Origin of the sequence: Achromobacter sp. D10 (assembly GCF_035282245.1) — a bacterium.
Taxonomy (GTDB): Bacteria; Pseudomonadota; Gammaproteobacteria; order Burkholderiales; family Burkholderiaceae_B; genus Achromobacter; species Achromobacter insolitus.
Genome location: NZ_JAYJLE010000002.1, coordinates 679,864 through 736,665, shown reverse-complemented (window position 1 = coordinate 736,665; position 56,802 = coordinate 679,864). Strand labels below are relative to the sequence as shown.

Below are 56,802 nucleotides of genomic sequence, written 5' to 3'. Positions count from 1 at the left end.
CCCGCCATCACCCACCTGCTGGGCGAACTGGTAGCGGCGTCCACGCTGTTGGCCGCCAACATCAAGTTCGAGGGCTCGTTGGTACTGCAGATCCAGGGCGACGGCCCGATTGCCCTGTTGGTAGTGGAGTGCCGCAGCGACCTGAGCCTGCGCGCGACCGTGAAGATGCGCGAAGGCCATGAAGTGCCTAGCAGCGGCGACATGCAAAGCCTGCTGAATCCGGGCGGCAACGGCCGCTTCATCGTGGTGCTGGATCCGCAGCGCAAGTTGCCGGGGCAACAGGCCTACCAGGGCGTCGTGCCGCTGGAAGGCGACACCGTGGCCGAGGCGCTGCAACATTACATGAAGGCCTCTGAACAACTGGACACCCGCCTGTGGCTGGCGGCCGATGCCGAACATGCCGCAGGCATGCTGATCCAGCGCCTGCCGCACCATGGCGGTTCGGACACGCCGGAACTCTCCGAGCAGAACGCCGCCGAAACCTGGGACCGCGCCTGCGCGCTAGCCGGCACCATCAAGCAGGACGAGCTGCTGGCCACCGACATCGACACGCTCATACACCGCCTGTTCTGGGAAGAAACCCTGGTGGCGTTCGATCCCCAGTCCGTGCGCTGGCACTGCCCCTGCACCCGGGAACGCGTGGCCAGCATGCTACGCACCCTGGGCCAGGAAGAGGTCAACAGCATTCTGGCCGAACGCGGCCAGGTCGATGTCGCCTGTGATTTCTGCGGCAAGCCCTACAAGTTTGATTCCGTCGACTGCGCCACCTTGTTCTCGTCCGGCGCGGCGCCCGCTTCGGACGCTCCTCCCACGGTCCACTGACCGGTCCTGGCGGCCCAGCCGCCAGGACCTTTCCGTCACGCCGGATTATCCTCATCGACAGGCGGCCATGCCTGCGCCAGACTGCGCAGCCATGACCGCCTTTTTTCACGCCTCCTCCGGCCGCCAAGCCGGCGCGGCCGCCCTCGAATTCGCCGTGGCGGCCACGCTGGTGCTGCTGCTGGGCCTGCTCTCGATCGAGGCGGCCCACTGGCAAGGCGTGCGTCAGATGGCTTATCTGGCGCTGATGGAAGCCGGGCGCGCCGGCGCCACCTCGCACGGCAACCCCGCGCGCATGCGGGCCGCCTTTTTGCAGGCCCTGCTGCCACGCTACGTCGGGGCGCACGGCCTGGCTGGCGCTCGGCGCCGGCTAGAAGCCCAGCTAGCGGGACTCAGCGCCATTTCGGGCACGCATCCCTGGCGCATCGAGGTCCTGCTGCCCGACGAGCAGTCGTTCCGGGAGCATGCCCGCCCAGGACTCCAGTTACCCGCGGCGGCGGGCATGCGCGCCATCGACAACAACTATCAAGACTTGCAGCATGCGCGCCGGCCGCCGGGGCCAGCCGGCCAGACCATCTTCCAGGCCAACACGTTGAAACTGCGCCTGACCTATCTGCACAAACCGCTGCTGCCACCCTTGCGCGGGCTGCTTGCCGCGTTAAGCCACGACGGCAACAGCTATGCGGGCAACGCGCAGGCAAAAGGCCTGCTGCCCATGCGCATGGAACTGGAAACGGAGATGCACTCGCACCCCGTGGATTGGGCGCGCAGGACTCCACAGCCCGACGGCATCGTATACGGCGGGTGCCGCAGCTTGCGCTGCGGCTGAACAAAATGGGGAATGAACAGTAACGGCGGCCGGCGTTCAGTGCCGGGCGTTAGTCTGATTGGCCGGTCTGGGCGAGGCCGCAGCCGGGCGGGCGGCCGGCGCGCTGGCGCGCGCGGGCGTGGCGGGCTTGGCCGCGGCGTCCGCTGCCAGGGACGCGCCCCCAGCCGGGGCCGGGGTGTTCTGCGGCAAAATGTGCACAAACACCTCGCCCTCGCGCATCATGCCCAGCTCGCCGCGGGCACGCTCTTCAATGGCGCCGGAGCCACCCTCGAGGTCGCGCACCTCCGCTTCAAGCGCGGCGTTGCGCGCGCGCAGGCCTTCATTGGTCTCGCGTTGCTCCGCCACCTGGCGTTGCAGATCCCAGACCTTGAACCACCCGCCCTTACCCAGCCACAGCGGGTATTGGATCAGGCCTAGCAGCACGAACAGCACCAGGAACAACAGGCGCATACGCGGGAACCCTCAGCAGTCGTGGCGTGGATGCGGCCCCGGGATTACTCCTGGAGCCGCGCTTCTCATCAACGCAGGTTGTAGAAAGCTTCCAAGCCAGGGTACGACGCGACTTCGGCCAGCTCTTCCTCGATACGCAGGAGCTGGTTGTACTTGGCCATGCGGTCCGAACGGGACAACGAACCCGTCTTGATCTGCATGGCGTTGGTGGCCACGGCGATGTCGGCGATGGTGGAGTCCTCGGTTTCGCCCGAACGGTGCGACACGACAGCGGTATAGCCGGCGCGCTTGGCCATTTCGATGGCGGCGAAAGTCTCGGTCAGGGTGCCGATCTGGTTGATCTTGATGAGGATCGAGTTGGCGACGCCCTTCTGGATGCCTTCGCGAAGGATCTTGGTGTTGGTGACGAACAGGTCGTCGCCCACCAACTGCACCTTCTTGCCCAACTGGTCGGTCAGCAGCTTCCAGCCTTCCCAATCGTTTTCGGCCATGCCGTCTTCGATGGAGATGATCGGGTACTTGTCGCACCAGGTGGCCAGCAGATTGGTGAATTCCTGCGAGGACAGCGAGATGCCGCCTTCGCCGGCCAGCGTGTACTTGCCGTCACGGTAGAACTCGGAGCTGGCGCAATCCAGGCCCAAGGCGATCTGTGAGCCCGGCTCGTAGCCGGCTTCGGTGATGGCCTTCAGGATCAGCTGGATGGCGGCTTCGTGGCTGGCCACGTTGGGCGCGAAACCGCCCTCGTCGCCCACTGCCGTGGACATGCCCTGGCCGTGGATCAGCTTCTTGAGCATGTGGAAGACTTCGGCGCCCCAGCGCAGGGCTTCGCGGAAGCTGCCCGCGCCCACCGGCAGAATCATCAGTTCCTGCAGGTCCAGCGTGTTGTTGGCGTGCGCGCCGCCGTTGATGACGTTCATCATCGGCACGGGCATGCTCATGGGGCCGCTGCCGCCGAAATAGCGGTACAGAGAGAGCCCGGACTCATCGGCGGCGGCGCGGGCCACGGCCATGGAAGCGGCCAGGATGGCGTTGGCGCCCAGGCGCTCCTTGGATTCGGTGCCGTCCAGTTCGATCAAGGTGCGATCGACGAAGGTCTGTTCCTGGGCGTCCAGGCCCATCAAGGCTTCCGAGATTTCCGTATTCAGGTTCTCGACGGCGCGCAGCACGCCCTTGCCCAGATAACGGCTCTTGTCGCCGTCGCGCAGTTCGATGGCTTCGCGGGCGCCAGTGGATGCGCCCGACGGCACGGCCGCGCGGCCCATGGCGCCGGACTCCAGCAGCACATCGCATTCCACGGTGGGGTTGCCGCGCGAATCCAGAATCTCGCGGCCGATGATATCGACGATTGCACTCATGACTTTACATTCCCTGAACGATAAACATATTCATGACGGCCGCGCCTTCGCGGGCATTGCGGGCGCGGCGGTACTGCCAGGAGTCGTAGAAAGCCTGGGCCGCGGTCATGGAGGGGAACTCCATGACGACGGTACGGCCAGGCTCACGGCCCTCGAGGTGCCTGGATTCGCCGCCACGCACCAGGATCTTCGCATCGTACGCGCGCATGGCGAGCGTGGACAGACGCTTGTAATCCTCGTATTGCGCGGGCTTGGTCACTGAGACGTCGGCGATGAGGTAGGCACTCATGGGGTTCCTTCAGAGCAGTTGCGTTGGTTTCGGTCTGGCACCGGATAGGGCGAAGCCGCCAGTGTCGCGCAAGGCGGCCTGGCGACGCATATCTGATGCTAATCGGTTGTATCCGAAAGAAGCGCCGCCGTACAGGGTGGCGCTGAGGCAGCGGCCCGCGGTCCAGAAGATCCGCTTACGGAACTCCAGACCGCAGGCGTGCATTACGCCTCCTGGCCGCGGCGAGCCTTCTGCTCGATGGCGGCGCGGATATAGCTCGTGAACAACGGGTGGCCGTCACGCGGGGTGGAAGTGAACTCGGGGTGGAACTGCACGCCCACGAACCACGGGTGATCCGGCAATTCCATCATTTCCGGCAGGTTTTCGCTCGGCGTACGGGCGCTGATCACCATGCCGGCCTCTTCCAGGCGCGGCACATAGACGTTATTGACCTCGTAGCGATGGCGGTGACGTTCGTTCACTTCGTCGCCGTAGATGGCCTGAGCGCGCGTGCCGGACTTGATAGGCACGCGTTGCGCGCCCTTGCGCATCGTGCCGCCCAGGTCGGACGACGAGTTGCGCTTTTCGACCTTGCCCTCGCGGTCCATCCATTCGGTGATCAGGGCGACCACGGGGTGCGGCGCCGAGGGATCGAATTCCGTGCTGTTGGCGCCGCCCAGGCCGGCGACGTGGCGCGCGAACTCGATGACCGCCAGCTGCATGCCCAGGCAGATGCCCAGGTAAGGCACACCGTTTTCACGGGCGTAGCGGATGGCCGCGATCTTGCCTTCGGTGCCGCGCTTGCCGAAGCCGCCCGGAACCAGGATGGCGTCCAGGTGCTTGAGCTGGTCGGTGCCGCGGGTTTCGATGTCTTCGGAGTCGATGTACTCGATGTTGATCTTCGAGCGCGTGTGGATGCCGGCGTGGACCAGGGCTTCCGTCAGCGACTTGTACGATTCAGTCAGGTCGACGTACTTGCCGACCATGCCGATGGTGAGCTGGTGTTCCGGATGTTCCAGCGCCTCGACCAGGTTGTCCCACATGGACAGGTCGGCGGGCGGCGGGGTGAGGCCCAGGGCTTCGCAGACGATGTTGTCCACGCCCTGCTTGTGCAGCATGGCCGGGATCTTGTAGATCGAATCGGCGTCCCAGACGGAAATGACCGCGTCCAGGGGCACGTTGGAGAACATGGAGATCTTGGCGCGCTCGTCGTCCGGGATGCGGCGGTCGGCGCGGCACAGGAGCACGTTCGGGTAGATACCGATTTCGCGCAGCTTCTGCACCGAGTGCTGGGTCGGCTTGGTCTTGAGTTCGCCGGCCGAAGCGATGAAGGGCACCAGGGTCAGGTGCACGAAGGCGGCGTTGTTGCGCCCCATACGCAGGCTCATCTGGCGGGCGGCCTCCAGGAACGGCAGGGACTCGATGTCGCCGACCGTGCCGCCGATCTCAACGATGGCGACGTCGGTGTTGCCGTTCCAGGCGGCTTCGGCGCCGCGGGCGATGAAGTCCTGGATTTCGTTGGTGATGTGCGGAATGACCTGGACGGTCTTGCCCAGGTAGTCGCCGCGGCGCTCCTTGCGGAGCACGGATTCGTAGATCTGGCCGGTGGTGAAGTTGTTCACCTTGTGCATGCGAGCCGAAATGAAGCGCTCGTAGTGGCCAAGGTCCAGGTCGGTTTCGGCGCCGTCTTCCGTGACGAACACCTCGCCATGCTGGAACGGGCTCATCGTGCCCGGATCGACGTTGATATACGGGTCGAGCTTCAGCATGGTGACTTGCAGGCCACGCGACTCGAGGATGGCGGCGAGCGACGCAGCGGCGATGCCTTTGCCCAGGGAAGACACCACACCGCCGGTGACAAATACGTATTTGGTCATCGTAATGAGCACCCGGGACGAGCGGGCGCGTGCGGGAAATTTGGATTATAGCCGGGCGGCGGAGGTTATTTGGGTTTTCCCCTAGCTCCGGGGCGTAACATTTGGCAGCACTCCAAATGCCGCGGAGCCCATCCCCTTGCGCGGCGGGGCCGAGCCGCGTGCTATGGTCGATCCCTAATTTTTTCAGCACTGTTGTTTCGCAACACCACGACCTCCCAGGGACTCGCCCCTTCCTACATCGATGATGACCGCTGCTCCATCTTCCGCTCTGCCCGCCCGACGCCTGGCGCTCATAGCCGTCCTGATTCAGCTGACGTACACGCTGCTGGCCCATGGCTATGCCTGGTTCGGCCTGCCCCAAAGCGCCGCCATGCGGGAAGCATTGAGCACCCCGCAGTTCCTGGCGCAGTTCGCGGCCACCACCGTCGCCACGCTCGCGGTCGTCGGGCTCGTCGTCTGGAGCACCATGCACCGCTGGCTCGCGCGCCACGCGACCCAGGCCGTGGACGAACCGCGCAAGCTGTACGGCACCTTCATTTCGCTGCTGCTGCTCTTCACGCTGACCTCGTCGGCGGGCATCGCTATCCTCCAATCCCGATTGATGGAATGGCTGCTGGCCAATCGCGATGTGCTGGATGGCTGGTTCGGCCAGAGTTTCATCGGCAAGATGATCGCGCTGAATGTACTGATCAAGCTGCTGACCATCCTCACGGACATCATCGGCGCGTGGGCAGTCGTGCGTATCGCCGCCTGGACGGTGCGGCCAGCCGGCCCCGCCGGCGGGCCGGAATATGGCAGGTCGCATGCAGCCTGGATCGCCGGCCTGGTCGTGCTGATCTGGCAGTTGAACGCCTCGACCATCGTGGGCGGCTACCTGCACGCGCAATCGCCCGAGGCGGGTGGACTGGCCTACGCGCTGGGCTATCTGGTGATGCCGGCGGCCGTGCTGGCGCTTTGCGCGCGGGCCTGCCTGAAAATCCTGCCGCCTGACACGGGCCGCGCCGGCCCTGGCCGGGCGGCGATCCACGGCACCCTGGCGTTCTGGATCGCCCAGGGGCTGGGGATCGGCCTGGGCTACCTGAGCATCAAAGCCATGACCTGGAGCCAGCTGGTCCGCGTCGCGCAATCGCAAATGACAGTAGCCGTCCTGCTGCTGGCGTACGGCGCGCTGCTGGTCGTGGGTTGCCGGGCAGGCAAGCTTGCCTTGTACCGCGGCGCCAACGCCCCATCGCGCCAGGCCTGAACTGGCGGGCCAGAAGAAAAGGCCGCGGGCATCACGCCCGCGGCCTTTTTCATGCGCCGTGCGCCACCGTTCAGATCGCTGCCGTACGGCGTTCCAGCCAAGCCAGCGCCTCGCCCTCGACCAGCGGCGACAGGCGTTCGAACACCGTCTTGTGATAGTCGTTAAGCCACGCGGTCTCGTCCGCGCGCATCAGCGAAGGCTCGATGCAGCGCGTGTCGATCGGGCACAGCGTCAGCGTTTCAAAGCACAGGAATTCGCCCAGTTCCGAGGTCAGCCAGGCACGGTTGGCGACCAGGTTTTCGATGCGCACGCCCCAGCGGCCCGGACGGTAGATGCCCGGTTCGTTGGAGGTGATCATGCCCGGTTCCATGGCCGTGTGCGGGCCGGGCGCGGCGCGATAGGAAATGACCTGCGGACCTTCGTGGACGTTCAGGAAGTAACCCACGCCGTGGCCGGTGCCATGGCCGTATTCCGCGCCGCCCTCCCAGATGGGCGCGCGCGCAATGGCATCCAGCATGGGCGAAGGCGTGCCGCGCGGGAACGAAGCGCGCGACAACGCGATCATGCCCTTGAGCACCAGCGTGAAGTCGACCTTCTGATCGGCGTTGGGCGTGCCCACCGCGACCACGCGGGTGATGTCGGTCGTGCCGCCCAGGTACTGGCCGCCCGAGTCGATCAACAGCAGGCCGTCGCCTTCAATGGTGGCATGCGACTCGGGGGTGGCGCGGTAGTGCGGCATCGCGCCATTGGCGTTGAACCCCGCGATGGTGGCAAAGCTGGGGCAGACGTAGGCCGGCCGGCGTGCGCGGGCGGCGGTGATCTGCTCGTCGATGGTCAGTTCTGTGATGGTTTCCTTGCCCAGCGCGCCTTCGAACCATGCGAAGAATTCACAGAGAGCGGCGCCGTCCTGCGCCATGGCCTGGCGCACGTTGGCCAATTCGGCGTCGGTCTTGCGGGACTTCAGCAGTGTGGACGGATTGATGGCCTCGACGCGCGGCACCGCCGGATCCATGGCATGGAATACGCCGCAGGTCACACGGGCCGGATCGATCAGCAGCTTCTGGTCCAGTTCCAGCGAAGCCAGGGCATCGGCCGCCTGGACGTAATCGGCCACTTCGACGCCATCGGCCGCCAGTACGGCGCGCAGGCCGGCGTCGATCTTGCCATTGGCCACGAACAGCGTGGCGTGGTCCAGGCCGACCAGCGCGTGGCCGACGAACACCGGGTTGTAATCCACGTCCGCGCCGCGCAGGTTGAAGAGCCAGGCGATGTCGTCCAACGTGCTGATGAAATGCACGTCGGCGCCATGCGCCCGCATGGCCTCGCGCACCTGCGCGAGCTTGTCGGCGCGGGTCACGCAGGCCTGCGGCGCGACGTGTTCATAGATGGCGGCATCGGGCAGACCGGCACGGTCCGTCCAGATGTCTTCCAGCAAGTCCTCGCGGATCTCCAGGATGGCGCCGGCGGAAGCCGCCGCCGCCGACAGCGCGCGGAAAGCGCCCAGGCCCAGCACCTGCCCGTCCACTCCGATGATCTGGCCCGCCCCGGTATTGGCGGCCAGCCAATCCACGTGACCGGGCGTCGTGGCCAGCGCGATCTTCATCAACTGCACGCAAGTGCCGGCCAATTGCGCCTCGGCCTGTACCCAGTAGCGGCTGTCCACCCACAGGCCGGCAAAATCCGCCGTGACCACCAGCGTGCCGACCGAGCCCGTGAAGCCGGTCAGCCAGCGCCGTCCTTGCCAGCGCGCTGGCAGGTACTCCGACAGATGCGGGTCCGAGGAAGGAACGACATAGGCGGACAGGCCGCGGCGGCTCATGGCCTGCCGCAATTGGGCGATACGGGCGTCGGTGCTAGACATGGGGGATGGGATCCTTAGCGCAACATGAAAGACATGGCGGCCAGGCTGTTCAGCGTGCGGACGGCCGACTGCATGCTATCCGTGGTGAATCGCAGGGTCACGCCGTCCACGCGTTCCAGCGTGGGCCACATGCAGAACAGGTCGGCCAGAGCCGAGCTTTGCGTCTGCAACCGGCATTCTATAGGGGCGGGAATACGGAAAGGAACCGGTACGCCTTTTCTGCCGCCGGCCTGCCCCAAGGCAGAAACGCCCCCTTTGAGATTTCTCACGGCGGTTTCGGCGGCTGCCGCAATCGCGCGCCGCGAGGCGGCCGGCGACAGAGTCACCCCGCTGCCCTGCCCATGGGCCACTTTGGTCTGTACCCATTCGGCGCCCGGAAACGTGTCGCGCGTTTCCTCGATGAAGGCATCGTCGCCGGTGCCCAGGATGACAGGCACGCCCATCTCGCCCGCCAGCGCGCCGTAGAGCCCGGCCTCGCCCAGTTCCATGCCGTTGATGAATACACGGGCGAACGCGAAGCTGTTGATGGTGTGGGCCAGGATGCCGCGGCCTTGCGAACGCGAGTGGTAGCCGATCATGAAGACGGCGTCGCAGCCCTCTTCCAGGCCGCCCATCATGCCGAGGTAGCGCGGCTTGCCCAGTACCAGGCGGGCGCGCTCGTCCAGGCCGTCCGGCAGCAGGTTGCGAAAGCCGCCGTGCGAATCGTTGACGAGGATTTCTTCGGCGCCGCCGGCGATCGCGCCCTGCACGGCCGCGTTGGCCTCGGCGGTCATCCAGGCGCGGGCGCGCTCATATTCGCCATTGCCGGCGCGGACTTGCTCGGAATGGAAGACGCCGGCGACGCCTTCGATATCGGTGGAAATCAGGATCTTCATGGGGTCAGCCTTCGATGAATTCAGAATGCGGTGTCGGACAGCCACTGGCGCCACTGCGGCGCCGCGTCACGCATTGAAGCGCGGTGGTTGCCGTCGCGCCCCGTCACGCCATCGGCGTGCCACAGCGCGGAAACAATGGCCTGTTCGCAGGCCTCGGCAGCCGCTTCGAACAAGGGATCGATGCGGGCCTCATGCAGCATGGCGATTGCCGGCATGGGCTGCTCGGGCAATTGCGGAACCGTGTAGGCCGTGGAAAACGCCAGCGCGATATCGCCGCTGCCATGGCCGAACACCGAGCCCGTGCGCGCCAGTCCCGCGCCTGCCCGCAGCGACAGGCGGCGCAGCTGGCGCGAGTCCAGGGGCGCGTCGGTAGCCAGCAGCAGGATGATCGAGCCCTTCTCCGGCGCGATGGCGGCGTTCTCGCCTGCCTGCGCCAGGCCGCGATCCAACTGTTCCGCGAGCCGGCGGCCGAAAGGCCGGCCCGCCACCGTCAGGTTCGGCAGACGACCGAAGTTGGACAGCACCAGCGCTCCCACCGTGTACTGCAGTCCCGGCTGGACCGAAGCCAGGCGCGAAGCTGACCCGATGCCGCCTTTGAACGAAAAGCAGGACATTCCGCGTCCGGCGCCCACGGCACCCAGCTCGAACTGCTTGGCGGCCGCTGCCAGCGCATCGGCGTAGTGCGATTCTTCTACCGCCAGCGCCTGGATGTCATTCAGGTAGCCATCGTTGCATTCGAAGACCAGCGGATTGACGGTGGCCATGCCCCGGCCGATGCCTGGGTTGGCCGCGACCGCCGCGCGGATCTGCGCGTTGGCCACGGTGCCCACGCCGAAGGTATTCGTCAGGCCGATGGGCGTTTCCAGCACGCCCAGTTCCTGAACCTGGACCAGACCCGTGCTTTTGCCGAAGCCGTTGAGCACCGTGGCGGCGGCCGGCACCTTGTCCAGATAGGGATCGCCGCCGTGCGGACGCACGACGGTGACGCCTGTCTGCAGCGGGCCATCGGCCAGCGTGCAGTGGCCGACGGTAACCTCGCCCACGTCGCAGATCGAATCCAGCGGCCCCGACGGCATTACGCCGATGCGAGGGATATCCAGCGCTTGTTTGTCCATGTTCGCTACGTGTTGCCACGCTCCAGAATGCAAAACGCCGCCGCCCGGGGTCCGTGTCACGCGCATATGGCGCGCTTGGCGGACGGAGGCGGCGGCGGAAAATCGCCCTCCACGCCGGCCCTCCGAGAAGGGCCGGCGGCAGGATTACTTGCGATCGATCTTGGGATCGAGCGCGTCGCGCAGGCCGTCGCCCAGCAGGTTGAACGCCAGCACCGTCAGGAAGATCGCCAGCGCCGGGAAGATGGCCACGTGCGGAGCGATCACCATGTCGGCGCGCGCTTCGTTCAGCATCGCGCCCCATTCAGGCGTGGGAGGCGACGCGCCCATGCCCAGGAACGACAGGCTGGCCGCGGTGATGATGGAGGTGCCGATACGCATCGTGCCGTACACAACGATGGGCGAGATCGTGCCGGGCAGGATATGGCGCATGATGATGGTCCAATCGGACGCGCCCACGCTCTTGACGGCCTCGACGTAGGTCATCTGCTTGATCGACAGGGTGTTGCCGCGCACCAGGCGGGCAAACGCCGGCACGCTGAACACGGCCACTGCCACGATCACGTTGACCATGCTGGAGCCCAGGATGGCAACCACGCCAATGGCCAGCAGCATGCCGGGGAACGCCAGCAGCACGTCGGAGATACGCATCGTGATGCGTTCCCACCAGCCTTCGTAATAGCCTGCCATCAGGCCCATGAAGGTGCCGACGATGGCGCCCATGGCAACCGACAGGAAACCCGCGGCCAGCGAAATGCGCGCGCCCATGATGATGCGGCTGAAGATGTCGCGGCCCAGCGAGTCCACGCCCAGCCAGTGGGTCGCGGAGGGTCCGGCGTTCAGTGCGTCGTAGTCGAAGAAGTTCTCCGGGTCGAACGGCACGATCCACGGCGCGAAGATCGCGACGACGACCAGCAGCAGGACGAAGATGCCCGCGCCGACGGCGAGCTTCTGCTTCTTGAATTTGCGCCAGAACTCGGTGGCGGGCGTGCGCACGTCGCTCTTGGGAGCGGCGGCGATGGTCGCGGCGGGTGTCGTATTGCTCATGGCCGCCTCACTTGTAACGGATGCTGGGATTGATGACGCCATAGAGCACGTCGACAATCAGGTTGATCAGGATGAATTCCAGCGAGAACAGCAGCACCAGGCCCTGGATCACCGGATAGTCGCGCTGGGTCACGGCGTCCACCAGCAGACGGCCGAGGCCGGGCCAGTTGAAGACCGTTTCGACCACAATGGAGCCGCCCAGCAGGAAGCCGAACTGCAGGCCCATCATGGTGACGACGGGAATCAGCGCGTTGCGCAACGCATGCTTGATGACGACGCGGCGCTCGGACAGCCCCTTGGCGCGGGCGGTGCGCACGAAGTCTTCCTGCACGACCTCCACGAAGGAGGCGCGGGTGAAACGCGCCATCACGGCAGCCACTGCGGCGCCCAGCGTGATGGACGGAAGAATGTAGTGTTGCCAGGTCGAGGCGCCCACGGTAGGCAGCCAGCCCAGGTTCACGGAAAAGATCTGCATCAGCATCATGCCCAGCGCGAACGCGGGGAACGAGATGCCGGACACCGCCAGCGTCATGCCGAGACGGTCGGGCCAGCGATTGCGCCATACCGCCGACACGATGCCGATAACCATGCCGAAGACCACGGACCACACCATGCTGGCTATCGTGAGCCAAAGGGTGGGCATGAAGCGGTCGGCGATTTCGGTCGAGACGGGGCGCTTGGTACGCAGCGAGGTACCCAGGTCGCCTTGCAGCATGTGGCTGAAATAGCGCACGAACTGCTGCGGCAGGGGCAGATCCAGTCCAAGTTCCTTGCGCACGAGCTCGACGGTTTGCTGGTCGGCTTCCTGGCCCGCGGCCAGTCGCGCCGGGTCGCCCGGAAGCATGTGCACAAACAGGAACACGACCACGGCTACCAGCAGCAGCGTGGGGATCATGCCCAGAAGACGTTTGACGATGTAGGTCAGCATTGAAATTCCTGCAACATCGGCGGGGACACCGCGTCCCCGCCGTATGTGGCCTTACAGGGGCGCGCAGGCCCCGAGAGTTACTGCCAGATTTACTGCTTCAGATCGATGTCGCCGAACCAGAACGAGGTATCCGGCTCAACGTACACGCCCGACAGGTTCTTCGACTTCACGTACAGGTTGTTCTGGGTCACCAGGAAGGCCCACGGGGCGTCCTTCCAGATGGTTTCCTGAACGTTCTTGTAGATCTCGGTCTTCTTGGCGCGGTCGGTCGTGGCCAGGGCTTGCTGGATGCCTTCGTCCACCGACTTGTTCGAGTAGTACGACACGTTGTTGAGCACCGGCGGGAATGCAGCGGTGGTCAGCAGCGGACGCAGGCCCCAGTCGGCTTCGCCGGTCGAGGACGACCAGCCGGCGTAGTACATGCGGACCTTGGCGTCCTCAGGCTTCTGCACCTGCTGGACGCGCTGTACGCGCTGACCCGACTCCAGCACTTCGACCGACACCTTGATGCCGACTTGCGCCAGTTGCTGCTGCAGGAATTGGACCACCTTCACCGAGGTGCCATCGTTATAGGCGGACCACAGCTGGCTTTCGAAGCCGTTGGGGTAGCCGGCTTCTGCCAGCAGGGCCTTGGCCTTCTTGATGTCGTACGGCCACGGGCCGGTCTTGTGCGCGTAGTCCACGCCTTGCGGCACGACGCCGTCGACGATGGTGGCATAGCCCGAGAAAGCGACCTTGGCCAGGGCTTCCTTGTTGATGGCGTAGTTGATGGCTTCACGCACCTTGACGTTGTCGAACGGCTTTTGCTGCGTGTTCATCGACAGGTAACGCGCCATGATCGAGTTCTGGTGATCGACCACGTCCAGCTTGTCGTTCTTCTTCAGCACGGCGGCCTGCTCGAACGGCACCGGGAAGGCGAACTGCGCTTCACCCGTCTGCACCACGGCGGCGCGGGTATTGTTGTCCGTCACGGTGCGGAAAGTCAGGGTGTCGACCTTGGGGTAGCCCTTCTTCCAGTAGCCGTCGAACTTCTTGACCTTCAGGTATTCGGCCGGCTTCCATTCGACGAATTCGAAGGGACCGGTACCCACGGGGTGGAAGCCGATTTCCTTGCCGTACTTGGCCAGCGCGGCGGGCGAGATCATCATGGCGGCCGGGTGGGCCAGCGCGTTGATGAAGGCCGAGAACGGCTTCTTCAGCGTGATCTTGACGGTCATCGGGTCAACCACTTCGGTCTTGTCGATGACGCTGAACTGGATGTAGCGCGACAGGCGGTTGTCCGGATTGGCCGGGCGGTCGAAGTTGATCTTGACGGCTTCGGCGTTGAAATCGGTGCCGTCATGGAACTTCACGCCGGGACGCAGCTTGAAGGTGTAGACCAGGCCGTCTTCGCTGACGGTGTAGTCGGTCGCCAGGACCTTCTGGACCTTCAGATCCTTGTCGAACTCGAACAGGCCTTCGTAGTAGGCCTTGCCGGCCGCCTGGTTCAGCGTGCTGTTGGTGTTGTACGGATCGAGCGTTTCCAGCGCGATGGAGACGGCGAACGTCACGTCCTTGGCGGCATGCGCCAGCGGCGACGCGATCACGCCGAAGGCCAGCGCAGCGGCGGCCATCAGTTTGGTGGGGCGCAGAACTTTCATCATTGCAACTCCTGGTTCCAAAGAGGAATTAGGGGGTTTGGTGGAAGAAAAACAAGTACGACGACTGACTCAATACGCTCCGCCGACCGGATGACGGGCGACGAAGTGATCCGTTCCGACCTGCACCAGCGGCTGCACCACCGGCTCGTCGCCGAGCTTGCGGATGGGGCTGGGGATTTCGTCGGACAACAGCGTGCGCTTCATGTGGCGGCGGGCCGGATCGGCGATCGGCACGGCGGACATCAGCTTCTTGGTGTAAGGGTGCTGCGGATTCTCGAAAATGGCGCGGCGTGGGCCGATCTCCACGATCTGGCCCAGGTACATGACGGCGACGCGGTGGCTGACGCGCTCGACCACGGCCATGTCATGCGAAATGAACAGGAAGGAAATGCCCATGTCGCGTTGCAGGTCGATCAGCAGGTTCACGATCTGTGCCTGGATCGACACGTCCAGCGCCGACACGGATTCGTCCGCGATCACGACCTTGGGATTCAGGGCCAGGGCGCGCGCAATGCAGATACGCTGGCGCTGGCCGCCCGAGAACTCGTGCGGATAGCGCTGCGCCATTTCCGCCGGCAGGCCCACGCGCTCCAGCAGTTCGGCCACGCGGCGCTCGGCATCGCGGCCTTTGGCCACCCCGTGGACCAGCAGCGGCTCCATGATGGAAAAGCCGACCGTCACGCGCGGGTCCAGCGAGGCGAACGGGTCCTGGAACACGAACTGGATGTCGCGGCGCAGGGATTGCAGTTCGGTGTTCTTCAGACGCACGATATCGCGGCCACCGAAGCGGATCTCGCCGCCCTGGCTGTCGACCAGGCGCAGCAGCGAACGGCCGGTGGTGGACTTGCCGCAACCGGATTCGCCCACCAGCGACAGCGTTTCACCGGGATACAGGTCGAAGCTGACCTGCTCCACGGCATGCACGCGGCGCTGCACACGGCTCATGATGCCGCCACGCAGATCGAAGCGGGTGACCAGCTTGCGCACGCTCAGGATGGGCTCACGCTTGGCGTCCGGGGCAGCGGGCGCGCTGACGGGAACGGCTGCGGCCTCGGGCTGGGCCTGGCCTTCGGCCTGCAGCAGCGGAAAGCGCGCGGGCAGGTCCGTGCCCTGCATGGCGCCCAGCTTCGGCACGGCCGACAGCAGCGCCTTGGTATAGCGGTGCTGCGGCGCTGCGAACACCTGGTCGGAGGGACCTTCCTCGACCTTATCGCCGCGGTACATGACCAGCACGCGATCGGCCACTTCCGCGACCACGCCCATGTCGTGGGTGATGAACACCACGCCCATGTGCATTTCTTCCTGCAACTGGCGAATCAGCTGCAGGATCTGCGCCTGGATGGTGACGTCCAGCGCGGTGGTGGGCTCGTCGGCGATCAGCAGCGCGGGCTTGCAGGCCAACGCCATGGCGATCATCACGCGCTGGCGCATACCGCCCGACAACTGGTGCGGGTAGCGGTCCAGCACCGACCTGGCTTCCGGAATGCGGACCTGCTCCAGCATGCGCAGCGCCTCGGCGCGCGCAGCGGCGGCGTCCTTGCCCTGGTGCTGGCGGATCGATTCGGCGATCTGGTCGCCGGCGGTGAAGACCGGGTTCAGGGAGGTCATCGGCTCCTGGAAGATCATGGCCATGTCCGCGCCGCGCACATTGCGCATTTCGCGTTGGCTGGATCCCACCAAGTCGATCACGGAGCCGTTGCGCCGCCGCAAGGCCATGCTGCCCTGGGCGATGCGTCCGCCGCCATGCTCCACCAGACGCATGAGCGCCAGGGACGTCACCGATTTGCCCGAACCCGATTCGCCCACGATGGCCAGGGTTTCGCCCCGGTCCACATGGAACGACAGATTGCGCACGGCTTCGACCGTGCGCTCCGATCCCACGAAGCGCACTGTCAGGTCGTCGACCTGGACCACGCGGTTTTCCGGCAGCGCCAGGCTGTTTGCGCGATCAACCATCTCTTTTGATTCCCCAAATACTGAAAAAACGAACCCGCCGCCGCTTATCGGTAGATAGCGGTGACCGGCTTCTCGCCGACGCGGGCGTAACCCCGATACATGCCTTCCGTGTTGAACGGCAAGGCCACATTGCCCTGGGCGTCGACGGCCACCAGGCCGCCCTTGCCGCCAATGGTGGGCAGCTTTTCATGCACGACGCGGTCGGCGGCCGCTTCCAGCGACGCGCCGCAATATTCCATCTGGGCCGCCACGTCATAGGCGGCGACCATGCGGATGAACATTTCGCCGGTGCCGGTCGTGGACACCGCGCAGGTCTTGTTGCTGGCATAGGTGCCGGCGCCGATCAGCGGCGCGTCGCCCACGCGGCCGACCTGCTTGTTGGTGATGCCGCCGGTCGAAGTGGCCGCGGCCAGATTGCCCTGGGCGTCCACCGCAACAGCACCCACCGTGCCGAATTTCTTGTCCGAGTCCAGCGGATCCGCCGGCGCGGGCTGGCCGCGCGCGACCAGGGCCTGGCCGTCGTGGTCCAGGACCGCGGCTTCCGGGGTCTCGCGCTGTACACGCAGCAACTGCTCGCGACGGGCTTCCGTGGAGAAATAGGACGGATCAACCAGCTCCACGCCTTCTTCCTTGGCAAAGGCTTCGGCGCCCTCCCCTACGAAAAACACGTGCTTGCTGTTTTCCATGACCTTGCGCGCGGCGAAAACCGGATTGCGCACGTGGTGCACGCCAGCGATGGCGCCCGAGCGCAGCGTGGCGCCGTCCATGATGGCGGCGTCCAGTTCATGCGTGGCCGCGCTGGTGAAAACGGCGCCATGGCCGGCATTGAACAGCGGACAGTCTTCCAGCAGGCGGACGGCTTCGGTCACGGCGTCCAGGGCGCTGCCGCCCTTGGCCAGCACAGCCTGGCCGGCGCTCAGGATGGACTCCAGCGCGCTCAGGTACTCCTGTTCTTTTTCGGGCGACATGGCCGCGCGGGACATCGCGCCGGCGCCACCGTGAATCGCGATCACGGGTTGAATCATCGTTTACCTACTCCATGGATGAGCCACGGCATGACGGACTGGGTCACCCCAGCGGCGGCCGCGACGGAATTCTTGGCCCGATAGGCCACCGCAGCCGACAGGGCTTCGATCAGCCCCAGGGCGGCGGTTTCGGAATTGGGACTCAACTGGCGCGCGGAGTACGCGTACAACACCACGGAGGCCGTGGGCGCCAACGGAGACGTGGGCTTGTCGGTCAGCACCAGTACGGGCACGCCGGCCTGCTTGGCCGCGCCGGCCAGGGTCACGGTGTCCGCCAGGTACCGGGGAAAGCCGATCGCAATCACCAGGTCCTTGGCCGTCATGCGGGCCATCTGGCGTGCCGCGTGCGACACGCCGCCTGGGCCTGCCAGCGATTCGACGGAATGCAGATGCATGCAAAGGCCACGCTGCAACAGACCCGCGAGAAAGCCACTGGCGCCGAAACCGATAATGAAAACGCGGTCCGCGGACAAGATGGCATCCACCGCCTGCTCGCAGGCCGCCGCGTCCAGCGACTGCAGATTGCGCTGCGCGTTGCGGATATCTTCTTCCAGCGTAGCGGCGAAGATCTGCACGGCGCTGGCGGAGTGCGCCAATTCGGTACGCAGCTTTTCCACGGGCTCGAGCGCCGCCTCGAAGCCGCGCGCCAGCTCGGCGCGGAACTGCGGATAGCCCGGCAGGTCCAGGGCGCGCGCGAAGCGATTGGCGGAGGCCACCGACACCCCGACCGCCGCAGCAAACTCATCGATGGTCATGGTGGCGGCCCGGAATTGGTGCGCCAGCACGTACTCGGCCATCTTGTGCTGAGTGCGGCTCAGCGCGGGCTGGGCCCGGGCGATCCGGTCAGCAATCGTAAGTGCGGCCTTGGTCATCGAGTGGGGAGGTGTAGCGGGAGTTTATGTAAATCTGTTTACAAACAAATTTTAGAGAAGAAAATAGATTTTCATACCAAGGGTATACCCTTGAATAAATGTAACAGTGCATCAAATAAAACGGGGCCGGTTTGCGTTACGCTAAGCCCCGCCCCGAAGGGCCCTCCAGCGGGCTCCCGCCCGGGGCTCTACTCCCGCCACACCGGAAAGACGCCATGCCCGATTGGATCTGCAAGCCGCACCAGGAACTGACCATCAATGAGATCTACGCCATCCTGCGGCTGCGAACGGAAGTCTTTGTGATTGAACAGAATTGCATCTTCCAGGACATGGATGGCAAGGACCTGATCGGCCAGACCGCTCACTTGATGGCTTGGCAGGACGGCAAGCTCGCGGCCTATTGCCGCATCCTCGATCCGTCGCTGAAGGACGGCCAGATCGAGATCGGGCGCGTCATCACCGCGCCCTGGACGCGCGGCCAGGGCCTGGGCCATGCGCTGATCCGCCGCGCGATGCAGGAAGTGCGCCAGCGCTGGCCCGGCCGCGCCATGTACCTGGGCGCGCAGGCCCGCCTGCGCAATTACTACGGCGGACACGGATTCGTGCAGGTCACCGAGGAATACATCGAGGACGGCATCCCGCACATAGGGATGCGGCTTAACGAAAGCGCATGAAAAACGCCCCTGCAAGGGGCGTTTTTGATTGGGGCGGCAGGCGGATTACTGAACCGCCGATACGTCCAGCTTGGCCTGCGTCTTGGACTTGATCTCGTCCACCGTCACGCCAGGCGCCGTTTCCAGCAGCTTGAGGCCGTTTTCGGTGACTTCCATCACGCCCAGGTCGGTGATGATCAGATCGACCACGCCCACGCCCGTCAGCGGCAGGTTGCATTCGGCCAGCAGCTTGATGTCTTCGGTGCCGTCCTTCTTCTTGGCCACGTGTTCCATCAGGACCACGACGCGGCCCACGCCCGCCACCAGGTCCATGGCGCCGCCCATGCCCTTGACCATCTTGCCCGGGATCATCCAGTTGGCCAGATCGCCTTTTTCGGACACCTGCATGGCGCCCAGGATGGCCAGGTTGATCTTGCCGCCGCGGATCATCGCGAACGAATCCGCCGACGAGAAGATCGAGGAGCCAGGCAGCGTCGTGACCGTCTGCTTGCCGGCGTTGATGAGGTCGGCGTCGACTTCATCGTCGGTGGGGAACGGGCCGATGCCCAACAGGCCGTTTTCGGATTGCAGCCACACTTCCATGCCCTTGGGCACGTGGTTGGCCACCAGGGTCGGCAAGCCGATGCCCAGGTTCACATAAAAGCCGTCTTGCAGTTCGCGCGCGGCGCGCGCCGCCATTTCATCGCGGGACCATGCCATGTCTGTTCTCCTTAGGCCGGGCGAGTGGTGCGTTGTTCGATGCGCTTTTCGGGCGTGGCGTTCAGCACGATCCGATGCACATAGATGCCGGGCAGATGGATCTGATCGGGATCCAGGCTGCCGGTATCAACGATTTCCTCGACTTCGACCACCGTGAACTTGCCCGCCATGGCGACGTTCGGATTGAAGTTGCGGGCGGTCTTGCGGAACACCAGATTGCCGCTGCGGTCGGCGATGTGCGCCTTGACCAGCGAAACGTCGGGCACCAGCGAACGCTCCATCACGTACTGCTGGCCGTCGAACTCGCGGATTTCCTTGCCGTCGGCCACGATGGTGCCCACGCCGGTGCGGGTGAAGAAGGCCGGAATACCGGCGCCGCCGGCGCGCAGCTTCTCGGCCAGCGTGCCCTGGGGCGTGAACTCAAGCTCGAGTTCGCCAGACAGGTACTGGCGCTCGAATTCCTTGTTCTCGCCCACATAGGACGCGATCATCTTGCGGACCTGACGCGTGTTGAGCAGCTGGCCGAGGCCGAAGCCGTCGACGCCCGCATTGTTGCTGATGCAAGTGAGGTCCTTGACGCCCGAATCGCGCAATGCGGCGATCAGGGCCTCCGGAATACCGCAAAGGCCGAAACCGCCCACGGCGATCATCTGGCCGTCCTTGACGATGCCTGCCAGCGCCTCCTGGGCGCTTGCAAAAACCTTGTCCATCGCTCCAACTCCTAGTTAAGGTCGAACTGAAGAGGGCGCGGCTGCCGGCGCCGTTCCAGAAGCTCCGTGGGGGGCCCTGTGACGGCTGGCGCCGTGGGTGGCGCGCCCTTATTGCTTTTTTTGATTTTGCGCTAGATTTTACCGGCATGCCCGGCCAAAGCACGCGCTATTTTGGCCGGGCCGTCCATCGCGCCTGTTCAAGCCGCGGGCTTGAACATGGCACCCAGCTTGGACAGCACCTCTTGCGGCCACGGGGCGGACGCATTGGCCACATAGTCCATCCAGACTAGCACGTTGCGCGCACGGGCATAAGGACCGCCCGCATCACCCGTTTTCTCCAGCAGCAACTCGAATTCCGCGCTCGAGCGGCCCAGGCGCGTGAGCTTGTGCGTCACGCGCACCGTGGCGGGATAGGTCAAGGGACGCAGGAAATCGCACGACGCATGCGCCAGGATGAGGCCCTGGTCGGAGGGCAGCGCGAAGCCTGCGCCATAGAGGATCTGTATCCGGGCCTCTTCCATGAGCCGGAAATACATCGCGTTATTCAGATGATTCAGGGCGTCGGAGTCGCCCCACCGCAAAGGCAATTCAACCTGATGGGTATCTCCCACGGCCAGAGTCCGCGCAGACGTTTTGTCCGGGTTCACCAATTACTCCTGATGGCTAAAAGAAATACGAAGGCATACATGACCTCCGCCTGCAATACAATCGCCGATAATACTTCCAGCCAAATATGGAATACATACGGGGAGCTTTGCAAATGTCTGAACGCGAGTCGATGGAATATGACGTGGTCGTGGTTGGCGGTGGACCCGCCGGCCTGTCCACTGCTATCCGTCTTAAGCAGCTGGCCGCTGAAAAGAATCAGGAAATCGGCGTCTGCGTACTTGAGAAAGGCGCGGAACTGGGTGCGCACATCCTGTCCGGCGCTGTCATGGACCCGCTGGCGCTGACCGAGCTCATCCCCGACTGGAAAGAAAAAGGCGCCCCGCTGAACGTGCCGGTCACGCATGACAAGTTCATGTTCCTGTCCGAGACCGGCGCGCGCACCACGCCCAACTGGCTGCTTCCTCCCTGTTTCCACAACGAAGGCAACTACATCGTCCGCCTGGGCGACGTGGTGAAGTGGATGGGCGAACAGGCCGAGGCGCTGGGCGTGGACATTTTCCCCGGCTTTGCGGCCGTGGAGCTGCTGTACGACGAAAATGGCGCCGTCCGCGGCGTGGCCACGGGCGACATGGGCGTGGCCCGCGACGGCTCGCATACCGACCACTATCAGCCCGGCATGGAACTGCATGCCCGCTACACCGTGTTCGCCGAAGGCGCGCGCGGCCAGCTGGGCCGCCAACTGATCGAACGCTACAAGCTGGACGATGGCCGCAATCCGCAGTCCTACGGCATCGGCATCAAGGAAATGTGGGAAGTCGATCCGGCCCAGTCCAAGCCGGGCCTGGTCATCCATACCGCCGGCTGGCCGCTGGATGCCGACACCTACGGCGGCTCGTTCCTCTACCACCTGGACAACAATCTGGTGGCTGTGGGCATGATCGTGGGCCTGGATTACGCCAATCCCTGGCTGTCGCCCTTCGACGAGTTCCAGCGCTACAAGACGCACCCCGCCATCCGCGGCACCTTCGAAGGCGGCAAGCGCATCGCCTACGGCGCGCGCGCCATTACGGCGGGCGGGCTGCTGGCCCTGCCCAAGCTGACCTTCCCGGGCGGCGTGCTGGTTGGCTGCGAGGCCGGCTTCCTCAACGCCTCCCGCATCAAGGGCAGCCACGCCGCCATCAAGTCCGGCAAGCTGGCCGCCGAAGCAGCCTTCGATGCCCTGCTCGCGGATCGCCGCCAGGACGAGTTGGCCGCCTACCCCGCTGCATTCGAGGCATCCTGGCTTCATGCCGAACTGAACAAGGCGCGCAACTTCAAGCAGTGGTTCAAGAAGGGCCGCACCATCGCCACCGTGATGACCGGCGTCGAACAGTTGCTGCTCAAGGGCAAGATGCCCTGGACCCTGCGCCACAACAAGCCCGACCATGCCTGTCTGCAACCGGCATCGCAGTGCGCGCGCATCGACTACCCCAAGCCCGACGGCAAGCTCACCTTCGACAAGCTCAGCTCGGTGTTCATCTCGAACACCAACCATGAAGAAAACGAGCCCATCCACCTGACACTGAAGGATCCGTCCATCCCCGTGCAGGTCAACCTGGCGAAGTACGGCGGTCCGGAATCGCGCTACTGCCCGGCGGGCGTGTACGAATTCGTCAAGGACGACCACGGCGAGGACCGCCTGCAGATCAACGCGCAGAACTGCGTGCACTGCAAGACCTGCGACATCAAGGACCCGACCCAGAACATCGTCTGGGTGGCCCCGCAAGGCGGCGAAGGCCCCGTCTACAGCGGCATGTAATTCGACCGGACGCCAGCGCCCGGCCATCAAAGGCGCCCCGCGGGGCGCTTTTTTTTCGACAGGCAGGACCATTCCATGACCGAACGCGTACTTCTCATCGGCTGCGGCGACCTGGGTCAGCGGGTAGCCCGGCGCTTCCTGGCACGTGGCGACGAAGTCATTGCGCTACGGCGCAATCCCCCGGCAGGCGGCGCGGACGGCATTCTCTGGCTGCAAGGCGATATCTCCCGCAGCGACACCCTGCCCACCCTGCCCCAGGGCGTCACCCGCCTGATCCATCTGCCCGCGCCCGGCGCGCGCGAGGCCGGCGCCTACCGCGCGGTGTTCGTCGACGGCATGAAGCATGTACTGGACGCGCTGGATCTCTCGCACCTCAAACGCGTCGTGTTCGTCTCCTCCAGTGCGGTCTACGGAGAACACGAAGGCGGCTGGGTCGACGAGGACACGCCGCCCGCGCCGCTGGGCGTCAATGGCCGGCTGCTGCTCGAGGCGGAAACTGCGCTGGCCGCGCGCGGCCTGCCGTCCACCGCCTTGCGGTTGGCGGGCCTGTATGGCCCCGGACGCCTGCAATTGATCGACCGCCTGCGTCGTGGCGCGGCCGGCGCGCCGGCCTCCCCCGCGCACTGGGCCAACCGCATTCACATCGACGACGCCGCCGCGGCCGTCGTCCACCTCGCGCTACTCGAGGACGTAGCGCCGGTTTACATTGGGTGCGACGACACGCCTCTGCCCCTGCATGAGCTATACGCCGAACTGGCCGGCCTCATCGGCGCGCCCGCGCCTCCCGAAGCCCCGGCGCCTGCGAATGTCGGCAGCAAGAAGCTCAGCAACGCCCGACTGCGCGCCACCGGGTTCGCCCTGCAATGGCCGGACTCGCGGCGGGGTTATGCCGCGCTGATCGCGGCATCCGGCAGCGCGGACGTGCCGCAGGCATAGTTCGACGCGCATCGAATCATGGCAGGCACGACTGGCCGATACTGGCGGCCAGATCCACCACCCGCCATCGCCATGTATCCCGTCCACCCCCTGCAGGCGGTCACTCACTCTGACCCCTACCCCTACTACGCCGCGCTGGCGCGGGAGCAACCGCTATACCGCGAGGCAGCGCTGGACCTCTGGGTCGCCAGCCACCCGGACACGATAGCCGCCGTCATGCAGCACCCCGCCGCGCGCGTGCGCCCGGTCACGGAACCCGTGCCCAAGGCACTGTGCGGCGGCCCTGCGGGCGAATTGTTCGGCCGCTTCGTGCGCATGAACGACAGCCCGGCGCACTCGCAAGTGAAATCCCTGCTGGTCAGCTATATCCGCGAGCAAGGCGCGCAGGCCTGTCCGCCCGTCTGGCCAGAACCCGGAGCTTTGGATGCCGCCGCGGTCGACCACTACCTGAGCGCCGCGCCAGTGCATGCGCAAGCCGCCTTTCTGGGTTTGCCTAGGCAGCTGTATGCCGATTGCGCAACGGACATTGCGGGCTTTCTGTCCGCGCTGGCCACAAGTGATCGCATCGAGGCGGGTCATGCGGCCGCGCTGCGCCTCCATGCCCGCATGGAGGCGCACCTGCACGCGCCAGATGCTGCGCCGGCCTTGCGCAAGCTGCGCGAAGACGGCGCGCGCCAGGGCGTAGCCCCCGAGCTGCTGGCCGCCAATCTGGCCGGCCTGCTGTTCCAGTCCTGCGAGGCGGGCGCGGGGCTGCTGGGCAATGCAATCGTCCTGGCCGGGCGGCGCGGCCTGCCGGCGGACGTCACGGACGATGACGCGCTGGCGCTGATGGATGAGGTCGAACGCAAGGACCCGCCGCTACACAATACGCGCCGATTTCTCGCCGCCGATATCGACATCGGCGGCCAGCGCATCCAGGCCGGCCAGACCGTGCTGCTGGTGCTGGCCGCGGCAGCCACGGTGCAGCCTGAAGCGCACTGGACGTTCGGCGCGTTCGGCCATGCCTGCCCCGGCCGGCCTACCGCTCGCACTCACGCCGCGAGCGCCTTCACCCACCTGCTGCGCGCGGGCCTGGATACCCGCGTGCTGGCGTCTCGATTCCGCTATCGGCCGCTGCCGAACGCGCGCGTGCCGCAATTTGATTTTCCCGAGGAACAGACACCATGATCGCAGTGATATTCGAAGTCGAGCCCGCCCATGGGGACCCCAACCCTTATCTGCACATTGCCGCAGGCCTGATCGACGAGTTGAAAGCCATTGACGGCTTCATCTCGGTCGAACGCTTCCAGAGCCTGAGCACACCGGGCAAGCTGCTTTCGCTGTCGTTCTGGCGGGACGAGGAGGCGGTCAAGCGTTGGCGAACGCTGGAGTCGCACCGCCGAGCCCAGGAAGCCGGGCGCGGCGGCGTCTTCGCCAACTACCGCCTGCGCGTGGCGCAGGTGCTGCGCGACTACGGCATGAACGAGCGCGACGCAGCCCCCGCCGACAGCCGCGACCGGCACGGCTAGGGCCGCGTCTCAAGCCCCGGCCGCCGCGGCCGCCAATGCCACCCTATGGGTGGCGCCGGACGCCAGGACCGCGGTCATCGCGGGCGAGCCCTGCGCGGTCGATGGGTCGAAGTAATCGGCCTCGTCGCGCTCGGAACCCGCCGGCAGATCGCGCACTTCCACGCGAAAGCCCTCGGCCCGGTTGCCGCGCAATTCCGGCACTGCCTGCAGCAGGCGGCGCGTATAGGGATGCGTGGGCCGGTCGAACACTTCGTCGCGCGTGCCCTCTTCGACGATATGGCCGCGCAACATAACCACCACGCGGTCCGCGATCTGTTCGACAACGCCCAGGTCATGCGAAATCAGCAAGCACGCGAAACCATACGAGCGTTGCAGCGCCATCAAGGTCTCCAGCACCTGCTTCTGCACCGTAACGTCCAGCGCGGACACAGGCTCATCGGCGATGATGACCTCGGGCCGCAGCACCAGCGCCCGCGCGATGGCGACACGCTGACGCTGCCCGCCCGACAATTCGTGGACATAACGCTCTGCGTAGTCCTCGCCCAGGCCCACGTCGCGCAACGCCTCCGCCACGCGCTTGCGCCGGGCGTCGGCCGTCATGCCGGCTTCCAGCCTCAGGCCCTCGCCCACCAGGTCGCCGATGGTCATGCGAGGGTCCAGCGACGAATATGGATCCTGGAACACCATTTGCACGCGCCGGCGCGCCGCTTGCCAAGCCTGTCCCGTGCCACCCGCGGACAAGGCCCGGCCATCCAGCTCGATGCGTCCCTGCGCCTGCGGGACAAGGCCAAGAATGGACATCATGACCGTGGTCTTGCCGCTGCCGGATTCACCCACGATGGCCAGCGTTTCCCCGGGCGCCACGGCGAACGTCGCGCGATGCACCGCGCGCACGGCGCGTTTGCGGAACCAGCCCTCACGCACGGAGTAGTCGATCGCCAGTCCGTCGACCTGCAGGATGGGCGGACCTTGCACGGCGGCCCGGGCCGGGCCACGCTTGGGCAGCGCATCCAGCAGGCTGAGCGTGTAAGGGTCCGCGGGGCGTGACAGCACCCGGGCCACCGGGCCGGTCTCGACCGCCCGTCCGCGGCACATGACCAGCACGCGCTGCGTGTAAGCGGCCACCAGGGCCAGGTTATGACTGATGAAGATGAGCGCCGTGCCCTGCTCGCGGGTCAGTTCGCACATCAGGTCCAGCACTTCCTTCTGCACCACGCAATCCAGCGCCGTCGTGGGCTCGTCCGCGATCAGCAGGCGCGGCTTGAGCAGCATCACGCCGGCCAACAGAATGCGCTGTCGCATCCCGCCCGAAAACTCATGCGGATAGCGCTTCATGCAATCTTGCGCGTCGCGCACGCGCACCCGTTCCAACATGCGTACGGCCTCGTCCCAGGCCTCGCGGCGCGCCATCCCCCGGCGCAGCACCAGCGCCTCGATCAGTTGCTCACCGACGCGGAACGCCGGGTTGAGCGACACCATCGGCTCCTGGAACACCATGCCAATGCCCGTGCCGCGCATTGCCAACCAATCGCGTGGCGACTGCCGCAGCAGGTCCTGCCCGTCGAACAGCGCCTGCCCGCCGGTAATGCGGGCCGAGTCCGGCAAGAGGCCCAACAGGGTCTTTCCGATCAACGTCTTGCCACTGCCGGATTCGCCGACGATGGACAGCGATTCACCCGCGTGCAGATCGAACGACACACGATTTACGACAGGCGCGGCATCCCGCTTGCCGGGAAAGCGGATCTCCAGGTCTCGGACGGACAGCAGGGGTTGCACGGCAGCGCCCGGATTGCCCGTATGTCCCGCGCTCTGGCGTTCGTACTTGATGGGATTTTGCGAGTTCATGCCATCACCCCCCGCATGCGCGGATCCAGCAGATCGCGCACGGCATCGCCCAGCAGATTGATACCCAGCAGGCTCAACGAAATCATGGCGCCGGGGAACACGGCCAGCCAGATCGCCTGGTCCATGGCGTTGCGGCTTTCGGACAGCATGCCCCCCCAAGTGGCTAACGGCGGCGGCACGCCCAGGCCCAGGAAGCTCAGCGCGCTTTCCGCCAACAAGGCGGAACCGAAAATGGACGTCGCGAAGATCAGCAAAGGCGGCAGGCAATTGGGCAATACGTGGCGGAATACCGTCCATAAGCCGCTATGGCCGGTGGCGCGCGAAGCGATGACGAAATCGCGTTGGCGCAAGGACAACGCGGCCCCGCGCGCGATGCGCGACACTGACGGGGAATAGGCCAGCCCCAACGCCAGCACCACGCCCCATTTGGACGGCCCCAGCACCGTCATGATGCCCAGTGCGAGCAGCAGACCCGGGAAAGCCATCAGCGATTCCACCAGCACCGTGATGCCACGGTCGACCCAGCCGCCCGCATAGCCCGCGGTGACGCCTATCGTCGTGCCCAGCAGCAGCGCCAGCAACACCGAGAACACACTGACCGCCACGCTGACGCCCGCGCCCGCCATCAGCCGCGATAGCACGTCGCGGCCGAACTCATCCGTGCCCAGCCAATACTCCGCCGACGGTGGCGAAAAACGCGCCAGCAGGTCCCCTTCCAACGGATCGTGCGGCGTATACACCAGCCCGACCAGAGCCAGCAGCACGACGCCTCCGACCAGCGCGCCGCCCAGCACGGCATTGGTATGTTTCAAGCCCATGATGATCCTATTGAAGCTTCACGCGCGGGTCGAACAGCGGATACAGCAGGTCCACCACCAGGTTGACCGCCACGTACAAAAGCGCGATGAACAGCAGGCAGCCCTGCACCACGGGATAGTCCCGCGCATAGATGCTTTCCACCAGCAGCCGGCCGATGCCCGGCAGCGTGAACACCGTCTCGATAACCGCGGCACCCGACAACAGATGGCCCAACATCAGGCCGATCACCGTCAGGGTGGGGCCGAAGGAGTTCGGCAGCACGTGGCGCAACATGACGCGCTTTTCCGGCAGGCCCTTGGCGCGCGCATGCGCTACGTATTCCAGCCGCAAGGTTTCGATGGTGCTGGCGCGCATCATGCGCGTAATGGCGGCGATCTCGGTCAACACAATGGCGCACACTGGCAGAACCAGGTAGCGCGCCGCCCCCAGGCCGCCTTGCGCGATGGATTCAAAGCCGTATACCGGCAACCAGTTCAGCTTGACCCCGAACAACCAGATCAAGAGAATGCCGACCCAGAAGCTGGGCATGGACACGAACAGAATCGAAGTCGACACGATCGCGGTGTCGGCGCGGCGGTTCTGGCGCCAGGCGGCCACCATGCCAGCGGGCACCGCCACCAGGCAGGCCAGCAGCGTGGCGGTCAACACCACCTGAGCCGTCACCGCGAAATGCGTCAACACCAGGTGCATCACGGGTTCGCGCCGCGCGATGGACATGCCGAGGTCGCCCTGCATTGCATTCCCAACCCAGATCAGGAACTGCTCGCCGACGGGACGGTCGAGTCCCAACGCGTGGCGCATTTCAGCCAGCAGCGCCGGATTGTCGATGTCGCCCAGCATCAGCGAAGCCGGATCCCCCGGGATCGCGCGTATCAGCGCGAACACAAGCACCGTGACGACGATCACGGTGGGCACCGACGCCGCGATGCGCTTGAGTAGATAGCCCAGCACGGCGCCTCAGTTCTTCGTCACGTTGAAAAAACGCGGCTTGCGCAGCGGCCAGCCCGTGTAGCCTTGCAGCTTGCTGGAGACCACGACATAGCCAGGCTTGTTGTAGTACATCAGCAGTGGCGTGTCGCGCAGCATCAGAGAGTGCAATTTGTCGAACGCCTGCTTGCGTACGGCGGGATCGGACTCGGCTTCGATGCTTTCCAGGATGGCCGCCGCCTCGGGGCTTTCCCATTGGGCCATGGGCGTCTTGGACTTGTCGCCGATCACGTCCCGGAACATCAGTGCCGGTTCGGTGCGCGCCGAATAGGCGAATGCCATCAATTGGAACTTGCCTTCGCGGAAGTTGGTCACCTGAGTGCCCCACTCCAGCATGTCGAGTTCGGCCTTGATGCCGGCCTTGCCCAGCAATTGCTGCGTCACGACCGCGACCCGGTACAGGTACGGATAGCGCTTGTTGGCTTGCAACTTGAGGGGCTCGCCGCGATAGCCGGCGGCATCGAGCAGGCGCTTGACCTCCTGCAGGTTCTTTTCGTAGCCCGCGCGATCCGCGTCCGAGTAATAGACGCTGGCCGCGGGCACCAGCGACGGGTTATAGGTGGCCTGGCCGTTGTTCAGGGCGCGGGCGATACCGGGGAAATCGAGCGCCAGCGCAATGGCGCGACGCATGTTCACGTCCGACAACAAGGGCGCGCGCGTCTGCATCAGCAGGTTGACGGTATCCAGCCCCTGTTCGGTAACGATGTTCCAGCGCGGGTCCTTCACCGGAAGATTGTCTTCGTCCGCGTTGTAGGCATCGACCTGGCCCGCCATCAAGGCTGCCTTCTGCGCCGCGGCATCCGGAATCACGACGAAGCGCACGTTGGCCTGCGCGACCTTCCTGCCCGCCATGCCGCTGGGCGCTTCCTCACGCGGCTTGTAGCCGGCGTAGGGGGTCAACAGCACATATTGTTCCTTCTTCCATTCGGCCAGGACATAGGGACCGGTGCCTATGGGCTTGGACCATTTGCCCTCGGCGTCGACACTCTTGGCGCTCAGCACCGGCATCGGACACTGGACGCTGGCCATCTGATCCAGGAACAAGGCGTAGGGCTGATCCAGCCTGAACACCACCGTGGACGGATCAGGCGTCTCCACCGCCACGACCTTCGCCCCTTTGCTGCCGTCGTAGAGGTTTTTGCAGGAATACTCGGACTGGGCGCTATTGAGATAGTCGTAGGTCCATTTCACGTCGGCCGAGGTCATGGGCGCGCCGTCATGGAACGTGACGCCCTGGCGGAGCTTGAAGGTATAGGCGCGTTTGTCCTCGGACAGGGTCCAGCTGTCCGCCAGCATGGGCGCCACGCTCATGTCGGCGCGCAGCGCCACCAGGGATTCCACCACGTGCGCCAGCACGTTGTCGGTGGACGTGTTGCGGGACCGTCCGCCCGGCAGCGTGGTGGGCGTGCCGGACCCTTCCGCGTAGCGGATTTCGGGAGCGGCGGCCTGAGCCCACACCGTGGCTGGCAAGCCGGTCGTGGCGCCGGCCAGCGCGGCGGACAACAGCAGCGCGCTCTTGACGCGCGAACCATGCGAATTCATAGGGATCACTCCAGGAGCGGCAATCGCCGCATACAGGTCTGGGGCCGGTTCAGAAGAGCCGGTACTCCGCGAAGTTGCGTCCTTCATAAGGCTTGCGCGCGATCCACATCACGCCGCTGGCCGGCTCCATCAAAGTGGTGGCCACCGTAGCCGAAATGCTGTCGAAGCTGGCCGGCTTGGGCGAACGCAGCACACCGTCCGGAGCGGCGAAGTCGTCGGCCAGGATGCGCTTGATGGCGTCCCAATCGATGCTGCCCGAGGCACGCGCGAGCATGTCCTGCACACGGCGTTGGCGATAGATCGAATCCGGATTGGCCGCCAGGCCACGGTCGAACAGCTTGGCGCGCGCAGGCGGACTGATCCAATGGTTGGCGTGGACCAGCAAGCCGTCTTCGGGCGTGATCCAGAAGATCTCGTCGGGAGAGCACTCCAGATCGACCGCCTCGCCCTGCGCCTGGGCCAGCATCAGATTGTTGGAGCAAAAGCGCCGCGACGCCCACAGCACCTTCATAGCGTTGCAGATATTGGTCGCTTCGAGCATCTTGCGCCGTACCAGCACCAGCGGCACCTCGGCGGGGCGCTGGTAATCGTGCTCGCATGACAGGAAGTTGCCGGACAGGGAAACGCCCGCGCTGTTGAAGCCGTGGCGCGCCAGGCTGCCCGCCTCCGTGAACATCAACAGATCGGGACCATCTTCGCGGCGCATGCGCAACACGATGCCGGTATCCACGCATTCCTCGCGCCAATCCCAGTTGTGGGCATGCATGAGTTTGCCGCCGGCGGCGGCCTCGGGCAGCACGACCAGCCCCGTGCACCCATCGTCCAGTCCTTTGCGGGCGCGGCCCAGCTCGGCATGGCCGAACATCATTTCGGTGCGGCAGTTAATGACCACCACATCTTCGAGCGCCTGACCCGATCCGTCGGCAATGCCGCGCAACTCTTCCAGGTAGGCTGCGTCATAGTCGCCCACCACGGGCACCATGGCGGCCGCCAATGCCTTCAAGCGATCCGCGGTGACGCCGCGGCGCTCCAGCTGGCCACGATAAAGGGCCACGCTGCGCGCTACGCGCTCCGGGACGGCGGCGCCGTGCTGGCGGCCCCGTTCGTAAGGACTGCCCTGTACGTCGACCAGGGGGAAGGGGGTAGGCAAAGTCACGGCTCAAGGCTCCGGCGCGAGAATCATAAGACGGGCAAATTTTGTACTAATATATAGAAAAGTTCAATACAAGGGTTTCCCCGAATGCTTTGCAGGCGCGTGTGCGCCAGAGGCTCTCCGGTACCATTCCGACTCCGTCGCCAATCGCGCCCGCTCGCCCATGCCCAACGCCGCTCCCGCCCGCCCCACCCCGCTGCAAGTCGATCTGGCGCGCCACATTGCGGAAGACATCGTGGCCCGGCGTTATGCGCCCGGAGATCACCTGTCCGAAGAAACGCTGGCGGCGAGCTACGAGGTATCGCGCACGCCCGTGCGGGGCGCGCTGAGATTGCTGGCCGCACAAGGCCTCATTACGCACCGCCCCAACAGCGGCTATACGGTGGCGGCCCATGCCGTCGCGGCGCCCCCAGCCATCGAAGGGGCCGGCCCCACGCAGGACGAGCTGTACCGTCGCCTGATCGACGACCGCGCCGCGCGCGAACTGCCGGAAACCTTCACCGAGCGCGATCTGCAGCAACGCTATCCGGCGCCGCGCAGCGTGCTTGCCAAGACTTTGCTGCAACTGTCGGCGGACGGGCTGATCGAAAAACGCAAAGGCCATGGCTGGCAGTTCGCTCCGTCGCTGGAGAACCGCGACGCGCTCAACGAGAGCTACCGCTTCCGGATGACCATCGAATGCGCCGGCCTGCTGGAACCCACATTCCGCCTGGACCGGGAGGCGCTGGCGCGCATGCGCGCCGCGCATGAAGCGCTTGCCGCGCGTAGCGACGCCGATATCTCCGCCACCGAATTCTTCAGCCTGAATGCCTCATTCCACGAGATGCTGGCGCGCTTCTCGGGCAATCGCTACATCCTGCAGGCGGTACAGCAGCAAAATCAGTTGCGCCGGCTGGAGGAACATGCGGCGTTCTACCGCGACGCGCGCTTCGTGAACTCCAGCAGCGAACACCTGCAGATCATCGACGCCCTCGAAGCCGGCGACCAGGAATGGGCTTCCCAGCTCATGCGCCGGCACTTGAAGACGTCGCTCCAAGTGTCCTGAAAAGAAGGACTCCCCCCCTTGCTGCGCCCCCCTCAACGGGGCTGCGCTGACGGACTCCTATCCCCTCAGGCTCCCCCCGCGGCAAGGGGAGCCATGCAGCCCCGCCACCCGATCGGCTCGACCAGTATTGTATTTATTATTTGATTAATACAAAATAGAAAGCCCAAATCTTTCCAAGCCGGATCTCCCATGTCCTCCTCAGCGCCTCACCCCGCCCCCGCCCCCGCCCTCAACGCCGAAGCCTATTGGATGCCCTTCACCGCCAACCGGCGCTACAAGCGTGCGCCCGTGCTGTTCAGCGCCGCCGAGGGCATGCACTACATCCGCCCGGACGGCCGCCGCGTGCTGGATGGCATCGCGGGCCTGTGGTGCGTGAACGCCGGACACCGCCGGCCTGAAATCGTCGATGCCATCGCCCGCACCGCCCACGAGCTGGACTACGCGCCGTCTTTCCAGATGAGCCATCCGCTAGCGTTCGAGCTGGCCGAAGCCCTGCGCCAGGAGGCGCCGCCGGGATTCTCGAACGTGTTTTTCTCGAACTCTGGCTCCGAAGCGGTGGACACCGCATTGAAAATCGCGCTGGGCTACCACCGCGTGCGCGGACAGGGGCAGCGGGTGCGCCTGATCGGACGCGAGCGTTCTTACCACGGCGTGGGTTTCGGCGGCCTGTCGGTATCGGGCATCGCCGGCCACCGCAAGCCTTTCGGCAATCTCCTGCCCTACGTGGACCATCTGCCGCACACCTATGACCGCAGCCAGATGACCTACACGCGCGGCCAACCGGATTGGGGCGCCCACCTGGCCGACACGCTGGAGCGCATCGTCGCCCTGCACGACGCATCGACCATCGCCGCCGTCATCGTGGAGCCCGTGGCGGGGTCCACCGGCGTGCTGGTGCCCCCTAAGGGTTATCTGCAGAGGTTGCGGCAGATTTGCGATGCGCACGGCATCCTGCTGATCTTCGACGAAGTGATCTGCGCCTTCGGCCGGATCGACGGCGCCTTCGCGTCATCGCACTTCGGCGTCACGCCAGACATCATCACCAGCGCCAAGGGGCTGACCAACGGTGCCATTCCCATGGGCGCCACGCTGGTGCAGCAACATGTCTATGAGGCCTTCATGCAAGGACCGGACAGCGCCATCGAACTGTCCCACGGCTACACCTATTCCGGCCATCCCGTGGCCTGCGCCGCCGGCCTGGCGACTCTGGACATTTGCCGCCGCGAGGGCCTGTTCCAGCGCAGCCGCGAACTCTGGCGCTATTGGGAGGACGCCGCGCACAGCCTGAAAGGACTTCCCCATGTGGTGGACATCCGCAACATCGGCTTGCTGGCCGCCATTGAACTGGAGCCCCTCGACGGCAAGCCCGGCCAGCGGGCTTATGCCGTGCACCAGGCCTGCCTGGAACGCGGCTGCCTGATCCGCTCGGCGGGCGACACCATGCTGTTGTCGCCCCCTCTCATCATCGAGCGCGCGCAGATCGACGAATTGTTCTCAGTGCTGTCGGAGGTATTGCGCGCGGACGCGTACGCGTCCGCGTGATCTATCCCAGATGCAGCGCCACGGCCTGAATGACCCGCTGCACATCCGCGGCGGACACATCCAGGTGCGTGACCAGGCGCGTCGGCCCGCCATAGACGGCGCGCATCTGGATGCCGTCGACGGCCAGCTTGGCCGTCAGCTCCTCACAGCGCGCGGGTTCGAATTCGGCGAACACCATATTGGTGTCCTGGCTCAAGACTTTGACGCCTGGAATCGCGCGCAGGCCGTCGGCCAGCAGGCGGGCGTTCTCATGATCTTCGGCCAGGCGTTCGACGTTGTGCTCCAGCGCGTACAGGCAGGCCGCGGCCAACACGCCAGCCTGGCGCAGGCCGCCGCCCAGCATCTTGCGCCACCGCCGAGCGCGCGCAATCAGCTCCACGCTGCCCACCAGCACCGACCCAACCGGCGCCCCCAAGCCTTTCGAGAAGCAAATGGACACCGAATCAAATGGCTGGCACAGGTGCGCCACCGGCTTGCCGCTGGCCACGGCGGCATTGAACACGCGAGCGCCGTCCAGGTGGGTGGCCAATCCATGCTGGCGCGCCCAGGCAGTCGCGGCGGCCACGTAATCCGCGGGAATCAGTTTGCCGTGAAAGGTGTTTTCCAGCGCCAGCAGGCGAGTGCGGGCGAAGTGTGGATCACCTTCGGGCTTGAGCGCCGCGGCCAGCTTTTCCAGCGGCAGCGAGCCATCCGCCGCGTGCTCGATGGGCTGCGGCTGGATGCTGCCCAGCACGGCCGCGCCGCCACCCTCGTACTTGTAGGTGTGCGCGAGCTGCCCCACCAGATATTCGTCGCCGCGTTCGCAATGGGCCATCAGGGCGCCCAGATTGCTTTGCGTGCCGGACGGAAAGAACAGGCCCGCCGCCTTGCCCGCGCGCTCGGCCACCGCCTCCTGCAAGCGGATCACGGTGGGGTCGTCACCCATGACATCATCGCCGAGGGGCGCGGATACCATCGCTTGCAGCATGGCCGCAGAGGGCCGAGTGACTGTGTCGCTACGCAGATCGATCATGAAAAGTCCCAGGATGGAAAAGGAATTCTGAAAAGGGCTAGTCGGCGCGCGCCGCAGGCGCTGCGCGGCTCACCACCCAGATGCCAGCGAGAATCAGCGCCATGCCGCCCAGCTCGGCCGACGAAGGCTGTTCGGACAACAGCGCCCAGGCGAACAGCATGGCCACGACAGGCACGCCCAGGCTGGACAGGCCCGCGATGGAAGCCGGCACCAGCCGCACCACCAGCAGCCACAGCAACCAGCCCGCGGCCGTCGCGATCAACACGATATACGCCATGCCGGTCCAGAGTTGCCAGCCCCATTGCGCGGACATCTGCGGAACGAGAAAAGCGACCGGCGTCATCACCAGTCCGCCCAATAGCATCTGCCAGGCAGTGAAGGTCATCACATCGGGCGCATGGCGCTCGAACATGCGCTTGGACAGGACGGTGCCCACGCCCCAACAGAGCCCGCTGCCCAGCCCGAGCAGCACGGGACGGATGTCGCCCAGCCCGTTCCAGGGCTCCACGAAGCAAACCAGGCCGATGGCCGCCAGCGCAATGCCCAGCCCGTGGCGCGCCGTGGGCCGCTCGCCCAGCAGCCACCACGCGAACAGGATCACCCAGAAAGGCATCGTGTAGGCCATGAGCGAAACCTTGCCCACGCCGCCCGACACCAGCGCCGTCTGCACAAAGCCCTGGAACCCCGCCGTCTGCGTCAAACCGATCAGCAGGGTCAGCTTCCAGGGCGGCATCGCCAGTGGGCGCCCCATGGCCGATGCCAGCGCGAACAGCACCAATCCGCCCGACACGTAGCGCAGCGCCACGAAATCAAAGGGGCCGATGTAGGGGACGATCAGTTTCATCGCGATCCAGCTGCCCGCCCAGACCAGGATGGTGCTGAACATCAGGGCTAGCCCTGCACGATCGAAACTGCTGCGGCTCACTGGCACGGCTCCGTAGAAAAAATCTGGACGCAAAAAAAGCAAATACGCCCGTACCGGAGGTTCCGATACGGGCGTATGACATTATGCGCCTGCCTTGCCGCCCCCGGCGGCCATGGGCGGACCTTTCCCGTCCATGGCGCGGACGGCGGCGATCACAAGGACTTTGCCAACTGGTCCAGGATGGCCGGATTCTCGAGCGTGGAAACGTCCTGCGTGATTTCCTCGCCCTTGGCGACCACGCGCAACAAGCGGCGCATGATCTTGCCGGAGCGGGTCTTGGGCAGGTTGTCGCCAAAGCGGATGTCCTTGGGCTTGGCGATCGGGCCGATTTCCTTGGCGACCCAGTCGCGCAGCACCTTGGCGATGGCTTGCGCCTCGTCGCCTTCGGGGCGCGAGCGCTTGAGCACCACAAAGGCCACCACGGCCTCGCCGGTAGTGTCATCCGGACGGCCCACCACCGCGGCCTCCGCGACCAGTTCGTGCGCCACCAAAGCCGACTCGACTTCCATCGTACCCAGGCGATGGCCCGACACGTTCAGCACGTCGTCGATGCGGCCCATGATCCAGAAGTAGCCGTCGGCATCGCGCTGCGCACCGTCGCCGGCCAGGTAGTAGCCGCGCAGTTCAGACGGGAAATAGCTCTTCTTGAAGCGCTCCGGGTCGCCCCAGATGTTGCGGATCATGGCGGGCCACGGACGCTTGATGACCAGGAAGCCGCCATTGCCCTGTTCGACATCGCCGCCCGTCTCGTCGACGATGGCGGCGGCGATTCCCGGCAGCGGCAAGGTGCAGGAGCCCGGCTTTGTCGGCGTGGCGCCCGGCAGCGGCGTGATCATGTGGCCGCCGGTCTCGGTCTGCCACCAGGTATCCACGATGGGGCAACGTTCGCGGCCCACATTTTTGTGATACCACATCCAGGCTTCGGGGTTGATGGGCTCGCCCACCGTGCCGATGATGCGCAGGCTGTCCAGATCGTAGTTCTGCGGGTGCGCTTCGGGCGCGGCTTCGGCGGCCTTGATCAGCGAACGGATCGCGGTGGGCGCGGTGTAGAAGGTAGTGACCTTGTGGCGCGCAATCATGTCCCAGAAGCGCCCGGCGTTCGGATAGGTGGGCACGCCTTCGAAGACGATCTGCGTCAGGCCGGCGGCCAGCGGGCCGTAGGTGATGTAGGTATGGCCAGTGACCCAGCCCACGTCGGCCGTGCACCAGTACACGTCATCCTTGCGGGCGTCGAAGGTCCATTTCACCGTCAACAGCGCCCACAACAGATAACCTGCCGAGGAATGCTGCACACCCTTGGGCTTGCCGGTGGACCCGGAGGTATAGAGGATGAAGAGCGGATGCTCGGCGTTGACCGGCACGGGCTCGCAGGTGTCGGGCTGGCCGGCTTCAACGTCATGCATCCAGAGGTCGCGGCTTTCATTCCACTGCACCTTGCCGCCCGTGCGGCGGTAGACGACGACCTTGGTCACGGCCTCGCAACCGCCCATCGTGAAGGCCTCCTCCACGGCGGGTTTGAGCGGAATGGTCTTGCCTCCGCGCACCTGCTCGTCGGCCGTGATGACCAGCGAAGCGCCCACGTCCACGATGCGCTCCTGCAGGCTCTTGGCCGAGAAGCCCCCAAACACCACCGAATGCGTCACCCCCAGGCGCGCGCAGGCCTGCATGGCCACGACGGCTTCGATGGACATCGGCATGTAGATGATGGCGCGATCGCCCTTCTTGTAGCCCAGCGCCGCCAGGCCATTGGCAAAGCGGCACACGCGCGCCAGCAGTTCGCGGTAGCTGACCTTGTTGACTTTGCCGTCGTCGCTTTCGAAGATGATGGCGGTCTTGTCGGCGTTGCCGTTGGTCAGGTGCACGTCCAGGCAATTGGCCGACACGTTCAGTTCGCCGTCGCCGAACCAGCGATAGAACGGCGCATCCGATTCGTCCAGGACCTGCGTGAACGGCTTGGTCCATTGCAGGTTGTCGCGCGCCTGCCCGGCCCAGAATCCGTCGAAATCGTTCTCGACCTGCGCGCACAGCGCGTTATAGGCATCCATGCTGGGGATCGCGGCGCCTTGTGCTGCGCGCTCGGGCGGCGGGAACACCCGGGTTTCCACCAGTACGGACTCAATAGCGTTCGACATGATCTTGTCTCCAATCGGTAATTCTGTTGTTTGTGCCGCTTGTTCCATTACCCAACCGCAACCGTATCGCCACGCTCTTACGGGCACCTTACGCAAAATGCGGGCCAGAGCCCGCGGCGCAAGGACGGTGCCGGGCAATCAACGCGCGCCGCCGCTACGCAAGGGCGACGTCACCGGACAGTCCATAAGGATAGCAGCCAGCGCGGTCTGCGCGAACCGCGCGCCTCAAGCGGCGCGCCGCGCCAGCCCGCGTTTCATGTCGACGCGCGACAAAAGAATGAGGCCGCCCACGAAGAACAGGCCGGTCACCAGAATGGCCAACCGGTGGTTGCCGTGTGTGGCCCACGTAACCAGGCCATAGGTAAGCGGACCGATCACGGCGGCCAGTTGCACCGCGAAGGTCCATAGCGAGAAGAATTCGGCCAGCCGGCCGGCTGGAGCCAGCGCGCCGGTCATGGCGCGTCCCGCGCTCTGCGTGGTGCCCATGCACAGGCCGGCTAGCGTGGCCGCGACCCAGAACACGGGCGCCGTCACCGCGGCGTAGGCCACCAGCACCATGACAATCCAGCCGCACAGCGTCACGGCCAGCGCCGGCTTGTGGCCGATGCGATCCTGCACATAGCCGAACGAGAACGCGCCGGCCGCCGCGCCGATGTTCACCGTGAACACCAGCAGCATGATCTGCGGCGTGGTGAAACCCATCACCTCCGAGGCATAGACCGCGGCCAGCGTGATCACCACGGAGATTCCCGCCTGGTAGCAGGCGATGCACATCAGCAACCGGCGGAACTCCGGAAAGTGCTGCCCGGTTTCGCGCCAGGCATATGCCAGCCGCTTGAGCATGTGCAGCGCTTCCTGCTTGCCGGTCTGCGGTTTGGCGCGTTCGCGCAGCAAGAAAAACGACGGCAGCGCCGCCAGCGCAAACACCGCGCAGGTAACGACAATGACCCACGGAACGAAATGCTCGGCGGTTTCACCGCGCGCTTCGGCCATGGTCACGACGGCCAGGGACAGCCCCAGGGTGAGCATGCCGCCGCAGTAGCCAAAGCTCCAGCCCCAGCCCGACACGCGCCCGAGCGCCGCGGGCCGCGCAAGTTCGGGCAGGAAGGCCGCGACCACGGACTCCCCGACGCAATAGCAATAGTTGGAGACGACGATAGCCGCCAACGCCAGCCAGACATCCCCCGGCCCGGCCTGCGTCAGCACCAGCGTGGCTGCCACGCAGCCCGCCGTGCTGGTATAAAGCAGCCGCCGCTTGCTGGCGCGCGCATCCGCGCGGGCGCCCAGCGTGGGCATGGTCAGCATGATAAGCAGATAGGACAGCGACAGCGCCGCCGTCCAAGCCAGCGTGGCCCACGGAGCACGTCCGCCCACCACGCCGACGAAATAGGTGCTGAACACCGCCGTGAGAATCACGGTGGTATAGCCCGAGTTGGCGAAGTCGTACATGGCCCAGGCCCAGACTTCGCGCTTGGCCACGCCGGGATTCAGGGGGCCGTCGCCCCCAGCTCCGGCGCGCAGCGCGGAAGCGCCGGCAGGCGCTTCCGACGGCTCGCCGTGGCTCATAGGCCGAGCGCGGCGATGCCAGCTTGAGCGATCAGCACATCTTCGCTCGACTTGACGCCCGACACGCCGACCGCGCCCACCACGTGGCCATCGGCCACGACCGGCACGCCGCCTTCCAGCAGGCCATCGATCAAGGGGGCCGACAGGAACGAGTAGCGGCCGTTGTTGATCATTTCCTCGTAGACGCGCGACTCGCGGCGGCCAAGCGCCGCGGTCTTGGCCTTGGCCGGAGCGATATGCGCCGAAATAGGAGCCGCGCCGTCCAGGCGCAGCATGCCCAGCAGGTGGCCGCCATCATCGACCACGGAGATCGTGACGGCCCACTTGTTCTGCAGGGCGTGTGCTTCGGCCGCGGCCAAAATCTTCTTGACGTCCTCGGCGCTCAGCACGGGCTTGGTATTCATTGCAGCGACTCCTTTATTTGTTCCAGGGCGGTTGGGTCTTCTATGGTGGTCAGATCCCCGGGGTCGCGTCCTTCACATACCGCGACGATCGCGCGGCGCAGCACCTTGCCCGAACGGGTCTTGGGCAGCGCGCCCACGAACCGGATCCTGGCAGGCCTTGCCACGGCGCCCAACTGATCTTCCACCAGCCGCATGATATCGCCTTCCAGCCGCTTTGCCCCCTCTTCGGTCTCCGCCCCGGCGGGATTCTTGAGCACGGCGAAGGCCATCGCGACCTGCCCCTTGAGCGAGTCCGCCACGCCCACCACCGCGCATTCGGCAATCGCGCTGTGGCTGTTCACGGATTCCTCGATCTCGCGCGTGCCCAGGCGGTGGCCGGCCACGTTGATCACATCGTCCGTGCGGCCCAGGATGAACCAATATCCATCGGCGTCCACCAGCCCCCAATCGAAGGTCGAGTACACCTGGCGACCGGGTATGGACGTGAAATACGTCTGGACGAAGCGCTCGTCGTCGCCCCAGATGGTGGACATGGCGCCCGGGGGCAACGGCGGCACGATGGCCACCACGCCCTTCTGGTCGGGACCCAGGTCCTCGCCGGTCGATTCGCTGACGATGCGGGCGTCAAAACCATAGACGGGGAACGACGGGCTGCCGTAGCGGGTCGGCACCTTCTCCACGCCCGGCTGGGCCGACAGAATCGGCCAGCCCGATTCCGTCTGCCAATAATTGTCGATGATGGGCTTGCCCAGGCCGTTGGAAATCCATTGCGCGGTCGGCTCGTCCAGCGGCTCGCCTGCCAGGTAGACGGCGCGCAGCGAGGACAAGTCGTGGCGCTTGAGCAGTGCGGGATCCTGTCGCTTGAGCACGCGGACCGCGGTCGGCGCCGAAAACAGGGTGTTGACCCCGTACTGTTCCACCAGTTTCCACAGGATGGCGCCGTCCGGACGCACTGGCGTGCCTTCATACAGCACCGTCGCCTGACCGCCGATCAAGGGACCGTAGATGATGTAGGAATGCCCCACCACCCAGCCGATGTCGCTGGTGCAGAAAAAGGTATCCCCGGCGCGCCCGTCGAACAGGTACTCCATGGACGAAGCCAGCGCCACGGCATAGCCGCCGGTATCGCGCTGCACGCCCTTGGGCTTGCCCGTGGTGCCGGAGGTATAGAGGATATAGCTGGGCTCCGAGGACTCCAGCCATTCCACCGGCACTCGCGCCCCCATATGGCGCTGGCGCAAGGCTGCGTAGTCCAGGTCGCGCCCCGCCACGGGTTCAAACGGCGCCAGGCCGCGATCGAACACCACTACCGAGGCCGGCGGCGACTTGGCCAGCGCCAACGCGCGGTCGAGCAATGGCTTATACGGCACGACCTTGCCGCCGCGCGAACCGCCATCGGTGCAGACCACCACCTTGGGCGCCGCATCGTCAATGCGCTGCGCCAGGTTGACCGACGCAAAGCCGCCAAACACCACCGAGTGCACGGCGCCGATCCGCGCGCACGCCAGCATGGTGAATACGGCTTCCGGCACCATCGGCATGTAAAGCAGCACCCGGTCGCCGCGCCCCACCCCAAGCTCCTTGAGCATGGCGGCGGCAGCGTTGACCTCGTCGTACATTTCCTGCCGGGTGTAGACGCGCTCGCGTTCCACCTCGGTGGACACCCAGATCAAGGCCGGCGAATCGGCCTGGGTCGGCAGCCAGCGATCTATGGCGTTGTAGCAAAGATTGGTGCGCCCGCCTGTGAACCACTTGGCGAACGGCGGCCGGGAGTAGTCCAGCACGGACTCGAAAGGCGTCTCCCAGTGGATGCGGCCGGCCTCTTCCCGCCAGAACGCATCGCGGTCATGTATCGAGCGGTAATGGAAATCCCGGGTTTTTTGCATTTATGTCTCCTGTTATCGTTCGTACGCCTTAAGGCTGATTGATTTCTTCTCGAATCTTTTGGTCATTCTGGTAGGCAAACCTTGCACGAGGCTTGCCGCAAGTCAAAAAGTTCTGCCGAATGTCCACGCTGCATGGACATTAACGCCGGTTTCGTCACGAACTGGTCTTAAAAGTTTGGTAGAATCCCCGCGAAGTTGTAGAAAAATGTTGATTTTGCTGACATCTCGGCCAAATTCACGGCGAATTCCGTGTTTTTTGTCGTTATCTGCAAATCACCCCCAGGCGAATGCATCGACACTCCAACCACGCGAGACTGAATTCATCCTCCGGCCAAGCAAATCGCGGTCTGCGCTTGCTGGCGTTGGTTGCTTGCGTGGCGGGTCTGGCAGGTTGTGCTGGTACAAATCAAAAGTCAACCGCCCATACGTCCGAGATAGATCCCTACGAAACGGAATGGGTAGCCACTACCGATGACCCCATCGGCGTGCTGGTAAGCCAGAAATTCAAGCGCGACCGCCAGAAGACCCACTCGGGCGTCAGCAGCGACAACGCCTTGGTCAGCGAAGCCTTGAATCACCTGGGCATCCGCTACCGTTTCGGCGGCACTTCCCCCGACACCGGATTCGATTGCAGCGGCTTGGTCACCTACACGGCCGAACGCTCGCTGGGCCTGAAGCTGCCCCGCAACGCCGCCGAGATGGCCCAACTGGGCACCTCCGTCAACAAGAACGAACTGAAAGCCGGGGACCTGGTTTTCTTCAATACGCTGGGCCGCCGCTACTCCCACGTGGGCATCTATCTTGGCGACGACCGCTTCGTGCACTCGCCCAGCGCCGGTGGCGTGGTCCGTGTGGAAAACATGACCATGGCCTACTGGTCCAAGCGTTACAACGGCGCCCGCCGCCTGGACAACAGCCTGATGGCGTCCGCCCGCGCGTCCAACTGACTGATACGCTCCCAGGATAGCCGCCAGGCAGTCCTCCCAACAAGCAAAACGCCGCCGGACTTTCCAGTCCGGCGGCGTTTTTCATATCTCTTCGCGGCCTTGGGGCCGCAGGCCGTTTCGGCCTCCCCAGTTTCTTGTTTGGCGGCGGCAGACCGCGTTATCAGTGCACCGAGCCCGCTCGCGGGCACAGGCCGCATTGCTGCAGGGCCTGCTGCATGCTGCATACCGAACGCCGACAAGCAACGACCCGGATGCCGCCGCGCTGCGCGGCGTTACGGAAGGTCTTCATGACGTTGTGTCCCAGGAAGTCGGTCAGCAGGATGACCAACTGGGTGCCCGAGGGCAGCTGCAACGTTTTCTTCTGGTGCGAGGGATCACGCCCGCTGATGTGGTGCGTGATCGAGATATTGTGTCCTTTGAGCAGATCCGGAATGTTGCCGAGGCGGTCGGCGCCCACTACCACTGCACTTAATCCTGCCGTCATGATGAACCTCACTGGGTCGTTGAGACTGGATGTAATGATAATGATTCCTATTTTTTAGTCAACTCAAATGAGATCAGTTCTTATTTAATTATTTTTATGAGCATAGGAAAGGGGATAGCGCGAGCCGCCCTGCGCCCGCAAAAAAAGGCGCGGCCCCACCTGGCGCCGCGCCTCTGGCACCGATGAGAGCCGTGCCTACTTGGGGGTGCCCTGCACCGCCTCCGTCACTACCGCGCGCGTCAGCGACGGCGCCAGCATTTCCAGGAAGGTATAGACGTAGTCACGCAGGAACACCCCTGCCTTCACACCCACGCGGGTGGTGTGCGTGCCGAAGAGATGGCCTACCGGCAGCCCCACCAGATTGCCGTCGCGGCGCGGATCGTAGGCCACGCCCGCGATGATCCCGATGCCCAGGCCCACGTCGACGTAGGTCTTGATGACGTCGGCATCAATGGCTTCCAGCACGATGTCCGGATGGATGCCCTGATTGGCGAAGATCTCGTCGATCGTGCTGCGGCCGGTAAAGGCGCGGTCGTAGGTCACGATGGGATACTCGGCCAGCTGGGCCAAGGACAGGCGCTTGGCGGCGCTGGAGGTCAGTTCAGCCAGGGGATGGTCCGGGCGCACCACCACCGTGTGTTCCCAGGCGTAGACCGGCAAGGTCGCCAGGCCTGGCGTCAAGGCCAGCGATTCCGTCGCCAGGGCCAGGTCGGCCTGCTCGTGCAGCACCATTTCCGCAAGCTGCGCAGGGCTGCCTTCGGCCAGCGACAGGTGCACCTTCGGGAATTGCTTGCGGAATGCCGGAATGACGCGAGGCAATAAATAACGCGCCTGGGTGTGGGTGCAGGCAATGACCAGGCCGCCCTCGTCGCGGCGCGCGAACTCGTCGCTGACCTTCTTCAGGTTGTCCACTTCGCGCATGATGCGGTCAATGACCTGGGACACCGCCAGGCCGGGCTTGGTCAGCCCCTTGATGCGCTTGCCGTGCCGTTCGAAGATCTTGATGCCGAGCTCGTCCTCGAACTCGATGATCGCCTTGGAGACCCCGGGCTGCGAGGTGTAGAGCATCCGGGCGGCTTCGGTCAGGTTGAAGTCGCGCCGGATGGTTTCACGCACAAAACGAAATTGCTGCAGGTTCATGAATTGGCCCCTGATAGACGGGCCAATTATAAGTAATAAGGACGCCTTACTATATAACTTATTTATATAAGCTTACACGCAAGGCGTCCCCAGTTCAGCGCATCGAGATCGTGGTGTTCACGCTCTTGGCATGCGCCGACCAGCGCGCGGTGACGGTCTTGGTCTGCGTCCAGAACTGCACTGCCTGCTTGCCATTGGGGCCCAGGTCGCCCAGCTTGGAACCACGGGAACCCGTGAAGCTGAACCAGGCCACCGGCACGGGGATCGGCACGTTGATGCCAACCTGACCGACGTCGATGTTGTTCTGGAAATAGCGTGCCGCGCCGCCATCCTGGGTGAACAGCGCCACCCCGTTGCCATTGGGGTTGCGGTTGATGAACGCCACGGCGTCCTCCAGCGTTTCCACGCCCACCACGCACAGGACCGGCCCGAAGATTTCCTCCGTGTAGATAGTCATGTTTTCGGTGACGCCGTCGAAAATCGTCGGACCCACGAAGTTGCCCTGCTCGAAGCCGGCAACCTTCAGGCTGCGACCGTCCAGCAGCAGTTTGGCGCCTTCGTCCACCCCTTTCTGGATCAGGCTTTCCACGCGCTTCTTGGCGTTGGGCGAAACCAGGGGACCGAGATCCGCTTCGCGGTCCATCCCCGAATTGACCTTGAGCTTCTTGGCGCGCTCGACGAAGTCGGGCAGCCAGTTGCGGGCCTCGCCCACCAGCACGGCCACGGACGAGGCCATGCAACGCTGGCCGGCCGCGCCGAAGGCGGCGCCAACCAGCTGGTTCAGCGCGACCTCGGGATCGGCATCAGGCAGGATCACGCAGTGGTTCTTGGCGCCCATCATGGACTGGCAGCGCTTGCCCGCGGCAGACGCGCGGTTGTAGATCTCGGTGCCCACGCGGGTCGAGCCAATGAACGACACCGCCTTGATGTCAGGGTGTTCGCACAGACCATTGGCCGTATCCGGGCCACCGTGCACCACGTTCAGCACGCCCGGCGGCAAGCCGGCTTCCAGCGCCAATTGCGCCAGGAACAGCGAAGACGTCGGATCCTGTTCCGAAGGCTTGAGCACGAAGGTATTGCCGCAGGCCACGGCGATCGGGAACATGAAGCAAGGCAGCATGACCGGGAAGTTGAACGCGGTAATCCCCGCGCACACGCCCAGCGGCTGAATCAGCGTATAGACGTCGATGCCGGACGCGGCGTTCTCGGCATACTCGCCCAACTGCAGGTTGGCGATGGAGCATGCGTGCTCCACCACTTCCAGGCCGCGGCCGACTTCACCTTCGGCGTCCGGCAGCGTCTTGCCGTGCTCGCGGGTGATCATTTCGGCCAGCTTGCCGGTATTGGCGCGCAGCAGCTCCTGAAACTTCAGCATGACGCGCATGCGGGCGCCCTGCCCGCTGTTGCGCCAGGTCTTGAAAGCCTCCTTGGCGTTGGAGACGGCCAGGTCCAGTTCTTCGCGCGTGGCGAAAGGCACCTTGGCTACGACCTCCTGGGTGGCGGGATTGATCACGTCCCGCCATTCGGTGGTTTTGGACTGCACGAGCTTGCCGCCGATCAATAGCGGAACGCGGGGGACTTCACTCATTTGATGCTCCTCACACTGCGTAGTCGATGCGGATGGAATCCGCGTTCATGAATCTTCAGGACCTACTGCTTCACCAGCGGGCAGGTCGAATCTGACAGGGGCTGGAAGGCCTCGGCGGCCGGAATGGTGGCCACCAGCTTGGAATAGTCCCAGCCGCCCTTGGACTCGGACGGTTTTTTCACTTCATACAGGTACATGTCGTGTATCACGCGACCATCGGGACGGATGGAGGCGTTGCGCATGATCGGATCCTCGATCGGCAAGGCGCGCATCTTGTCGGCCACTACCTTGCCATCGGTGCTGCCCGAAGCAGCGACCGAGCGCAGGTAATGCCGCACGCTGGAATACACGCCGGCCTGCGTCATGGTGGGCTTCAAGCCGCGGAAGGCCTTTTCGAAGCGCGAAGACCACTCGCGCGTTGCGTCGTCGTAATCCCAGTAGAAGCCGTCCACATACGACAGGCCCTGGGCGCTTTCCAGGCCCAGCGCGCGCAGATCCGACAGGAAGATCAGCAGCGACACCAGGCGCTGGCCGCCAGCCACGATGCCGAATTCACGCGCTTGCTTGACCGCATTGACCGTGTCCTGGCCGCCATTGGCCAGCGCCACGACCTGGGCCTTCGATGCCTGCGCTTGCAGCAGATAGGATGCGAAATCCGGCGCGTTCAGGGGATGGCGCACGCTGCCCGCCACGGTGCCGCCCAGCGCCTGCACGGCCTTGGCGGTGTCGGCCTCCAGCGAATGGCCGAAGGCATAGTCCACGGTAATGAAATACCAGGATTTGCCGCCCGCCTTCACCGTGGCCTTCGCACCGCCCGCGGATTGCGAGTAGGTGTCGAACATCCAGTGAAAGCCCACGGGCGAGCATTCCTTGTTGGTCAACGCCGTCGTGGCTGGACCCGAGAACATCACGACCTTGTTCTTTTCGCGCGCGATGCCCTGCACCGCCAGCGCCACCGCGGAGTTGGTCAGGTCGGCAATGGCGGTGACGCCATCGCGATCGAACCATTCACGCGCCTTGGCCGCGCCCACGTCGGCCTTGTTCTGGTTGTCCGCGGACACCAGTTCGATCTTCATGCCCTTGCATTCCGCGGCCAGGCAATCGTCGATCGCCAACTGCGCCGCCGCTACCGAACCCGGTCCTCCCATGCCGGCGTAGGTGCCCGACATGTCCGTCAGAATGCCGATCTTCACTGGCGGCTTGTCCGCCGCCTGAGCCTGGCCGACCAATGCGGCGCCCAGACACAAGCCTACGGCCAGCCCGCGTGCGTGCAATTTCATGGATTTGTCTCCTGAGTTTTTATGCGTTGTGGCGCCGTCTTCGCGGCCTGCGGTTCCAGGGTTTCGGCCCCGGAGAGCCCGTCTACAGGCCCTGAGCCCGCCGACCCAGTGTAGATGTGTGAAAATTAACAAGCAACACTAGAAATGCACATTCCTTGTGCATTCATGCACAACTAGAATTTGCCCGGCGGCGCGGAGCGCGGCCGGGCCTGGAGAGCCGGAAAGTGCTTGATTGGGACAGCCTGCGATATTTCCTGGAAGTAGCTCGCACCCAGCGGGCCAGCGCCGCGGCGCGCAAGCTGGGCGTCGAGCACACGACAGTATCGCGGCGTATCCGCGCGCTGGAGACCGAACTGGACACGCTGCTGTTCGAGAAATCACGCAGCGCCGGCTTCGTGCTGACCGAAGACGGCCAGCGCCTGTTCGTCCATGCGGAACAGATGGAAAGCACCGTGCACTCCGCCCGAGAGAACCTGTCGGGTATCGGCCAGGCGCTGTCGGGCCATCTGCGCATCGGGGCCACCGAGGGCTTCGGCAGCTACGTGCTGACGCCATTGGCTGCGGATTTCCAGCGGCGCTACCCGCACATCACCCTGGACATCCTGCCGGTGCCGCGCTTCGTCAGCCTGTCCAAGCGCGAGGCCGACCTGGCCATCACCATCGAGCGCCCCCAGCGCGGCCCCTACGTATGCAGCAAGCTGTGCGACTACACGCTGCGCCTGTACGGCACGCCCGGCTACCTGGCCAGCCATCCCCCGATCAGGGAACGCGCGGACCTGGCCGACCACACCTTCATCGGCTATGTGGACGAGCTGCTGTTCAGCGAGCGCCTGCGCTACCTGGAAGACCTGCTACCCGCCAGCAAAGTGGTTTTGCGCAGCACCAGCGTGGTTGCGCAGTACCACGCCGCGCTGCAGGGCCAGTCGCTGGCGATCCTGCCGTGCTTCATTGCCGCACAGGATCCGCGGCTGACGCCGGTGCTGGAAAACGACGTCGAAATCACGCGCTCGTTCTGGATGTACTGCCACGAAGACCTGCGCAAGCTCAAGCGCGTGACCGCCTTGTGGGAATTCATCCGCAAATCGGTGCTGAAGAACGCCGACCTGCTGGCCGGCAAAGGCGGCACAATGAAGTACCTGCCCTGAAAACACAGCGGCCCGCTCAGGCGGGCCGCAATGCGCCGGTTCGAACTGGCATCAAGCGCTGTTCTTGGGCGCCTTGACGCGCAAACGCCGCATCAGCAGGAATACCGTCAGCATCGCCACCGCAGCGTGGATCGCCCAGACGCCTATGCCGAAGCTGAGCTTGCCGTTGGAAATCCAGGCACGCGACAGGTTGATCAGGTTCATGTACAGCAAGCCCACCAGGCCGGCGATGAGCAGGTCGCCCGACCGTCCCAGACGCGGATTGACCGCACCCAGGGGAATCGCCAGCAGCGCCAGGTTCAGCGCGGCCAGCGGCAAAGAGATCCGCCACATCACTTGCGACCAGCTGCTGTCCGTGTTGTCGGCGATCAGCTGCGGCGTGGTGCGGGCCTTGGCGGAGCGTTCCGCATTGGCGCGCGCTTCGGCCACAGGGTCGCCACCCGACTTGCTTTCCAGGCGCAGGCCGTACTTGTCGAAATGCACCAGGCGGATCTCGGGCGTGCCCGGCTTCAGATCATAGCGGTGGCCTTCGCCCAACACCAGGAAGCGGTCGCCGTTGGGAAGCGTTTCGCTGTGCGCCTTGCTGGCGGTCAGCACGCTGAGCCATTCAGGACCGTTTTCGCGCGCGAACACGTTGCCCAGTTCGTCGCTGGGTTCGAGGGGATCTTCGGCGAAGAATACGCGGTTGCCGCCCGACGATTCCGCGAACTGGCCGGCCGTGACCTTGGACAGATCCGAACGCTGCTCGAAACGTTCATGGTATTCGCCGATCTGGCGGTATGCCCATGGGGCCGCCACCAGCGTCAGCCCCGCCACCGCCAGCGCCACCGGGATAGCGACGCGAAGCACGGGCCTGAGCCAATCGGCCAGCGACAGGCCGCTGGCGAACCACACCACCATTTCGGATTCACGGTAGTTGCGCGTGACGGTGGTGAGAACCGCGATGAAGACAGACACCGCGAGGATGGTCGGCAATGCCGTGATGGTCGACAACGCGGCCAGCACCAGCACAACGTCGGCTCCGATGTTGCCGCCCGCCGCTTCACCGAGCAGGCGCACGAGCAACACGCTGAGCCACACGATGAGCAACGTGGAAAAGACAACGCCAGCGTGACTGGTGATCTCGCTGACGACAGAGCGTTTAAATAGAGACATGGGAGAATATGCGGGATAATCGACCGCATTCTACACAGACGCACACGGGAAACCCTCATGGAATTTAGCACACAGACCACTGCTTCCCTGCACCAAGTCAAGACCGCCGCCCTGGCCGTCGGGGTATATGCGGAAGGCGTGTTGAGCCCCGCCGCCGACCTCATCGACCGCGCCTCCAATGGCGCCGTGCGCTCGGTGGTCAAGGCCGAGTTCCGCGGCCGCGCCGGCTCCACGCTGACCCTGCGCAACCTGCCTGGCGTGTCCGCGCAGCGCGTGGTGCTGGTCGGCCTGGGCAAGCAGGAAGAATATTCGGCCCGCGCGCACGCTTCGGCCGAGCAGGCCTTTGCCGCCGCCTGCGTATCCGCTCAGCTGACCGAAGGCGTGTCGACGCTCGTCGCCAACCCGATCGCAGACGTTGCCGTCATCGCGCGCGCGCGCAGCGCCGCCATCGCGGCGGGCAACGCCACCTATCATTACGACGCCAGTTTCGGAAAACCCGACCGCGACGCCCGCCCCAAGCTGAAGAAGATCGTCCAGGTCGTCGAACGCGCCGACGCGGCCCAGGCCCAGAAGGGCCTGCGCGAAGGCGGCGCCATCGCCAACGGCATGGACCTGACCCGCACGCTGGGCAACCTGCCGGGCAATATCTGCACGCCGACCTACCTGGGCGAGACGGCCAAGCGCCTGGCCCGCGAATTCAAGTCGCTGAAAGTAGAAGTGCTGGACCGCAAGCAGGTCGAAGCGCTGGGCATGGGGTCGTTCCTGTCGGTCGCGCGTGGCTCCGAGGAAGCGCTGCGCTTCATCGTGCTGCGTCACGCCGGCAACAAGGCCGCCAAGAAAACCGCCAAAAGCGCGCAAGGCCCCATTGTGCTGGTCGGCAAGGGCATCACTTTCGATGCCGGCGGCATCTCGCTCAAGCCTGCCGCCACCATGGACGAAATGAAGTACGACATGTGCGGCGCCGCCAGCGTGCTGGGTTCGTTCCGCGCCCTGGCTGAACTGGAGCTGCCGCTGGACGTGGTCGGCCTGATCCCCGCCTGCGAAAACCTGCCCAGCGGCAAGGCCAACAAACCGGGCGACGTCGTCACCAGCATGGCCGGCCTCACCATCGAAATCCTCAATACCGACGCCGAAGGCCGCCTGGTGCTGTGCGATGCGCTGACCTACGCCGAGCGCTTCAAACCGTCCGCCGTCATCGACATCGCCACCCTGACCGGCGCTTGCGTCGTGGCCCTGGGCAACGTCAACAGCGGTCTGTTCTCCAAGGACGACGCCCTGGCCGACGCGCTGGCCGCCGCCGGCCGCCAGTCGCTGGACACCGCATGGCGCATGCCCATGGACGACGCCTACCAGGAGCAGCTCAAGTCCAACTTCGCCGACCTCGCCAACATCGGCGGCCCCCCGGCGGGCGCGGTCACGGCGGCCTGCTTTCTTTCGCGTTTCGCCACGGCATACCGCTGGGCCCACCTGGACATCGCCGGCACCGCCTGGCGCGGCGGCAAGGACAAGGGCGCCACCGGCCGGCCCGTGCCCTTGCTGATGCAGTTCCTGCTGGACCAGGCTTGAAGCGGCAGCAACGGAAGCCTGCATGATGCGCATCGATTTCGCCTTCGGCGCGCCCGATCGCTTGCGCACCGCCTGCCAGGTGGTGCGCAAGCGTTACCTGGCAGGACAGCGGCTGGTGGTGTACTGTAGGGATGGTGCCCGCCTGGCCGCGTTTGACCGCATGCTCTGGGCGTTCGACGATACGTCTTTCGTGCCGCATGTTTTGGCCAACGATCCCCTGGCAGCCGAAACGCCGGTGATCCTGACTGCCGGGGATCCGCAGCAGGCAGCCGCCGCGGCTGGCCAGGGCGAGCAGCCCCAGCCTTCCTGGCTGCTGAACCTGGACACCGACTGCCCTCCCGGTTTCGAGGCTTTCGAGCGGCTGCTTGAAATTGTCTCCGACGACCCGGAAGACAAGCAGGCAGCCCGCCAACGTTGGCGTACGTACCAGACCGCGGGCCACACGCCGCAAAGCCACGACCTCAGCCGCCAGCAGCCGGACGGCTGACCGCCCAGCCCCTACGGCGCGCCATTTCGATTTTCGGGAGCCATCATGCCCTCTCGCTCCGCCGATCCCGGCATTCCTACCCTGACCCAGCGGGCCGAACCGTCCCTGTACCCGTCATCCGCCCAGGATGACGCCGACGCGCCCGTACTGACCGAACTGGCCGACGACGAGCCGGCCTATGACGACGACGCCTTTCCGCTCTTGACCGACGTGGCCGACAGCCCTGATGCGTCCCTGGACAACGCCGCCGTCGCGCCAGCGCCTGCCCAGGCCGCGCCCGCCGCGTTGCCGGACGCCACGGTGCTGAGCGCCCGCTTGCAGGCCGAGATAGAACAACTGATGCGCGAGGCCCTGGCCGACGCCATCGAAGAGATCCAGGCCCGCATGGACGCTGAATTGCCGCGCATCGTGGCCCGGGTACTGCAAGACGTCCGGCCGGGTTGACCCGTCTGGAACCTATTTCCCGCCTCTGGTCTAATCCTAGTCAGAGCTGGATTCTTCAGGGAACTGTAAGGTATCCTACCCATCTAAGCCTTCTAGGCAACCATTACTCTGCCGTACACAGGAGTTCTCCATGAACGAATATCGTCCGTCCCCTTTTAACCGTTCCGGCACCATGGCCGGCGCGCCGGGCGAGGTCGCGCGCAACCAGGTCCTGCGCAACACCTATTGGCTCTTGGCGCTCTCGCTGATCCCGACCGTGCTGGGCGCTGCCGTGGGCATGTACACCGGCATCAACCGCGTCATGGGCGCCAGCCCTGGCCTGTCCGCCATCGTGTTCCTGGTGGGCGCGTTCGGTCTCATGTTCGCGATCGAAAAGAACAAGAACAGCTCGCTGGGCGTGGTCCTGCTGCTGGCCTTCACGTTCTTCATGGGCGTGATGCTGTCCCGCCTGCTGGGCTTCGTCATGGGCATGAGCAACGGTTCCCAGCTGGTCATGACGGCCTTCGGCGGCACCGCGATCGTGTTCGGTACGATGGCCACGCTGGCTACCACCATCAAGCGCGACCTGTCGGGATTGCAGAAATTCCTGTTCATCGGCGCAGTCGTGATCCTGGTGGCGGCCCTGGCCAACATCTTCCTGCAGTTGCCCGCCCTGATGCTGACCATCTCGGTCCTGGCCATCGTCATCTTCTCGGCATTCATGCTGGTCGACCTGCAGCGCGTGGTCAACGGCGGCGAAACCAACTACGTGTCCGCCACGCTGGCCATCTACCTGGATGTCTATAACGTCTTCTCGAACCTGCTGATGCTGCTGGGCATCTTCGGCGGCAACCGCGAATAATCGCAGCCAGCCAAACCGGCACAAAGGGCCTACATTTGACGTGTAGGCCCTTTTTCTTTGCCCGTGCTCCCTCTTTGTCGGAACCCCGCCATGCCCGACCGCCGCCGCTTCCTCCTGACCGCAGCCGCCACCGCCCTGATCGGGCCCGCCAGGACCGCCAGCGCCCTCAGCGTGTTGACACCGATGCTCGCCCGGCCCATACCCGCATCCGGCGAAACGCTGCCCGTCATCGGACTGGGCACCGCCGATACCTTCAACGTGTCCCCCGCCGACAAGACCGCCATGGCGCCCCTGGCGCAGGTGCTGGACACCTTGCTGCAAAAGGGCGGCAAGCTTATCGACACGGCGCCCAGCTACGGCCAGGCGGAAGCGGTCACCGGCGCGCTGCTGGCCCGCGAGGGCGCCTTGCGGGCCAGGACCTTCCTGGCAACCAAGATCAGCACGCAAGGCCATGAATCGGCCTTGCGCCAAGTACGCCAGTCGCAGCAGGCGCTCGGCAGCGACAAGCTCGACCTGATCCAGGTGCACAACCTGATCGACACCGTCAACCAATTGGCGCTGCTGCGCGACCTGAAGCGGCAAGGCGTTATCCGCTATGTCGGCATTACCCACTACACCGAGTACGCCCACGACGAACTGACCGCGCTGGTCGAACGGGAAAAGCCCGACTTCCTGCAGGTCAATCTGTCCGTCGGCGACCGCAATGCCGAAAGACGCCTGCTGCCCGCATGCCAGGCCAATGGCGTGGCGGTGCTGATCAACCGTCCCTTTCAGGACGGGGCCCTGTTCCGCCGAATCAAGGGCATGAAGCTGCCCGAGCTGGCGGCCGAGATCGATTGCACGTCCTGGGCCCAGGTTTTCCTGAAGTTCGTCATCGGCCATCCCGCGGTCACCGCGGTCATCCCTGCCACCTCCAAACCGGCCAACATGGTCGACAACGCGCAGGCCGGTTTTGGGCGGCTCCCGGATGCCGCCATGCGCGAACGCATCGCAGCCCTGCTGGCCTGACGCCATGACGCCGGCTCCCGCCAGCCTGCCGGGCCGCGCCGCGCGGGCGCTGGGCATCCCGCCGCAGGAACTGGCGCCGGCCGCCTGCGGCTTCGCCTTTTTCTTCTTCCTGTTCTGCGGCTATTTCATGCTGCGCCCGATACGCGAGACGATGGGCATCCAGGCGGGCGTCGACCAGTTGCAATGGCTGTTCACCGCGACCTTCGTCGCCATGCTCGCCGTGGTGCCGCTATTCGGCTGGTTATCGGCGCGCGTGCCGCGTGCCATGCTGGTGACCTGGGTCTATGCCGCCTTCGCCCTCAGCATGGCGGGCTTCGCCGTCTTGCTCCACCTTCGGCCCGGCAGCGTCTGGGCGGCGCGCAGCTTCTACGTCTGGCTGTCGGTCTTCAACCTGTTCGTCGTATCCATCGCCTGGAGCCTGATGGCCGACGTGTTCCGCCTGGATTCCGCCAAGCGCCTGTTTGCCTTGATCGCGGCGGGAGCCAGTGCAGGCGGGCTGGCCGGCCCGCTTGTGGGCGGCTTGCTGGCGGGCGCCCTGGGGCCCGCCGGCCTGCTGCTTCTGTCCGCCCTGCTGTTGGCAGCCACGCTCCCTCTCAAGCGCTGGCTGTTGCGCTGGCGCGCGGCCAACCGCGAGGACCCGGCCCCGGACGACATACGGCAGCCGATAGAAGGCTCGATCCTCGCGGGCATCTCGCGCATCTTCCAGTCCCCTTATCTGCTGGGAATTTCGCTGCTGGTGATCCTGCTGGCCACGCTCAACACGTTTCTCTACATGGAACAGGCGCGCCTGGTGGCGCATGCTTTTCCCGACACGGCCCAGCGCATCCGCGTCTTCAGCGCGCTGGACTTTACGGTGCAGGCGCTGTCGCTGCTATCGCAGATATTCATCACCGGCCGGGTGGCCACCCGCCTGGGACTGCGCTTCCTGCTGACCGCCGTGCCCTTGACGATGACGATCGCCTTCCTGGCGCTGGCGGCCTTCCCCATCTTCGGCGTGCTGGCGGCCGCCATGATCGTGCGCCGCGTTGGCGAATATGCGCTGATCCGGCCGGGGCGCGAAATGCTGTTTACCGCGGTTCCGCCCGAAGACAAGTACAAGACCAAGAATGTCATCGACACCGTGGTCTACCGCGCGGGCGACGCGGCCAGCGGCTGGGTCAAGGCGGGCGTGGACATGCTGGGGCACGGCGTGGTCCTGATCGCCATGCTGGGCGCCGCATGCGCCCTGGCGGCGGCGGCGGTGGGCCATGGGCTGGGCCGGACCGCGGACCGGCGCAATGCCGAAGGATCTTAGATTTTCCTGAATATCCATATCACTAAGGCAAACGTATTCCTTGGGTGGCGACCGCACAATGGCGCAGCTTTCAATGCCTGGGGAAACGTCATGAAACGCATCGCCTGTTTTGCCGCCCTGTTGCTCAGCCTGGCCGCGCCCGCCGCGCTGGCCGCCTATCCTGAACGCGCCATTACGCTCATCGTGCCTGCGGCGGCCGGCGGCAACGCCGACATCACGGCACGCCTGGTGGGCCAGGAAATGAGCCGGCAGCTCGGCCAACCCGTCGTGGTGGAAAACCGCGTGGGCGCGGGCGGCCGCATCGGCACCCAGGCCGTGGCACGCGCGCCCGCCGACGGCTACACCATCGGCTACGCCCACGTCGGCACGCTGGTGCTGCACCGTTTCCTGTTCAAGCAGCAGCTCTACGACCTGGACCGCGACATCGCGCCCATCGGTCTGGTCGCCGAAACGCCCAATGTCATCGTGGTGAATGCGTCCTCGCCCTATCGAGACCTGAAGGGCTTCATCGATGCCAGCCGCGCGCAACCGGAGCGCCTGACGATGACGTCTGCCGACCCCGGCACCACCAGCGAGGTGGGCGTCAAGCTCTTCATTGCCCAGACCGGCGCCGCCGTGCGCCAGATTCCTTACAAGGCCACCGCCGCGCAACTGTCCGACCTGCTGGGCGGCCACGTCGATTCCATGATGGAAAACCTGCCTCCATTGATCGGCAACCTGAAAGACGGCCGCCTGCGCGCGCTGGCGGTCACCACCAGGACCCGCGCCGCCTCCAATCCGGACGTGCCCACCGTAGCGGAACAAGGCTATCCCGACTATGAGCAATCCGCCTGGAGCGCACTGGTCGCGCCCGCAGGCACCCCGCCCGAGGTCATCGCCCGGCTGAACGCGGCCATGAATGCGGCGTTGCGCTCGGACAATGTCAGCAAGGAATTGCGCAGCCGCTCCCAGGAACCGCTGGGCGGCACGCCGCAGGAAGTACAGAACCAGATACGCAAGGAGCTGCCCAAATGGGAAGGCATCATCAAAGCCGCCGGCACGACGCTGGACTAAGCCGGCAGGTGTCACGCGCAGGAGTTCCCGCATGGCCACGGTAAGCCGCGAGGACTTTTCCTGCGCCGCCGCCACCAACGCGTCGGCCTACCGGCGCGTCACCATCCCGATGCTGCGGATCGAGGCGGGGCCAGGCCCCGCCGTCGCCTTGATGGCGGGCGTGCATGGCGACGAATGGGAAGGCCAGGCTGCCATCCTGGACCTGTGGCGCCACCTGCCCGGCATCCTGCGGCGCGGCACGGTGTATCTGCTGCCGGCGGTCAATGCGGAAGCGTCGCTGGCGGGCACACGCCTGTCGCCCTCGGACGACGGCAACCTCAACCGTGCTTTCCTGGGAGCCCCGGCGCGCGGCTACACGGAAAGCGTGGCGGCCGCGCTGGAAGCCCGCCTGCTGCCCCGCATACAGGTGCTGGTGGACGTG

Annotated in this window: 52 protein-coding genes (2 of these 52 cut by a window edge); 20 read left to right on the top strand and 32 right to left on the bottom strand. The window is 65.2% G+C overall.

What is annotated here, in order from left to right:
- A protein-coding gene (gene hslO, locus VCS63_RS10235; protein WP_238912918.1) for an Hsp33 family molecular chaperone HslO crosses the window boundary here: on the top strand, nt 1-822 show its 3' portion. Its footprint begins 108 nt before the window's first position; the window shows 822 of its 930 coding nt (coding positions 109-930); its start codon lies beyond the left edge, outside the window; the stop codon is at nt 820-822.
- 91 nt (nt 823-913) lie between these two features.
- Nucleotides 914-1,648, top strand: a complete 735-nt coding sequence (locus VCS63_RS10230) for a pilus assembly protein (protein ID WP_238912917.1) — start codon at nt 914-916, stop codon at nt 1,646-1,648.
- 36 nt (nt 1,649-1,684) lie between these two features.
- Here the strand turns inward: VCS63_RS10230 and ftsB are convergent, their stop codons facing one another.
- The 4 genes from ftsB to VCS63_RS10210 all read right to left on the bottom strand — a co-directional run bounded on the left by ftsB (nt 1,685) and on the right by VCS63_RS10210 (nt 5,598).
- A complete protein-coding gene (ftsB, locus tag VCS63_RS10225; RefSeq protein ID WP_063641914.1) occupies nt 1,685-2,098 on the bottom strand; it encodes a cell division protein FtsB in 414 nt (137 codons plus the stop codon).
- Nucleotides 2,099-2,166: 68 nt separating this feature from the next.
- Nucleotides 2,167-3,453: a phosphopyruvate hydratase gene (eno, locus tag VCS63_RS10220; protein ID WP_042792439.1), complete on the bottom strand. Its 1,287-nt coding sequence runs from the start codon at nt 3,451-3,453 to the stop codon at nt 2,167-2,169.
- Nucleotides 3,454-3,457: 4 nt separating this feature from the next.
- Complete coding sequence (locus VCS63_RS10215; protein WP_042792438.1) at nt 3,458-3,742, bottom strand: DUF1330 domain-containing protein; 285 nt, start codon at nt 3,740-3,742, stop codon at nt 3,458-3,460.
- A 203-nt stretch (nt 3,743-3,945) separates the two neighbouring features.
- Entirely contained in the window at nt 3,946-5,598 is a 1,653-nt protein-coding gene (locus VCS63_RS10210) for a CTP synthase (protein WP_063641916.1), read from the bottom strand.
- A 241-nt stretch (nt 5,599-5,839) separates the two neighbouring features.
- Here VCS63_RS10210 and VCS63_RS10205 point away from each other — a divergent pair, with 241 nt between their 5' ends.
- Complete coding sequence (locus VCS63_RS10205; RefSeq protein WP_323879593.1) at nt 5,840-6,841, top strand: hypothetical protein; 1,002 nt, start codon at nt 5,840-5,842, stop codon at nt 6,839-6,841.
- A gap of 70 nt (nt 6,842-6,911) precedes the next feature.
- On the opposite strand, the gene VCS63_RS10200 is transcribed toward VCS63_RS10205, so the two are convergent.
- The 9 genes from VCS63_RS10200 to VCS63_RS10160 form a co-directional block, all read right to left on the bottom strand.
- The gene (locus tag VCS63_RS10200) at nt 6,912-8,702 is read right to left on the bottom strand and encodes an aminopeptidase P family protein (protein ID WP_323879590.1); all 1,791 of its coding nucleotides are present in this window, start codon (nt 8,700-8,702) and stop codon (nt 6,912-6,914) included.
- 14 nt (nt 8,703-8,716) lie between these two features.
- Nucleotides 8,717-9,577: a M55 family metallopeptidase gene (locus VCS63_RS10195; protein WP_042792435.1), complete on the bottom strand. Its 861-nt coding sequence runs from the start codon at nt 9,575-9,577 to the stop codon at nt 8,717-8,719.
- A 20-nt stretch (nt 9,578-9,597) separates the two neighbouring features.
- Complete coding sequence (locus VCS63_RS10190; protein ID WP_323879587.1) at nt 9,598-10,692, bottom strand: P1 family peptidase; 1,095 nt, start codon at nt 10,690-10,692, stop codon at nt 9,598-9,600.
- 144 nt (nt 10,693-10,836) lie between these two features.
- A complete protein-coding gene (gsiD, locus tag VCS63_RS10185; RefSeq protein WP_042792434.1) occupies nt 10,837-11,736 on the bottom strand; it encodes a glutathione ABC transporter permease GsiD in 900 nt (299 codons plus the stop codon).
- A 7-nt stretch (nt 11,737-11,743) separates the two neighbouring features.
- Complete coding sequence (gene gsiC, locus VCS63_RS10180; protein ID WP_042792433.1) at nt 11,744-12,664, bottom strand: glutathione ABC transporter permease GsiC; 921 nt, start codon at nt 12,662-12,664, stop codon at nt 11,744-11,746.
- Nucleotides 12,665-12,753: 89 nt separating this feature from the next.
- Complete coding sequence (gene gsiB / locus VCS63_RS10175) at nt 12,754-14,307, bottom strand: glutathione ABC transporter substrate-binding protein GsiB (RefSeq protein WP_042792432.1); 1,554 nt, start codon at nt 14,305-14,307, stop codon at nt 12,754-12,756.
- Between the two features lie 66 nt (nt 14,308-14,373).
- Nucleotides 14,374-16,260 (bottom strand): dipeptide ABC transporter ATP-binding protein, encoded by a 1,887-nt coding sequence (locus VCS63_RS10170; RefSeq protein WP_042792431.1) that lies wholly within the window; start codon nt 16,258-16,260, stop codon nt 14,374-14,376.
- A 44-nt stretch (nt 16,261-16,304) separates the two neighbouring features.
- Nucleotides 16,305-17,285: an isoaspartyl peptidase/L-asparaginase gene (locus tag VCS63_RS10165; RefSeq protein WP_323879584.1), complete on the bottom strand. Its 981-nt coding sequence runs from the start codon at nt 17,283-17,285 to the stop codon at nt 16,305-16,307.
- Nucleotides 17,282-18,157 (bottom strand): MurR/RpiR family transcriptional regulator, encoded by an 876-nt coding sequence (locus VCS63_RS10160; protein WP_042792429.1) that lies wholly within the window; start codon nt 18,155-18,157, stop codon nt 17,282-17,284. Before VCS63_RS10160 ends, VCS63_RS10165 begins: the two co-directional genes overlap by 4 nt.
- A 215-nt stretch (nt 18,158-18,372) precedes the next feature.
- Between VCS63_RS10160 and VCS63_RS10155 the strand changes: the two genes are divergently transcribed.
- Nucleotides 18,373-18,831, top strand: coding sequence for a GNAT family N-acetyltransferase (locus VCS63_RS10155; protein WP_042792428.1), 459 nt, complete (start codon nt 18,373-18,375; stop codon nt 18,829-18,831).
- Nucleotides 18,832-18,876: 45 nt separating this feature from the next.
- Here VCS63_RS10155 and VCS63_RS10150 read toward each other — a convergent pair whose 3' ends face one another.
- The 3 genes from VCS63_RS10150 to VCS63_RS10140 all read right to left on the bottom strand — a co-directional run bounded on the left by VCS63_RS10150 (nt 18,877) and on the right by VCS63_RS10140 (nt 20,887).
- A complete protein-coding gene (locus VCS63_RS10150) occupies nt 18,877-19,530 on the bottom strand; it encodes a CoA transferase subunit B (protein WP_063962435.1) in 654 nt (217 codons plus the stop codon).
- Between the two features lie 11 nt (nt 19,531-19,541).
- A complete protein-coding gene (locus VCS63_RS10145) occupies nt 19,542-20,240 on the bottom strand; it encodes a CoA transferase subunit A (RefSeq protein WP_025137174.1) in 699 nt (232 codons plus the stop codon).
- A 197-nt stretch (nt 20,241-20,437) separates the two neighbouring features.
- The gene (locus VCS63_RS10140) at nt 20,438-20,887 is read right to left on the bottom strand and encodes an acyl-CoA thioesterase (protein ID WP_042792425.1); all 450 of its coding nucleotides are present in this window, start codon (nt 20,885-20,887) and stop codon (nt 20,438-20,440) included.
- Nucleotides 20,888-21,000: 113 nt separating this feature from the next.
- On the opposite strand from VCS63_RS10140, the gene VCS63_RS10135 reads away from it, so the two are divergent.
- The 4 genes from VCS63_RS10135 to VCS63_RS10120 all read left to right on the top strand — a co-directional run bounded on the left by VCS63_RS10135 (nt 21,001) and on the right by VCS63_RS10120 (nt 25,091).
- The gene (locus tag VCS63_RS10135) at nt 21,001-22,647 is read left to right on the top strand and encodes an electron transfer flavoprotein-ubiquinone oxidoreductase (protein WP_042792423.1); all 1,647 of its coding nucleotides are present in this window, start codon (nt 21,001-21,003) and stop codon (nt 22,645-22,647) included.
- Nucleotides 22,648-22,722: 75 nt separating this feature from the next.
- On the top strand, nt 22,723-23,583 hold the full coding sequence (locus VCS63_RS10130) for an NAD-dependent epimerase/dehydratase family protein (RefSeq protein WP_323879580.1): 861 nt from the start codon (nt 22,723-22,725) through the stop codon (nt 23,581-23,583).
- An 18-nt stretch (nt 23,584-23,601) separates the two neighbouring features.
- On the top strand, nt 23,602-24,750 hold the full coding sequence (locus VCS63_RS10125) for a cytochrome (protein WP_416379184.1): 1,149 nt from the start codon (nt 23,602-23,604) through the stop codon (nt 24,748-24,750).
- A complete protein-coding gene (locus VCS63_RS10120) occupies nt 24,747-25,091 on the top strand; it encodes an antibiotic biosynthesis monooxygenase family protein (RefSeq protein ID WP_042792421.1) in 345 nt (114 codons plus the stop codon). The genes VCS63_RS10125 and VCS63_RS10120 overlap by 4 nt, the downstream gene beginning before the upstream one ends.
- Before the next feature lie 9 nt (nt 25,092-25,100).
- On the opposite strand, the gene VCS63_RS10115 is transcribed toward VCS63_RS10120, so the two are convergent.
- From VCS63_RS10115 to VCS63_RS10095, 5 genes are read right to left on the bottom strand one after another with little or no spacing between them, the layout of a single operon-like run.
- Nucleotides 25,101-26,936, bottom strand: coding sequence for an ABC transporter ATP-binding protein (locus tag VCS63_RS10115; RefSeq protein WP_323879577.1), 1,836 nt, complete (start codon nt 26,934-26,936; stop codon nt 25,101-25,103).
- Nucleotides 26,933-27,754 carry an ABC transporter permease gene (locus VCS63_RS10110; protein ID WP_042792420.1) on the bottom strand — a complete coding sequence of 274 codons (822 nt, stop codon included), beginning with the start codon at nt 27,752-27,754 and terminating at the stop codon, nt 26,933-26,935. Before VCS63_RS10110 ends, VCS63_RS10115 begins: the two co-directional genes overlap by 4 nt.
- 7 nt (nt 27,755-27,761) lie before the next feature.
- Complete coding sequence (locus VCS63_RS10105) at nt 27,762-28,706, bottom strand: ABC transporter permease (RefSeq protein ID WP_063962438.1); 945 nt, start codon at nt 28,704-28,706, stop codon at nt 27,762-27,764.
- A gap of 6 nt (nt 28,707-28,712) precedes the next feature.
- Complete coding sequence (locus VCS63_RS10100; protein ID WP_063962439.1) at nt 28,713-30,284, bottom strand: ABC transporter substrate-binding protein; 1,572 nt, start codon at nt 30,282-30,284, stop codon at nt 28,713-28,715.
- Between the two features lie 49 nt (nt 30,285-30,333).
- Complete coding sequence (locus tag VCS63_RS10095) at nt 30,334-31,440, bottom strand: C45 family autoproteolytic acyltransferase/hydolase (RefSeq protein WP_175199255.1); 1,107 nt, start codon at nt 31,438-31,440, stop codon at nt 30,334-30,336.
- A 160-nt stretch (nt 31,441-31,600) separates the two neighbouring features.
- Between VCS63_RS10095 and VCS63_RS10090 the strand changes: the two genes are divergently transcribed.
- Entirely contained in the window at nt 31,601-32,482 is an 882-nt protein-coding gene (locus tag VCS63_RS10090) for a GntR family transcriptional regulator (protein WP_278489740.1), read from the top strand.
- 189 nt (nt 32,483-32,671) lie between these two features.
- The gene (locus VCS63_RS10085; protein WP_323879573.1) at nt 32,672-34,024 is read left to right on the top strand and encodes an aspartate aminotransferase family protein; all 1,353 of its coding nucleotides are present in this window, start codon (nt 32,672-32,674) and stop codon (nt 34,022-34,024) included.
- A 1-nt stretch (nt 34,025) separates the two neighbouring features.
- On the opposite strand, the gene ltaE is transcribed toward VCS63_RS10085, so the two are convergent.
- From ltaE to VCS63_RS10055, 6 genes are all read right to left on the bottom strand, one after another.
- On the bottom strand, nt 34,026-35,036 hold the full coding sequence (gene ltaE, locus VCS63_RS10080; protein WP_112966475.1) for a low-specificity L-threonine aldolase: 1,011 nt from the start codon (nt 35,034-35,036) through the stop codon (nt 34,026-34,028).
- 37 nt (nt 35,037-35,073) lie between these two features.
- Nucleotides 35,074-35,961, bottom strand: a complete 888-nt coding sequence (locus VCS63_RS10075; protein ID WP_088607575.1) for a DMT family transporter — start codon at nt 35,959-35,961, stop codon at nt 35,074-35,076.
- Nucleotides 35,962-36,113: 152 nt separating this feature from the next.
- Nucleotides 36,114-38,093, bottom strand: a complete 1,980-nt coding sequence (acs, locus tag VCS63_RS10070; RefSeq protein ID WP_063641970.1) for an acetate--CoA ligase — start codon at nt 38,091-38,093, stop codon at nt 36,114-36,116.
- A 225-nt stretch (nt 38,094-38,318) separates the two neighbouring features.
- A complete protein-coding gene (locus VCS63_RS10065; protein WP_323879570.1) occupies nt 38,319-39,659 on the bottom strand; it encodes an MFS transporter in 1,341 nt (446 codons plus the stop codon).
- Complete coding sequence (locus VCS63_RS10060; RefSeq protein WP_042792413.1) at nt 39,656-40,063, bottom strand: GlcG/HbpS family heme-binding protein; 408 nt, start codon at nt 40,061-40,063, stop codon at nt 39,656-39,658. The genes VCS63_RS10065 and VCS63_RS10060 overlap by 4 nt, the downstream gene beginning before the upstream one ends.
- The gene (locus VCS63_RS10055; RefSeq protein WP_175199259.1) at nt 40,060-41,949 is read right to left on the bottom strand and encodes a propionate--CoA ligase; all 1,890 of its coding nucleotides are present in this window, start codon (nt 41,947-41,949) and stop codon (nt 40,060-40,062) included. Before VCS63_RS10055 ends, VCS63_RS10060 begins: the two co-directional genes overlap by 4 nt.
- 287 nt (nt 41,950-42,236) lie before the next feature.
- On the opposite strand from VCS63_RS10055, the gene VCS63_RS10050 reads away from it, so the two are divergent.
- Complete coding sequence (locus VCS63_RS10050) at nt 42,237-42,896, top strand: C40 family peptidase (protein ID WP_042792411.1); 660 nt, start codon at nt 42,237-42,239, stop codon at nt 42,894-42,896.
- 160 nt (nt 42,897-43,056) lie between these two features.
- Here the strand turns inward: VCS63_RS10050 and VCS63_RS10045 are convergent, their stop codons facing one another.
- The 4 genes from VCS63_RS10045 to VCS63_RS10030 form a co-directional block, all read right to left on the bottom strand.
- On the bottom strand, nt 43,057-43,380 hold the full coding sequence (locus VCS63_RS10045) for a DUF2325 domain-containing protein (RefSeq protein ID WP_042796837.1): 324 nt from the start codon (nt 43,378-43,380) through the stop codon (nt 43,057-43,059).
- A gap of 195 nt (nt 43,381-43,575) precedes the next feature.
- Nucleotides 43,576-44,520 carry a CysB family HTH-type transcriptional regulator gene (locus tag VCS63_RS10040; RefSeq protein WP_042792410.1) on the bottom strand — a complete coding sequence of 315 codons (945 nt, stop codon included), beginning with the start codon at nt 44,518-44,520 and terminating at the stop codon, nt 43,576-43,578.
- Between the two features lie 94 nt (nt 44,521-44,614).
- On the bottom strand, nt 44,615-46,108 hold the full coding sequence (locus VCS63_RS10035) for a CoA-acylating methylmalonate-semialdehyde dehydrogenase (RefSeq protein WP_063641977.1): 1,494 nt from the start codon (nt 46,106-46,108) through the stop codon (nt 44,615-44,617).
- A 62-nt stretch (nt 46,109-46,170) separates the two neighbouring features.
- Nucleotides 46,171-47,388, bottom strand: a complete 1,218-nt coding sequence (locus VCS63_RS10030) for an ABC transporter substrate-binding protein (protein WP_323879567.1) — start codon at nt 47,386-47,388, stop codon at nt 46,171-46,173.
- 224 nt (nt 47,389-47,612) lie between these two features.
- Here VCS63_RS10030 and VCS63_RS10025 point away from each other — a divergent pair, with 224 nt between their 5' ends.
- Nucleotides 47,613-48,533: a LysR family transcriptional regulator gene (locus VCS63_RS10025; RefSeq protein ID WP_042792407.1), complete on the top strand. Its 921-nt coding sequence runs from the start codon at nt 47,613-47,615 to the stop codon at nt 48,531-48,533.
- A gap of 51 nt (nt 48,534-48,584) precedes the next feature.
- On the opposite strand, the gene lptF is transcribed toward VCS63_RS10025, so the two are convergent.
- The gene (lptF, locus tag VCS63_RS10020) at nt 48,585-49,688 is read right to left on the bottom strand and encodes an LPS export ABC transporter permease LptF (RefSeq protein WP_042792406.1); all 1,104 of its coding nucleotides are present in this window, start codon (nt 49,686-49,688) and stop codon (nt 48,585-48,587) included.
- A 57-nt stretch (nt 49,689-49,745) separates the two neighbouring features.
- On the opposite strand from lptF, the gene VCS63_RS10015 reads away from it, so the two are divergent.
- From VCS63_RS10015 to VCS63_RS09980, 8 genes are all read left to right on the top strand, one after another.
- Nucleotides 49,746-51,254, top strand: a complete 1,509-nt coding sequence (locus VCS63_RS10015; protein WP_063962222.1) for a leucyl aminopeptidase — start codon at nt 49,746-49,748, stop codon at nt 51,252-51,254.
- 22 nt (nt 51,255-51,276) lie between these two features.
- Nucleotides 51,277-51,741, top strand: a complete 465-nt coding sequence (locus VCS63_RS10010) for a DNA polymerase III subunit chi (protein ID WP_042792405.1) — start codon at nt 51,277-51,279, stop codon at nt 51,739-51,741.
- Nucleotides 51,742-51,786: 45 nt separating this feature from the next.
- Nucleotides 51,787-52,185 carry a hypothetical protein gene (locus VCS63_RS10005; protein ID WP_042792404.1) on the top strand — a complete coding sequence of 133 codons (399 nt, stop codon included), beginning with the start codon at nt 51,787-51,789 and terminating at the stop codon, nt 52,183-52,185.
- Nucleotides 52,186-52,315: 130 nt separating this feature from the next.
- The gene (locus VCS63_RS10000; protein ID WP_042792403.1) at nt 52,316-53,026 is read left to right on the top strand and encodes a Bax inhibitor-1/YccA family protein; all 711 of its coding nucleotides are present in this window, start codon (nt 52,316-52,318) and stop codon (nt 53,024-53,026) included.
- 90 nt (nt 53,027-53,116) lie between these two features.
- Nucleotides 53,117-54,034, top strand: coding sequence for an aldo/keto reductase (locus VCS63_RS09995; RefSeq protein WP_323879564.1), 918 nt, complete (start codon nt 53,117-53,119; stop codon nt 54,032-54,034).
- Nucleotides 54,035-54,038: 4 nt separating this feature from the next.
- Nucleotides 54,039-55,328: an NTP/NDP exchange transporter gene (locus VCS63_RS09990; RefSeq protein ID WP_323879561.1), complete on the top strand. Its 1,290-nt coding sequence runs from the start codon at nt 54,039-54,041 to the stop codon at nt 55,326-55,328.
- 90 nt (nt 55,329-55,418) lie between these two features.
- Nucleotides 55,419-56,381: a Bug family tripartite tricarboxylate transporter substrate binding protein gene (locus tag VCS63_RS09985; RefSeq protein ID WP_164793276.1), complete on the top strand. Its 963-nt coding sequence runs from the start codon at nt 55,419-55,421 to the stop codon at nt 56,379-56,381.
- A 31-nt stretch (nt 56,382-56,412) separates the two neighbouring features.
- A protein-coding gene (locus VCS63_RS09980) for a succinylglutamate desuccinylase/aspartoacylase domain-containing protein (protein WP_323879558.1) crosses the window boundary here: on the top strand, nt 56,413-56,802 show its beginning. It continues 591 nt past the right edge of the window; 390 of the gene's 981 nt are visible here — the first part of the coding sequence; it begins with the start codon at nt 56,413-56,415; the stop codon falls past the right edge of the window.

What these genes read in the sequence shown, in the direction of transcription:
- VCS63_RS10230 (WP_238912917.1), top strand. Translation starts at nt 914, where the DNA reads ATGACCGCCTTTTTTCACGCCTCCTCCGGCCGCCAAGCCGGCGCGGCC.
- ftsB (WP_063641914.1), bottom strand. Translation starts at nt 2,098, where the DNA reads ATGCGCCTGTTGTTCCTGGTGCTGTTCGTGCTGCTAGGCCTGATCCAA.
- eno (WP_042792439.1), bottom strand. Translation starts at nt 3,453, where the DNA reads ATGAGTGCAATCGTCGATATCATCGGCCGCGAGATTCTGGATTCGCGC.
- VCS63_RS10215 (WP_042792438.1), bottom strand. Translation starts at nt 3,742, where the DNA reads ATGAGTGCCTACCTCATCGCCGACGTCTCAGTGACCAAGCCCGCGCAA.
- VCS63_RS10210 (WP_063641916.1), bottom strand. Translation starts at nt 5,598, where the DNA reads ATGACCAAATACGTATTTGTCACCGGCGGTGTGGTGTCTTCCCTGGGC.
- VCS63_RS10205 (WP_323879593.1), top strand. Translation starts at nt 5,840, where the DNA reads ATGATGACCGCTGCTCCATCTTCCGCTCTGCCCGCCCGACGCCTGGCG.
- VCS63_RS10200 (WP_323879590.1), bottom strand. Translation starts at nt 8,702, where the DNA reads ATGTCTAGCACCGACGCCCGTATCGCCCAATTGCGGCAGGCCATGAGC.
- VCS63_RS10195 (WP_042792435.1), bottom strand. Translation starts at nt 9,577, where the DNA reads ATGAAGATCCTGATTTCCACCGATATCGAAGGCGTCGCCGGCGTCTTC.
- VCS63_RS10190 (WP_323879587.1), bottom strand. Translation starts at nt 10,692, where the DNA reads ATGGACAAACAAGCGCTGGATATCCCTCGCATCGGCGTAATGCCGTCG.
- gsiD (WP_042792434.1), bottom strand. Translation starts at nt 11,736, where the DNA reads ATGAGCAATACGACACCCGCCGCGACCATCGCCGCCGCTCCCAAGAGC.
- gsiC (WP_042792433.1), bottom strand. Translation starts at nt 12,664, where the DNA reads ATGCTGACCTACATCGTCAAACGTCTTCTGGGCATGATCCCCACGCTG.
- gsiB (WP_042792432.1), bottom strand. Translation starts at nt 14,307, where the DNA reads ATGATGAAAGTTCTGCGCCCCACCAAACTGATGGCCGCCGCTGCGCTG.
- VCS63_RS10170 (WP_042792431.1), bottom strand. Translation starts at nt 16,260, where the DNA reads ATGGTTGATCGCGCAAACAGCCTGGCGCTGCCGGAAAACCGCGTGGTC.
- VCS63_RS10165 (WP_323879584.1), bottom strand. Translation starts at nt 17,285, where the DNA reads ATGATTCAACCCGTGATCGCGATTCACGGTGGCGCCGGCGCGATGTCC.
- VCS63_RS10160 (WP_042792429.1), bottom strand. Translation starts at nt 18,157, where the DNA reads ATGACCAAGGCCGCACTTACGATTGCTGACCGGATCGCCCGGGCCCAG.
- VCS63_RS10155 (WP_042792428.1), top strand. Translation starts at nt 18,373, where the DNA reads ATGCCCGATTGGATCTGCAAGCCGCACCAGGAACTGACCATCAATGAG.
- VCS63_RS10150 (WP_063962435.1), bottom strand. Translation starts at nt 19,530, where the DNA reads ATGGCATGGTCCCGCGATGAAATGGCGGCGCGCGCCGCGCGCGAACTG.
- VCS63_RS10145 (WP_025137174.1), bottom strand. Translation starts at nt 20,240, where the DNA reads ATGGACAAGGTTTTTGCAAGCGCCCAGGAGGCGCTGGCAGGCATCGTC.
- VCS63_RS10135 (WP_042792423.1), top strand. Translation starts at nt 21,001, where the DNA reads ATGTCTGAACGCGAGTCGATGGAATATGACGTGGTCGTGGTTGGCGGT.
- VCS63_RS10130 (WP_323879580.1), top strand. Translation starts at nt 22,723, where the DNA reads ATGACCGAACGCGTACTTCTCATCGGCTGCGGCGACCTGGGTCAGCGG.
- VCS63_RS10125 (WP_416379184.1), top strand. Translation starts at nt 23,602, where the DNA reads ATGGCAGGCACGACTGGCCGATACTGGCGGCCAGATCCACCACCCGCC.
- VCS63_RS10120 (WP_042792421.1), top strand. Translation starts at nt 24,747, where the DNA reads ATGATCGCAGTGATATTCGAAGTCGAGCCCGCCCATGGGGACCCCAAC.
- VCS63_RS10115 (WP_323879577.1), bottom strand. Translation starts at nt 26,936, where the DNA reads ATGAACTCGCAAAATCCCATCAAGTACGAACGCCAGAGCGCGGGACAT.
- VCS63_RS10110 (WP_042792420.1), bottom strand. Translation starts at nt 27,754, where the DNA reads ATGGGCTTGAAACATACCAATGCCGTGCTGGGCGGCGCGCTGGTCGGA.
- VCS63_RS10100 (WP_063962439.1), bottom strand. Translation starts at nt 30,284, where the DNA reads ATGAATTCGCATGGTTCGCGCGTCAAGAGCGCGCTGCTGTTGTCCGCC.
- VCS63_RS10090 (WP_278489740.1), top strand. Translation starts at nt 31,601, where the DNA reads ATGCCCAACGCCGCTCCCGCCCGCCCCACCCCGCTGCAAGTCGATCTG.
- VCS63_RS10085 (WP_323879573.1), top strand. Translation starts at nt 32,672, where the DNA reads ATGTCCTCCTCAGCGCCTCACCCCGCCCCCGCCCCCGCCCTCAACGCC.
- ltaE (WP_112966475.1), bottom strand. Translation starts at nt 35,036, where the DNA reads ATGATCGATCTGCGTAGCGACACAGTCACTCGGCCCTCTGCGGCCATG.
- acs (WP_063641970.1), bottom strand. Translation starts at nt 38,093, where the DNA reads ATGTCGAACGCTATTGAGTCCGTACTGGTGGAAACCCGGGTGTTCCCG.
- VCS63_RS10065 (WP_323879570.1), bottom strand. Translation starts at nt 39,659, where the DNA reads ATGAGCCACGGCGAGCCGTCGGAAGCGCCTGCCGGCGCTTCCGCGCTG.
- VCS63_RS10060 (WP_042792413.1), bottom strand. Translation starts at nt 40,063, where the DNA reads ATGAATACCAAGCCCGTGCTGAGCGCCGAGGACGTCAAGAAGATTTTG.
- VCS63_RS10055 (WP_175199259.1), bottom strand. Translation starts at nt 41,949, where the DNA reads ATGCAAAAAACCCGGGATTTCCATTACCGCTCGATACATGACCGCGAT.
- VCS63_RS10050 (WP_042792411.1), top strand. Translation starts at nt 42,237, where the DNA reads ATGCATCGACACTCCAACCACGCGAGACTGAATTCATCCTCCGGCCAA.
- VCS63_RS10045 (WP_042796837.1), bottom strand. Translation starts at nt 43,380, where the DNA reads ATGACGGCAGGATTAAGTGCAGTGGTAGTGGGCGCCGACCGCCTCGGC.
- VCS63_RS10040 (WP_042792410.1), bottom strand. Translation starts at nt 44,520, where the DNA reads ATGAACCTGCAGCAATTTCGTTTTGTGCGTGAAACCATCCGGCGCGAC.
- VCS63_RS10035 (WP_063641977.1), bottom strand. Translation starts at nt 46,108, where the DNA reads ATGAGTGAAGTCCCCCGCGTTCCGCTATTGATCGGCGGCAAGCTCGTG.
- VCS63_RS10030 (WP_323879567.1), bottom strand. Translation starts at nt 47,388, where the DNA reads ATGAAATTGCACGCACGCGGGCTGGCCGTAGGCTTGTGTCTGGGCGCC.
- lptF (WP_042792406.1), bottom strand. Translation starts at nt 49,688, where the DNA reads ATGTCTCTATTTAAACGCTCTGTCGTCAGCGAGATCACCAGTCACGCT.
- VCS63_RS10015 (WP_063962222.1), top strand. Translation starts at nt 49,746, where the DNA reads ATGGAATTTAGCACACAGACCACTGCTTCCCTGCACCAAGTCAAGACC.
- VCS63_RS10010 (WP_042792405.1), top strand. Translation starts at nt 51,277, where the DNA reads ATGATGCGCATCGATTTCGCCTTCGGCGCGCCCGATCGCTTGCGCACC.
- VCS63_RS10005 (WP_042792404.1), top strand. Translation starts at nt 51,787, where the DNA reads ATGCCCTCTCGCTCCGCCGATCCCGGCATTCCTACCCTGACCCAGCGG.
- VCS63_RS10000 (WP_042792403.1), top strand. Translation starts at nt 52,316, where the DNA reads ATGAACGAATATCGTCCGTCCCCTTTTAACCGTTCCGGCACCATGGCC.
- VCS63_RS09995 (WP_323879564.1), top strand. Translation starts at nt 53,117, where the DNA reads ATGCCCGACCGCCGCCGCTTCCTCCTGACCGCAGCCGCCACCGCCCTG.
- VCS63_RS09990 (WP_323879561.1), top strand. Translation starts at nt 54,039, where the DNA reads ATGACGCCGGCTCCCGCCAGCCTGCCGGGCCGCGCCGCGCGGGCGCTG.
- VCS63_RS09985 (WP_164793276.1), top strand. Translation starts at nt 55,419, where the DNA reads ATGAAACGCATCGCCTGTTTTGCCGCCCTGTTGCTCAGCCTGGCCGCG.